At 69.5% G+C, this 56,486-nt stretch carries 52 protein-coding genes and 3 pseudogenes (1 of these 55 running past the window's edge); 35 read left to right on the forward strand and 20 right to left on the reverse strand.

The window, feature by feature from the left end:
• Window positions 1-393: 393 nt before the first annotated feature.
• Both ACH34R_RS22210 and ACH34R_RS22215 read right to left on the reverse strand, forming a co-directional pair.
• Window positions 394-1,242 carry a hypothetical protein gene (locus tag ACH34R_RS22210; protein WP_397563757.1) on the reverse strand — a complete coding sequence of 283 codons (849 nt, stop codon included), beginning with the start codon at window positions 1,240-1,242 and terminating at the stop codon, window positions 394-396.
• A gap of 33 nt (window positions 1,243-1,275) precedes the next feature.
• Window positions 1,276-1,575: pseudogene (locus ACH34R_RS22215) on the reverse strand (DUF4062 domain-containing protein); the annotation flags it as partial.
• Window positions 1,576-1,604: 29 nt separating this feature from the next.
• On the opposite strand from ACH34R_RS22215, the gene ACH34R_RS22220 reads away from it, so the two are divergent.
• Window positions 1,605-2,057 (forward strand): hypothetical protein, encoded by a 453-nt coding sequence (locus tag ACH34R_RS22220; RefSeq protein ID WP_397563394.1) that lies wholly within the window; start codon window positions 1,605-1,607, stop codon window positions 2,055-2,057.
• Window positions 2,058-4,106: 2,049 nt separating this feature from the next.
• Here the strand turns inward: ACH34R_RS22220 and ACH34R_RS22225 are convergent.
• Window positions 4,107-4,517 carry a hypothetical protein gene (locus tag ACH34R_RS22225; RefSeq protein WP_397563395.1) on the reverse strand — a complete coding sequence of 137 codons (411 nt, stop codon included), beginning with the start codon at window positions 4,515-4,517 and terminating at the stop codon, window positions 4,107-4,109.
• A gap of 1,145 nt (window positions 4,518-5,662) precedes the next feature.
• Window positions 5,663-5,968, reverse strand: coding sequence for a hypothetical protein (locus tag ACH34R_RS22230; protein ID WP_397563396.1), 306 nt, complete (start codon window positions 5,966-5,968; stop codon window positions 5,663-5,665).
• 200 nt (window positions 5,969-6,168) lie between these two features.
• Between ACH34R_RS22230 and ACH34R_RS22235 the strand changes: the two are divergent.
• Both ACH34R_RS22235 and ACH34R_RS22240 read left to right on the forward strand, forming a co-directional pair.
• A pseudogene (locus ACH34R_RS22235) lies at window positions 6,169-6,414 on the forward strand (helix-turn-helix domain-containing protein); the annotation flags it as partial.
• Window positions 6,415-6,573: 159 nt separating this feature from the next.
• Complete coding sequence (locus tag ACH34R_RS22240; protein ID WP_397563758.1) at window positions 6,574-6,726, forward strand: hypothetical protein; 153 nt, start codon at window positions 6,574-6,576, stop codon at window positions 6,724-6,726.
• 256 nt (window positions 6,727-6,982) lie between these two features.
• Here the strand turns inward: ACH34R_RS22240 and ACH34R_RS22245 are convergent, their stop codons facing one another.
• The gene (locus ACH34R_RS22245; RefSeq protein ID WP_397563759.1) at window positions 6,983-7,285 is read right to left on the reverse strand and encodes a hypothetical protein; all 303 of its coding nucleotides are present in this window, start codon (window positions 7,283-7,285) and stop codon (window positions 6,983-6,985) included.
• On the opposite strand from ACH34R_RS22245, the gene ACH34R_RS22250 reads away from it, so the two are divergent.
• Window positions 7,220-7,735: a GNAT family N-acetyltransferase gene (locus tag ACH34R_RS22250; protein ID WP_397563397.1), complete on the forward strand. Its 516-nt coding sequence runs from the start codon at window positions 7,220-7,222 to the stop codon at window positions 7,733-7,735. The genes ACH34R_RS22245 and ACH34R_RS22250 overlap by 66 nt on opposite strands.
• 66 nt (window positions 7,736-7,801) lie before the next feature.
• On the opposite strand, the gene ACH34R_RS22255 is transcribed toward ACH34R_RS22250, so the two are convergent.
• A complete protein-coding gene (locus ACH34R_RS22255; RefSeq protein ID WP_397563398.1) occupies window positions 7,802-8,113 on the reverse strand; it encodes a hypothetical protein in 312 nt (103 codons plus the stop codon).
• Window positions 8,114-8,254: 141 nt separating this feature from the next.
• Between ACH34R_RS22255 and ACH34R_RS22260 the strand changes: the two genes are divergently transcribed.
• Window positions 8,255-8,776 (forward strand): hypothetical protein, encoded by a 522-nt coding sequence (locus ACH34R_RS22260; protein ID WP_397563399.1) that lies wholly within the window; start codon window positions 8,255-8,257, stop codon window positions 8,774-8,776.
• Here ACH34R_RS22260 and ACH34R_RS22265 read toward each other — a convergent pair.
• Window positions 8,751-9,014, reverse strand: coding sequence for a hypothetical protein (locus ACH34R_RS22265; RefSeq protein ID WP_397563400.1), 264 nt, complete (start codon window positions 9,012-9,014; stop codon window positions 8,751-8,753). The genes ACH34R_RS22260 and ACH34R_RS22265 overlap by 26 nt on opposite strands.
• Before the next feature lie 306 nt (window positions 9,015-9,320).
• Between ACH34R_RS22265 and ACH34R_RS22270 the strand changes: the two genes are divergently transcribed.
• The 3 genes from ACH34R_RS22270 to ACH34R_RS22280 all read left to right on the forward strand — a co-directional run bounded on the left by ACH34R_RS22270 (window position 9,321) and on the right by ACH34R_RS22280 (window position 12,108).
• Window positions 9,321-10,166, forward strand: coding sequence for a peptidoglycan-binding protein (locus ACH34R_RS22270; RefSeq protein WP_397563401.1), 846 nt, complete (start codon window positions 9,321-9,323; stop codon window positions 10,164-10,166).
• Between the two features lie 66 nt (window positions 10,167-10,232).
• A complete protein-coding gene (locus ACH34R_RS22275; RefSeq protein ID WP_397563402.1) occupies window positions 10,233-11,117 on the forward strand; it encodes a peptidase inhibitor family I36 protein in 885 nt (294 codons plus the stop codon).
• A gap of 46 nt (window positions 11,118-11,163) precedes the next feature.
• The gene (locus ACH34R_RS22280; RefSeq protein ID WP_397563403.1) at window positions 11,164-12,108 is read left to right on the forward strand and encodes a SpoIID/LytB domain-containing protein; all 945 of its coding nucleotides are present in this window, start codon (window positions 11,164-11,166) and stop codon (window positions 12,106-12,108) included.
• A 56-nt stretch (window positions 12,109-12,164) separates the two neighbouring features.
• On the opposite strand, the gene ACH34R_RS22285 is transcribed toward ACH34R_RS22280, so the two are convergent.
• Together ACH34R_RS22285 and ACH34R_RS22290 are read right to left on the reverse strand one after the other, a co-directional pair.
• The gene (locus ACH34R_RS22285) at window positions 12,165-13,112 is read right to left on the reverse strand and encodes an NBR1-Ig-like domain-containing protein (protein ID WP_397563404.1); all 948 of its coding nucleotides are present in this window, start codon (window positions 13,110-13,112) and stop codon (window positions 12,165-12,167) included.
• Between the two features lie 823 nt (window positions 13,113-13,935).
• Window positions 13,936-15,462, reverse strand: coding sequence for a ricin-type beta-trefoil lectin domain protein (locus tag ACH34R_RS22290; RefSeq protein ID WP_397563405.1), 1,527 nt, complete (start codon window positions 15,460-15,462; stop codon window positions 13,936-13,938).
• A gap of 363 nt (window positions 15,463-15,825) precedes the next feature.
• Here ACH34R_RS22290 and ACH34R_RS22295 point away from each other — a divergent pair, with 363 nt between their 5' ends.
• The 3 genes from ACH34R_RS22295 (at window position 15,826) to ACH34R_RS22305 (ending at window position 18,971) form a co-directional block, all read left to right on the forward strand.
• Entirely contained in the window at window positions 15,826-17,115 is a 1,290-nt protein-coding gene (locus ACH34R_RS22295; protein WP_397563406.1) for an erythromycin esterase family protein, read from the forward strand.
• A 742-nt stretch (window positions 17,116-17,857) separates the two neighbouring features.
• Window positions 17,858-18,124: a hypothetical protein gene (locus ACH34R_RS22300; protein ID WP_397563407.1), complete on the forward strand. Its 267-nt coding sequence runs from the start codon at window positions 17,858-17,860 to the stop codon at window positions 18,122-18,124.
• A 214-nt stretch (window positions 18,125-18,338) separates the two neighbouring features.
• Window positions 18,339-18,971, forward strand: coding sequence for an HNH endonuclease family protein (locus ACH34R_RS22305; protein ID WP_397563408.1), 633 nt, complete (start codon window positions 18,339-18,341; stop codon window positions 18,969-18,971).
• Between the two features lie 107 nt (window positions 18,972-19,078).
• Here ACH34R_RS22305 and fmdA read toward each other — a convergent pair whose 3' ends face one another.
• Window positions 19,079-20,338, reverse strand: a complete 1,260-nt coding sequence (fmdA, locus tag ACH34R_RS22310; RefSeq protein ID WP_397563409.1) for a formamidase — start codon at window positions 20,336-20,338, stop codon at window positions 19,079-19,081.
• A 1,395-nt stretch (window positions 20,339-21,733) separates the two neighbouring features.
• Here fmdA and ACH34R_RS22315 point away from each other — a divergent pair.
• Complete coding sequence (locus ACH34R_RS22315) at window positions 21,734-21,880, forward strand: hypothetical protein (RefSeq protein ID WP_397563410.1); 147 nt, start codon at window positions 21,734-21,736, stop codon at window positions 21,878-21,880.
• A 151-nt stretch (window positions 21,881-22,031) separates the two neighbouring features.
• Window positions 22,032-22,412, forward strand: a pseudogene (locus ACH34R_RS22320) (HAD family hydrolase); the annotation flags it as partial.
• 1,227 nt (window positions 22,413-23,639) lie between these two features.
• On the opposite strand, the gene ACH34R_RS22325 reads toward ACH34R_RS22320, so the two are convergent.
• A complete protein-coding gene (locus ACH34R_RS22325) occupies window positions 23,640-24,551 on the reverse strand; it encodes an NAD(P)-dependent oxidoreductase (RefSeq protein ID WP_397563411.1) in 912 nt (303 codons plus the stop codon).
• 60 nt (window positions 24,552-24,611) lie between these two features.
• On the opposite strand from ACH34R_RS22325, the gene ACH34R_RS22330 reads away from it, so the two are divergent.
• From ACH34R_RS22330 to ACH34R_RS22340, 3 genes are all read left to right on the forward strand, one after another.
• Window positions 24,612-25,004: a MerR family transcriptional regulator gene (locus tag ACH34R_RS22330; RefSeq protein ID WP_397563412.1), complete on the forward strand. Its 393-nt coding sequence runs from the start codon at window positions 24,612-24,614 to the stop codon at window positions 25,002-25,004.
• A gap of 265 nt (window positions 25,005-25,269) precedes the next feature.
• Window positions 25,270-25,923, forward strand: a complete 654-nt coding sequence (locus ACH34R_RS22335) for an HNH endonuclease family protein (protein WP_397563413.1) — start codon at window positions 25,270-25,272, stop codon at window positions 25,921-25,923.
• Between the two features lie 146 nt (window positions 25,924-26,069).
• Window positions 26,070-26,996 (forward strand): pyridoxamine 5'-phosphate oxidase family protein, encoded by a 927-nt coding sequence (locus ACH34R_RS22340; RefSeq protein WP_397563414.1) that lies wholly within the window; start codon window positions 26,070-26,072, stop codon window positions 26,994-26,996.
• Between the two features lie 18 nt (window positions 26,997-27,014).
• On the opposite strand, the gene ACH34R_RS22345 is transcribed toward ACH34R_RS22340, so the two are convergent.
• From ACH34R_RS22345 to ACH34R_RS22375, 7 genes are all read right to left on the reverse strand, one after another.
• Window positions 27,015-27,383 carry a hypothetical protein gene (locus ACH34R_RS22345; protein ID WP_397563415.1) on the reverse strand — a complete coding sequence of 123 codons (369 nt, stop codon included), beginning with the start codon at window positions 27,381-27,383 and terminating at the stop codon, window positions 27,015-27,017.
• Window positions 27,384-27,526: 143 nt separating this feature from the next.
• Window positions 27,527-28,609 carry a phosphotriesterase gene (locus tag ACH34R_RS22350; RefSeq protein WP_397563416.1) on the reverse strand — a complete coding sequence of 361 codons (1,083 nt, stop codon included), beginning with the start codon at window positions 28,607-28,609 and terminating at the stop codon, window positions 27,527-27,529.
• Window positions 28,606-29,730, reverse strand: coding sequence for a phosphotriesterase (locus ACH34R_RS22355; protein WP_397563417.1), 1,125 nt, complete (start codon window positions 29,728-29,730; stop codon window positions 28,606-28,608). Before ACH34R_RS22355 ends, ACH34R_RS22350 begins: the two co-directional genes overlap by 4 nt.
• 194 nt (window positions 29,731-29,924) lie before the next feature.
• Window positions 29,925-31,412 (reverse strand): MFS transporter, encoded by a 1,488-nt coding sequence (locus ACH34R_RS22360; protein WP_397563418.1) that lies wholly within the window; start codon window positions 31,410-31,412, stop codon window positions 29,925-29,927.
• Window positions 31,409-31,960, reverse strand: coding sequence for a TetR/AcrR family transcriptional regulator (locus ACH34R_RS22365; RefSeq protein WP_397563419.1), 552 nt, complete (start codon window positions 31,958-31,960; stop codon window positions 31,409-31,411). The genes ACH34R_RS22360 and ACH34R_RS22365 overlap by 4 nt, the downstream gene beginning before the upstream one ends.
• Before the next feature lie 90 nt (window positions 31,961-32,050).
• Complete coding sequence (locus ACH34R_RS22370; RefSeq protein ID WP_397563420.1) at window positions 32,051-33,274, reverse strand: pyridoxal phosphate-dependent aminotransferase; 1,224 nt, start codon at window positions 33,272-33,274, stop codon at window positions 32,051-32,053.
• Window positions 33,275-33,283: 9 nt separating this feature from the next.
• Window positions 33,284-33,910, reverse strand: coding sequence for a GntR family transcriptional regulator (locus ACH34R_RS22375; protein WP_397563421.1), 627 nt, complete (start codon window positions 33,908-33,910; stop codon window positions 33,284-33,286).
• A 158-nt stretch (window positions 33,911-34,068) separates the two neighbouring features.
• Here ACH34R_RS22375 and ACH34R_RS22380 point away from each other — a divergent pair, with 158 nt between their 5' ends.
• The 12 genes from ACH34R_RS22380 (at window position 34,069) to ACH34R_RS22435 (ending at window position 45,862) form a co-directional block, all read left to right on the forward strand.
• Entirely contained in the window at window positions 34,069-35,229 is a 1,161-nt protein-coding gene (locus ACH34R_RS22380) for a diaminopropionate ammonia-lyase (protein WP_397563422.1), read from the forward strand.
• A gap of 270 nt (window positions 35,230-35,499) precedes the next feature.
• On the forward strand, window positions 35,500-36,945 hold the full coding sequence (locus ACH34R_RS22385; protein ID WP_397563423.1) for an ABC transporter substrate-binding protein: 1,446 nt from the start codon (window positions 35,500-35,502) through the stop codon (window positions 36,943-36,945).
• A 20-nt stretch (window positions 36,946-36,965) separates the two neighbouring features.
• On the forward strand, window positions 36,966-37,889 hold the full coding sequence (locus ACH34R_RS22390; protein WP_397563424.1) for an ABC transporter permease: 924 nt from the start codon (window positions 36,966-36,968) through the stop codon (window positions 37,887-37,889).
• Window positions 37,882-38,793 carry an ABC transporter permease gene (locus ACH34R_RS22395; RefSeq protein ID WP_397563425.1) on the forward strand — a complete coding sequence of 304 codons (912 nt, stop codon included), beginning with the start codon at window positions 37,882-37,884 and terminating at the stop codon, window positions 38,791-38,793. Before ACH34R_RS22390 ends, ACH34R_RS22395 begins: the two co-directional genes overlap by 8 nt.
• Before the next feature lie 14 nt (window positions 38,794-38,807).
• On the forward strand, window positions 38,808-39,812 hold the full coding sequence (locus tag ACH34R_RS22400; RefSeq protein ID WP_397563426.1) for an ABC transporter ATP-binding protein: 1,005 nt from the start codon (window positions 38,808-38,810) through the stop codon (window positions 39,810-39,812).
• On the forward strand, window positions 39,790-40,791 hold the full coding sequence (locus ACH34R_RS22405) for an ABC transporter ATP-binding protein (RefSeq protein ID WP_397563427.1): 1,002 nt from the start codon (window positions 39,790-39,792) through the stop codon (window positions 40,789-40,791). The genes ACH34R_RS22400 and ACH34R_RS22405 overlap by 23 nt, the downstream gene beginning before the upstream one ends.
• Window positions 40,792-40,830: 39 nt before the next feature.
• Window positions 40,831-42,090 (forward strand): amidohydrolase family protein, encoded by a 1,260-nt coding sequence (locus ACH34R_RS22410; RefSeq protein ID WP_397563428.1) that lies wholly within the window; start codon window positions 40,831-40,833, stop codon window positions 42,088-42,090.
• On the forward strand, window positions 42,072-43,286 hold the full coding sequence (locus tag ACH34R_RS22415; RefSeq protein WP_397563429.1) for an amidohydrolase family protein: 1,215 nt from the start codon (window positions 42,072-42,074) through the stop codon (window positions 43,284-43,286). The genes ACH34R_RS22410 and ACH34R_RS22415 overlap by 19 nt, the downstream gene beginning before the upstream one ends.
• A complete protein-coding gene (locus tag ACH34R_RS22420) occupies window positions 43,283-43,498 on the forward strand; it encodes a hypothetical protein (protein WP_397563430.1) in 216 nt (71 codons plus the stop codon). The genes ACH34R_RS22415 and ACH34R_RS22420 overlap by 4 nt, the downstream gene beginning before the upstream one ends.
• Entirely contained in the window at window positions 43,495-44,100 is a 606-nt protein-coding gene (locus ACH34R_RS22425) for a pyridoxal 5'-phosphate synthase (RefSeq protein ID WP_397563431.1), read from the forward strand. Before ACH34R_RS22420 ends, ACH34R_RS22425 begins: the two co-directional genes overlap by 4 nt.
• Window positions 44,101-44,124: 24 nt before the next feature.
• Entirely contained in the window at window positions 44,125-45,171 is a 1,047-nt protein-coding gene (locus ACH34R_RS22430; protein WP_397563432.1) for a hypothetical protein, read from the forward strand.
• 97 nt (window positions 45,172-45,268) lie between these two features.
• A complete protein-coding gene (locus tag ACH34R_RS22435) occupies window positions 45,269-45,862 on the forward strand; it encodes an FMN-binding negative transcriptional regulator (RefSeq protein ID WP_397563433.1) in 594 nt (197 codons plus the stop codon).
• A gap of 1 nt (window position 45,863) precedes the next feature.
• Here the strand turns inward: ACH34R_RS22435 and ACH34R_RS22440 are convergent, their stop codons facing one another.
• A complete protein-coding gene (locus tag ACH34R_RS22440) occupies window positions 45,864-47,195 on the reverse strand; it encodes a M14 family zinc carboxypeptidase (RefSeq protein WP_397563434.1) in 1,332 nt (443 codons plus the stop codon).
• A gap of 121 nt (window positions 47,196-47,316) precedes the next feature.
• Here ACH34R_RS22440 and ACH34R_RS22445 point away from each other — a divergent pair, with 121 nt between their 5' ends.
• The 7 genes from ACH34R_RS22445 (at window position 47,317) to ACH34R_RS22475 (ending at window position 55,906) form a co-directional block, all read left to right on the forward strand.
• Window positions 47,317-48,906: a PucR family transcriptional regulator gene (locus ACH34R_RS22445; RefSeq protein ID WP_397563435.1), complete on the forward strand. Its 1,590-nt coding sequence runs from the start codon at window positions 47,317-47,319 to the stop codon at window positions 48,904-48,906.
• A 94-nt stretch (window positions 48,907-49,000) separates the two neighbouring features.
• Complete coding sequence (locus ACH34R_RS22450; RefSeq protein ID WP_397563436.1) at window positions 49,001-50,449, forward strand: amidohydrolase; 1,449 nt, start codon at window positions 49,001-49,003, stop codon at window positions 50,447-50,449.
• Between the two features lie 123 nt (window positions 50,450-50,572).
• The gene (locus tag ACH34R_RS22455; protein ID WP_397563437.1) at window positions 50,573-52,162 is read left to right on the forward strand and encodes an ABC transporter substrate-binding protein; all 1,590 of its coding nucleotides are present in this window, start codon (window positions 50,573-50,575) and stop codon (window positions 52,160-52,162) included.
• 1 nt (window position 52,163) lies between these two features.
• Complete coding sequence (locus ACH34R_RS22460) at window positions 52,164-53,090, forward strand: ABC transporter permease (protein WP_397563438.1); 927 nt, start codon at window positions 52,164-52,166, stop codon at window positions 53,088-53,090.
• Window positions 53,056-53,955 carry an ABC transporter permease gene (locus ACH34R_RS22465; protein WP_397563439.1) on the forward strand — a complete coding sequence of 300 codons (900 nt, stop codon included), beginning with the start codon at window positions 53,056-53,058 and terminating at the stop codon, window positions 53,953-53,955. The genes ACH34R_RS22460 and ACH34R_RS22465 overlap by 35 nt, the downstream gene beginning before the upstream one ends.
• An 8-nt stretch (window positions 53,956-53,963) precedes the next feature.
• Window positions 53,964-54,935, forward strand: coding sequence for an ABC transporter ATP-binding protein (locus ACH34R_RS22470; RefSeq protein WP_397563440.1), 972 nt, complete (start codon window positions 53,964-53,966; stop codon window positions 54,933-54,935).
• Window positions 54,932-55,906, forward strand: coding sequence for an ABC transporter ATP-binding protein (locus tag ACH34R_RS22475; RefSeq protein ID WP_397563441.1), 975 nt, complete (start codon window positions 54,932-54,934; stop codon window positions 55,904-55,906). Before ACH34R_RS22470 ends, ACH34R_RS22475 begins: the two co-directional genes overlap by 4 nt.
• Here ACH34R_RS22475 and ACH34R_RS22480 read toward each other — a convergent pair.
• Window positions 55,879-56,486, reverse strand: the 3' portion of a protein-coding gene (locus ACH34R_RS22480) for a helix-turn-helix transcriptional regulator (protein ID WP_397563442.1). It continues 241 nt past the right edge of the window; only the last 608 of its 849 coding nucleotides appear in the window; the start codon falls outside the window, past its right edge; its stop codon occupies window positions 55,879-55,881. The genes ACH34R_RS22475 and ACH34R_RS22480 overlap by 28 nt on opposite strands.

Below are 56,486 nucleotides of genomic sequence, written 5' to 3' on the forward strand. Positions count from 1 at the left end.
GTCTGGTACGCGGGGGCCGCCGCCTGCACCTGCGCATCCCCGCGCAATGGCCCTGGGCCCGCCCGATCATCACCGCCCTGGCACGCCTGCACGCCCTGCCGACGCCGATCTGACCACCACCCAACCGCCCCCGCGACGAGGAAAGGAAACCGCGGGCCTGTGGAACCCCGCCCACCCGGCGCGACAGCCGGGCATCCACGCTGACCGCAGCGGGGCAATCGACCTCCAGCCGAATCCCTCAGCCGGCCAGCTCAAGATCGAGAAAGATCGAGGCTAGCCCAGCGCCACGATTGGGAATGGCACGCCAGCCGTGAGAGGTCCGGTACTTTAGGAGGCAGGAGAAAGAGGTTCACCAGGCGGAGCGGCCGACTAGATGAGGGAACTATCAAATGATTACGTTCGTAGTCGACCGAACAGTGCTCGGGAGAGGTCGCTGCCGACTTCGTGAGCTCCATCCCCCAAAGCTGCCAGGCTGACGGACTCGTCCGGTTCCGTGCGGTACATGCCAACCGAACGGCCAAAGTTCAACGGTTGGGCACGGGAACGCGAGCGGTGCGGGTCAAAGGTATCGACGCTTATGAGTCCGTCCGAAGGCACCCCGGCTGCCACGAGGATATGCCCTTGTTCGATAATGCCCAACGCTCCTGCGAATCGCAGCATCTCAGCGAGCTGCTTCGGTAGCGCTTCGGGATCCAGAATTGAGCCCATCTGGTCTCTGGGGAGGGTCGATCGAACGGAGATCTGCCCCGTTTTATACAGCCGAACTTCCCTGATCCTTCCGGTCTGGGGTTTGTCCCACACGCGATGCTGGCCGTTCTCGATACTGACAGTCGCGTGATCCTGGGATCTGAGAAGGTTGAGCGCCTGGCCACTCTCAATGTATTCGGTGCCGCGGACCCGGCTCACCAGCGATTCGATGAATTGGTCCATCTCGCGAGCCGAGTATCCAGGGTGATCCATTGGTAGCACGTGTAGTTCGAGTAGAGAGTCTTGGCTGCTACCAAATGATTGTGCTCTGTCGTCATCTGCGATCCAGATGAGGGGAGGCTTTTGGGTCAATCTTCTGAATTCTAGGGGAGATGGTTTTGAATCCAGCTCGCGCAAGCCTTTGACAACCTTGGTCTGAAGCTCCGCGCTGGTGGAGAAGGAGTCCCGAAATACGCCCGTCGCATACGCCTCTACGATGCGCGTGAATTCGTGCTGATCGGGCTCGAATCTCACCCCGCTCTTGCGGTAGACCAACCGTGGCTTCCCCAGACGTTGCGCGTGCACCCATTCGTCATGTGTGGCCGACTGCCCAGTTTCCGGGAACCTATGACCATAGTTAGGACCCAGAAGGAATAGACAGACGTCTGCGGATTCCAGAGCGGCCAGGCATGCCTCTCTGCTGGGAGTGGTCTGGGCTGAGAAGTCTTCGAAGCGCACTGGCGTATGGCCCAGCGCTGTGATCAAGCCGGGGAGGAGATCGCGCTCTTCCTCCAAGCCCTTCCGTACGCTGCTGATAAAGACTCTCACGATAGGATGTTCTCCACTGGTCGAGGTTCGCTGTGAGCCAGGGCGGCCCGTACAGCACATGGTATCCGGATGCAGGTAGGGCGGAGTCAATGGCAGAGATCTCGGATGAAGCGATACGCGCCTACTGGAAGGAACATCGGGAGCAGTTACGCCAGTGTGAGACTCAGCGCTCGACGCTTAGCAATCTTCTGATTATCATCACGGCTGCCTTGAGCGCTCTGATCGTTCAGCAGCGCTTCTCGCTGTATGTTCTGCCCTTGTGTGTCTTTATCTCGATGGCTGGCCTGTATGGCGCTGTCGCTGTCTCGAAGTACTACGAGAGGGCTTCCTACCACCTGTCTCAGGCGCGTGCTTTAACCAAAGACCTCGTGGAGCGTGGGGTATTGGGCACTGATGAGAGGTTGGTAGAAGCACGTACTGATCACTACCGTGCCTTCCCCCGGATGCATCGCATCCGCCTTCATCGGCTGTGGGTGGTCCTGCACTGTGCTATCGGGCTCTACGGGGTGTCATTGTTGTTGATATGTGCCGTCATGGCGTGATCGGGGCGATCTTGTCACGCAGCCTCCAGTGCTCGAGTGGGCTGGAGGAGGATGAAGAGGTAGCTTGCTGTACAGCAGAGAAGTACAGCAACGGGGCCGCACAGCGCCTCACTTTGACGCCCGACAGCGCACGCCTGAGCATGGGGGATGCCTCAACAATTCGTGACGGGCTCCCGTTTGCAAGCAGGAAGTCAGGAGTTCGAATCTCCTAGGCTCCACTCCCACCTCCCCATTCAAGGCGCACCCCGCACCCCGCGCCCCAATCGACCTCACCGACGCCCGGCCAACCTCCCAGGCCAGACCGCACCCAATGGCCCTCGCTGGACGCTCGGCCTGTTCTCCCAGGGTCGGGCTTCGCCCGGTGTACGGCATGCGTCCTTCTCGCCGTCCGCCGTTGCCAGTCCGGGCCTGATGCGCGGGTTCTGCAGGCCGTCGTGGCGACTCGCCGTTCCCGCACCGGCTGAACCGGCTCATCCGGCCCACCCCACTGTTGGCCAGTAGGCCGCCGCTACGCCCCCACCGCCTGCGGCGCGCGGTGCGCTCCGCACCCAATCGTCCTTGCTGGCGTTCGGCCTGTTTTTCCAGGGTCGGGCTTCGCCCGGTGTACGGCATGCGTCCTTCTCGCCGTCCGCCGTCGCCAGTCAGGGCCTGGTGCCCGGGTTCCGCAGGCCGTCGTGGCCGCTCGCCGTTCCAGCACCGGCTGAACCGGCCCCTTCGTCATCCAGGTCTTGGCAGGCCGCCACAGACACCCGCGTGCAGCCGGAGGACCAGACGAAAGGACATTTTGTGGGGCGATCATGGTGGTGTCGGGTCACCGGGCAAGTACAGCTATCTGAAGATGCCTCGGCAGACCTGATTGCGAAGGCGGGTCTCAGGCGCGGTCGGCGGGAACAGCTCATCGCATCTTGCTCTGATCAGAGAAGACAGCCCATCCTTCTGCCTTTCGCGACCGGACCTCCGTGGAGGCTTGTCCCGGGTTGGCGTTGTACTCGGCATGGGTGAGTCCGCCTCCAGAGGCTGACGGGGCCACCGTGGCGCAACGCGAACTACCAAGCGGCGGCCATGCGTCCGTGACTTCGCCCTATGCCTCTTCTCCCGTGTCGAGGCCGGCGACGCCTCTTGGCTGGGACGTGGCGACGGGGGCACGGGCTGCTCCGGAGAGCGTGTGGACGACGATGCAAGATCGCGGCCAGACTGCACGCTATCGCCGCGTGAGGCGTTCAACCAGAGCGTCACAGCCGCAGCGATAGCAACGGCAGCGAACGCCGCCGACCAGGCCCGGCGTCGGACACGCCTTGGGGCCGGTTCTTCCGGTGCTACCGGAGTCGAATACGCGCGGGTCTCGAAGGACCATGGCAGCAGATCATCCGGCGGGTGCCGATGCTGCTGAGGCTCACTGGACGGGGCGTCATCGTGTTCACCGGGCACGCCATGAGCATGGGCACATGAAGACGGCCCCGGCGAAAGCCAGGGCCGAGGACGCACAAAGCCGGGTCAATGTTTGGCGCGTCGCTGATCTCGCTTTGATGTCGCCCTGCTGAGCGCCTACGCACTTGGGGTAGACGGGAGGCAGTACGTTGACGCTGAGGTCAGCCGGCGCCGGAGCGCCCGAGTTCGGCCAGAGCGGCACCACCGCATGGCGCAGATCGTAGGGGGGGACATCGACGACGCACCTTGGTGGCTCCCCGTCAGGCGTAGGAGAGGGAGGGGCATGCCGCCGCGCCGCTTCCGGTGCTCGGGCCTGGTGGCCCTGCGCTCCGGGTCGGCTTGCCATCAGGTGACTCAGCGGGGAGCCGACCAAGGTGCTGTGTACTGCAGTGGACTCCAGCGACATCGGCTTACGCGATCACACGTCACTGGACCTCATCTGCTGTATGAGGCAGGGCGAGGTGCGGTGCCTCCGAGGTCGTGACTGCCTCCCGTTGGCAAGCAGGACGTCAGGAGTTCGAATCTCCTAGACTCCACCAGCCTGAACACCCCCGCCGGTGATCGTTGGCGGGGGTGTTGTGACTAACGGCGTGACTAAGGGCACACCGCCCCGTCCGGTCGTCAGCCCCTGTTGAGGAGCACTGCGGCGACCGCAGCGAAGCCCGAGAGGGTCGAGCCGATGCATGCCATGGTGGCTACCCGCTCCTTGGGTGAGATCCACAGCCCTCGGTTCAGCTCTCGCCACCGCTCGCGGCCCAGCTTGCGAGTCAGGTTCTGTCGTTTATGTTCTCTGACCTGATTGCAGCCGAACAGGAGCCCGCGTGCGTTGTTCCGGCATGCTCCTTGGCGTCCCTGCGCTCCACACGTGCGTGGAACTCGGAACAGGAAGTAGATGATCGCCAGAAGAGAACCTGCGATCAAGAGAGGAGCCACTTCGCCCTTGTCGTCGGCCACCCACCAGCCCCATGCCACGGCTGCGAGCACGGCGTAGCCCCAGTATTTCTCAATGAGATTTTGCTTCCTTCGCGCCATGGCCTGCAAGGTACAAAGGAGTGTACGCCCGCCAACAGTCAGAGATCCGTGGCTCATGGTGACGATGATCTATATTGACATGTCTCTGGCTGGCTCGGTATATGCGCTGCTCAGAAAGCATCGCCGTTGGCAGGCGAAGATTTGCGGCTTTTGTGTGGTTATGGAGCCTCTTTCGCGCGAATATATTGTCCATCGCTTCGGCACCTGCCAGCAGCACCTGCCAGCAGCACCGGCCGTAACCGGTGCCGGTAGACCGTTTCCGTGATCACCGTGTTGGCATGGCCGACCAGGCGGGTTGGGGCAGTTCGCACGGTGTCCACTCATTGCCGACCAATCCGGCGTCGTCAAGAACCTTTCGGAAGTCGCGCCGTACGTTGGTCGCGGTCAACGGTGTGCCGGTCCATGTGTCTTCCGCCGCCGCTCGGACGGTCTCCTGAGTCTCGATGAGCCGCCGCATGGCCTTCGCACAGCGGGCGGGCACCTTAAAGGTGCGGCGCGACTTGGTCGTCTTAATGTCCCTCCTTTTGTGAACCGAGCGCCAGACGTACACGGCATACTCCTCGTGTTCCCATCCCCCTTCGGTGGCCGGAACCACACTTGCGCCGTGCATCGAACGCAACGACATGGGACCAGGTCAACGCACGTACTTCGCCAGTGCAGGCATGCTCTCCCAGCGTTGCCCACCCTTACCGTCTCCGGTGGTACGCCGCGCTCCGCGCGTAACGCCATCGTTCCGCTCGCCCAGGGGGCCGCCACGCGCGAACGTCGGCAGTAGATCCACGCCCTGCTCAACCAAGGTGTCGGGTTGCTGGAATGTGCCCGACGCCTGGGCCTGGCGCTCAACACCGTGGAACGTCATGTCCAGGTCAGCGAATCCGAACGGTTGGTGCGCGTGCCGAAGTACCGGACCCACGGGTCGGGCGGGACGGCCGCAGGCCCAGCCGCTCGGTGCAGACGGACGCGGTGGGAGCAGCACCGTCATCGTGCTGATGTCTGGAACAGGCACGTCATAGGGCGGGGCGGCAGGTTGAGGGGAGCGTCGGGCTCCTTCCAGGTGAGTATTGTCGCTCTGGATGTGGTGAAGCTCTTGGTAGATGAGGCGATCGAGATCACTCATCTACCAAGCGCTTCGAGGTTGTGCCGAATCACTGGTAGTAGCAGCTCGCCTGAATGATCTTGCTGCGCTCGAGTTGGCCCACGGTCCCGTCGTAGCGAGCGAGGTAGTGCAGCGGCCCGCGGTAGTCAAGGATGCGGACCAGTGAGCCCTGAGGGACCCAGATTCCCGAAGTCGGGCTGGTGTAGAGGATCGCGGAGCTGTTGGTGCGGCACAGTTGGTTCGGCTCGGCCGCGTCGGCGGCGGCTGGCACCGACATGACGATGGCTGCTGCTAGGACCGCACACGCCGCGCCGCGCCGGCCAATCCTCGTAGCCAACGTCTTTACTTTCTCCATGCTGCCTCCGTTTCTCGTTTGCAGACCCTTGCTGAGGCGCTTGAATTACCTGTTGTGGCGTATATCGCCACTTCTGCGACATATTTGCGTCGCGCGTCCACACCAGGAGATCAGAAGCCCTGCAAGAAGGCGGGCTCATCTGGAATGCTCTGGACGAACCTGGACGCCGTACAACAGTCGGACTCTCGGCAAGGACCGCCGTGGATGATGCGCGATACTTTCCGTACCAGCAGCCGATCACTTCCAGGGAGGACTTGGGAGCAGTCCTTCGACACCACAAAACACAATTCGAACGCAAAATCGGAAAGGGCTGTGCGGTGGCTGCCCTGGCAAGAAGGGTGGCCGTCTCCCGCAGCAGCGTGTATGCGTACCTCAAGGGTGTCACGCTTCCGGACGCAGTGATATTGGACCGACTCTTAGCCACGTTGGAGGTGTCCGCTGAAGAAAGGCGCCGGCTGGGAACCGCCCGGGACTGTCTTGCCGAGGCCGGCACGAAGCGCGCGCCTGAAGGCCAGAGTTCAGGCGACCGTACGGCCGTTCCCCTTCGGCCTTTGCAGCTCCCCGGAGTCAGCACTCACTTCATCAGGCCAGACCAGGAGTTGGCGATGCTGGCCAAGATGGTGGGAGGCAAGAACCCAGGAGGCGCGACCATCATCGTGGTCGTTAGCGGCATGCCGGGCATCGGTAAGGCCTCCCTGGCCCTCTCGTTCTCGTACCAGGCCGCCGACCGCTTCCCGGATGGGCTGCTTCAAGGCTGACGGGATCAAGGTGACCGAGTCACAGGTAAGAGTTCGCCGGATGTTGGTGCACGGTGTGCCGGGAGATGCCCAGCCACCGACGGCAGGGTCTGCAGAGACGCGAACTCTCGGGTTCCGCCTGAACCGGCGTCTTCCCGTCCCCCACGCCGTTGGCCAGCGGGCAGCCGTGGTGGCCCCTCGGGTGCTGCCCCCGCCTCCTGCGGGATGCTGCGCTCCGCGCGTGCCCATTGGACCCTGCTGGCGCTCGGCCTGCTTTTCAGGGCCGGGTTTTGCCCTGTGTACGGCATGCGTCCCTCTCGCCGTCCGTTGTTGTGTCGGCCGGGGTCTGGTGGCCAGGCGAAGCTTTGATCGTCGATCTCTGGGCAGGCAATATGCGAGCGCAGCCGAGATCGGCAGAAATCGCGCCGTCTTGCGGTGAAGGGCATTCCGCCTGTGGCGCGGTCAACGCCGCCTCGGGTGCTGAGATGAGCAGCGGTTGATTAGGGTCTGCTACATGTCCGATGTGATAACGGTCCATCCCGCGGAACCAGGTGATGGGGATGTCCTCGGCGAGATCCATGCTCTGTCTTGGGGGGTGTCGCATGGGCCGTTTTGTGCGCCGGAGGTGGCTGCGGCTGGGGTTGAGGAGCGGCGGGGGAAGTGGCATGGAGTGCTGGCCGAGGGTGGGGGCACGATTCTGGTGGCGCGCTTGAATGAGCGGGCGGGGGCGTTTGCTCGGTTTGGGGCCTCTACTTCTCGGCCCGGCGTGGCGGAGATCCAGACGTTCTTTGCGCACCCGGATGTCTGGGGTAGTGGGGTTGCGATGGTTCTGTTGACGGCTGTCTTGGAGCGGGTGCGAGATGCCGGGTACGACGAGGTGCATTTGTGGACGCTGCGGGACTCCGCTCAAGCGCGCCGGTTCTACGCGAAGAACGGCTTTGTCGAGACCGGCAGGACTCACGATCACGACTTTGGTGAGGGGCCGCCGCTGGCCTTGGTGGAGTTGGAGCGGGCTGTGCCTGGGCGTTGAAGGAGTGCGGAAGGAGTGCGGAAGGCGTCCAGGGGCTGGGGCCGTGGACGCCACGCTCGCCGGGGATCAGGGGATGTACATCAGGAAGTACCAGCCTGCCTGGCGGTGCTGGTCGCCTGGGTAGTAGCGGCAGGGGGCGAGTCCGGTGAACTCGCCGTTCTGGGCAGCGTCCTGGAGACCTGCGTAGCAGGCGGCCAGGGTTTCGTAGCGACTGGAGTAGTACCAGTCCGGCGGCAGCGGGGCGAGGGCGGATGTGGTGCTGGGCTGGTGGGTGATAGAGGCGGGTGCGGAGGCGGAGGCGGAGGCGGGTGCGGCCAGGGCGGGGGCGCCCAAGGCTGTCGCGAGCAGGGCCGCGGCGGATAAGTTTCGGATCTTCACGGGGGCTCCTCACGGTAGGGTGGGAGAACACCTTCAGGTCAGCACTGATCGTTGGGGGTGTGGACCTCTCGGCTTTCCATATTTCGGACGCATGGTCCACCGATTGAGGCGGTTTTGTGCGCGTCCATGGGAGGCACTGCGATGACCATGCTGGTGCACGTCACCGCGGCCAAGAACGTTCGCTCGATACGGCGCAGTGGCATTCGGGCGGTGAGCGGTGGGTGGGATGGAACGGGTGTCTATTGCCTGCCGGTGCTGCCGTCCTACCAGATCACCCATCAGTGGGTACGCGAGCTGCGGCGAGGTGGTCAGCGGGCGCACATCGCCGTGTACTTCAGGGTTCCCGACGATGAGCCGGTGCAGGTCGGACACTACAACAGCCTCCCCGCCCACATGGGCAGTGCGGAAGCCGCTGCGCTGATAGCGGCCCAGCCGGACCCGCGCGGGTACGAAGTTTTCATTCCGCGTTCTGTCAGGGCGGGTGAGATTCATCGAATCCGTCGAGTGAACCGGTTGACCGGCTGGCGCTACATGCCTGACGCTCACGGAAGGCCGCCATGCGCGTGCCCGATCTGCAACCCGAAGGGGCAGTACGGCGCCGCCGAGATCCGGGCGAAATTCGGCGACCCGGATGACATCAATAGTCGTCGTCGAGGGCTTTGATCAGGGGTCGGAGTTCGCGGGCGTGGCGGCGGGACATTGAGAGCATGGCCGCTTCGAGGAAGTCGCGGGCCTCTGTCGGGTCGCCGCAGCAGGCCCATTCTGTGCAGCCGGCCTGAGTGTGGTCCCACAGGCGGCGGTTCGGTTGGTGGACGAAGCTGCGCCAGCGGATGAAGGCCGCCTCGATCGAGCCCGGCCACAGGTAGTTCTTGCGGCGTTCGATCCGTCTGAGTTCGGCCAAGGCTGCCGGGGACAGGCCGGGGATGGTCGTTTGGGAGTGTCGCGTCTGGCGGCGGAGGGGGAGCTCGGCGCGGACGCGGCCGGGCCGGTTACGCGGCATCGGCCTTTCTGTTGATCGGCATGCCGCTCATCTTCTCATCGGTGTGGGGTGCTCGCCGTCAGGTGGCCTGTAAGACGGCCTGTCCGCCTGTAAGAAGAGCCCGCCGAACAGGCTGACAACAACATCTTGTTGCGGACGCCTGAGGAGACCCAGAAGTGTGGGCCGCGTCACAGGAATTCCCGCATCTCCCAAGAACCAGGAGAAACGATGAAGCCGACCTTGCGCGCCACGGGACTCTTGGCGGCTGCTCTGGTCGCCGGTCTCACCGGAGCGTCTGGGATGTCGGTGGCGCAGGCGGCCGAGGTCAAGGTCCTTCCGAGCGTGAACATGGAAGCCACGGTCAAGGCGGCCCAGATCGACCCGCGGCGGGCGGACGAGACGACGACCCCGGGGGCCAAGCCCAGTGTACTGCTCGTCGAGAAGGCGCTGCGCGACCGGCGTCTGCTCGACGGGCAGTGGGTCGACGGGTACTTCGGCACCACGACCATCACCGCCTACGCGAAGTACCAGAAGTCGCTCGGCTACAAGGGGCTCGCCGCCAGCGGGCTGCCCGGCAAGGCGACGCTCGTCAAGCTCGGAGCCGGCCGTTTCAAGGTCACCCACACCATCGTTCCAGGCGGCCGGGTGTCCATGGGCGATGTCGTCGTCAACACCCGTACGCGGAGCATGCTGGCCGAGGCCAAGCGGCTGTTCGGCCGCGGTCTGGGGCTGATGCAGGGCTCGTACAACCCCGGGGGCGACCCCACGTCCGCAGGTACCCACGACGGCGGGGGCGTCGTCGACATCTCGGTCAAGGGGATGAACCGGACGACCCGCACCGCGGCCGTCCGCGCGTTGCGGCGGGTCGGCTTCGCGGCCTGGGTACGCGACCCGAGCCAGGATGACTGGCCGTGGCACATTCACGCCGTCGCGATCAGCGACACCGACCTTTCCCGGCAGGCTCAGCGCCAGGTCGGTGACTACTACCTGGGGTTCAACGGGCTTTCCGGGCATGGGCCGGACGACGGCCCGAAGGTGACCATCCGCACCTGGGAGGAATACCGGCGCCGCTGACCACCCGTAGTCCCGCTTCTACGAAATCCACCTCATACGAATCCAAGGGGAAACAGCATGGGCACGATGAACAAGGTTCTCGCCGCGGCGGTCACCACGATGGCGCTCGGGGTGCCGATGGCCATCACCGCCGCACCCGCATCGGCGGCCGGCCGGGACGGCGTATGCCAGAGCGGTGAGTTCTGCTACTACTTCAACAGCAACAACAAGGGGTCGGTCTCCGACTTCACCGGTTCGGTCGGCGATTACGCGACCAAACAGCCCTCCTGTTACGACTTCAAGGGCCCGGGCAACGGCAAGGGCAAGTGCATCAAGAACTCCGCCGCCTCCGCCTGGAACCGTAGCAACAAGACGGTCCGCGTCTACTTCAACAGTAACTACGGCGGCACCTACCAGGATTTCAAACCCGGCGCCAAGGCCAACCTCATCCCCGCCCTGAAGAACCAGAACGCCTCGCATGAGTTCGGTCCGTCGTCCTCGTCGCGCGTCAACATGTCGTACGCGCTCTACAGGCCGAGCAGCGGCCGGTTGACCTGCCCCTTCGACGGCTACGACAGCACACCCGGCCGGCACGAGGGCATCGACTTCGCCCGTGGCGTGGGTGCCACCGTGCGAAACCTGATGCAGGGTACGGTCATCAACGTCGCGCGTGGGGCCAACGGCGGTTCGGGGCTCTCCACGATCGCCATCTACAACTCGTCGCTGAACAAGACGGTGATCTATCTGCACACCGCTCCGGTGTCCTCGCTGCGCGTGGGCCAGGTGGTCCGGCCCGGTCAGGTCATCGCCACCGAGGCGTGGCGCGGGATCTCGTCCAAGTCGGCCGCGCACACCCACGTCGAGATGCGCCCGGGACGGCAGACGCGCGCCGCCAAGAGCGTCGGCGACTCGCACCTGCAGAACCCGAACCCGAACGCGTTCTGGCGCGCCCGTGGCTACAACGTCCGATAGCGCACCGCGGCCTGCGAAGAACAAGAAGACGAAGAGGAAATCGACCGTGTATTCACGAACCGCGCGACTGATCTCGCGGCTCACCACGGCGGTCGCCGCGGTGGCGCTCGGCGGATCGGTGCTCGCCATCGCTCCACCCGCGTCGGCCGCAGGTCGCGACGGGGTGTGCCAGAGCGGTGAGTTCTGCTACTACTTCAACAGCAACAACAAGGGGTCGGTCTCCGACTTCACCGGCTCGCTCGGGGATTATGCGACCAAGCAGCCCTCCTGTTACGACTTCAAGGGCCCGGGCAACGGCAAGGGCAAGTGCATCAAGAACTCCGCCGCGTCCGTCTGGAACCGCAGCGGTAAGACCGTGCGAGTGTACTTCAACAGCAACTTCTCCGGCACCTACCAGGATTTCAAGCCCGGTGCCAAGGGCAATCTCATCCCCGCCCTGAAGAACCAGAACGCCTCGCACCGGTTCATGGGCTCCACGTCGCCGACCCAGTGCAAGACGGACGGCACGCACAGCAGGCTGCCCACGTCGATCCTCGTTTACCGGAAGTCCCTCGGTCACGTGGAGAGGGTGTCCTTCAAGGACTACGTCAAGAACGTCCTGCCGAACGAGTGGCGGTCGCATTGGCCGCAGGAGTCGCTGCGGGCCGGGGCGATCGCCGTCAAGAACTACGGCTGGTACTGGGCGCTGCACTCGACGCGTAAAACGCCGGACGGTAAGTGCTTCGACGTCTACGACCACACATCGAGCCAGGTCTACAAGCCGGGCTCGGCGACGGCGGCGACGAGCGCCGCGGTGAACGCGACGTGGGGCACCCGGCTGACGCGCAATGGGAAGATCTTCCAGAGCCAGTACTGCCAGTCGTCGAAGGCGTGCGGCATGTGGGTCGATGGCGACTGGATGTCGCAGAACGGCTCTCGTGACCTGGCCAAGAAGGGCTGGGGTTACAGCAGGATCCTCAGGTCCTACTACAAGAGGATCGCGATCGGCTAGTGAGATCGGCTAGTGAGAACGCCTGGCTACTCCGAGGGCTCCGGTTTCCTGTCGCGTCATTGTGGCGGGGAACCGGAGTTCTCGTCGATGATGAGCTGGAAGTTGATCGGCCGGCTTCCGGGGAACACGAGCTCTTTGGAAGCGTTCATCATCTTGAACCGCACGAAGCAGAAACCCGGCTTTGTCGGCGTGGTGATATCGACCCGGATGTCGACCAGCTTGCCGGGCGCGGTCTCTTTGATCGGCACCTCAGCGGGGGTCTGGCATTGATCGGGCTGCTGTGGTTCGAGGCGGAGTAGCGAATATCCCTTCCAGTGCACGGTCCCGGCGTTCTTGAGCCGCCATACCTTGCGCACGGTCTTGCCGGGGCCGACATGCGTGCAGTCGGGGAGTGTCAGGTCATCGATGAAAACGGAGGCGTCGCCGTTGCGGGCGGGCGGGGCGGGAGCGGGGTTGGCCTGGCGTACCGGGCAGTGGATCGCGGCCACCGACGGGCTTTCGGAGCCGCTCGGGGCGGGACCGGCCGGTCCGGACCAGGGATCGACGATGATCATGATGAGGACCGCCGCCCCCACACCGACCGTGGCCACGGCGAGCGCCGCCCTGCCGGTCAGCCGGAATCGCCTGGGGCGCTCCGGAGTGGGGAGGGCCGGCCGGACATCGTCCACGCTCTCGCCGGGGCGCACGGGCAGGGGGACCGGGGCGTCGTCGGGCGAGCGGGACACTTGCGGAGGTACGACGAGGTGCGCGGTAGGAAGAAGCTCCGCGGTGGCCCCGGCGCCGTCGGGAGGGCGATCCACCAGGGCGTCCGCGCCGGTTGGAGCGTCCTCGAAGCCCGCACCCCGGACCGTCTGGTTGGCCCGCTCCCAGCGCTCGCGATACGCGGCCGGGTCGGCTCCGCACGCCCGAACGAATTCGGTGGTGGTCTCCCAGCTCGGGAGCCGGTTGCCTTTGGTGGCTTCGTGCAAGGTCGTGTGGGAGATCGCTCCCGAGCGGCCGGACATCTCCCGAAAAGGGGGATTTCCGACAGATTGGCGTAGTTTTCGGAGGACTCCCGCGAAGTCCTCGATCGCCTCCGCCCGTGCACGCCTATCGTCCACCGGACGAAGTTAACAGCACCCGCGCTCTTCACTCAACCGGCGGCTCAACCGGCGGCAATACCGCATACGAAGCCGAACGGCCCAGCGCACGGACGTGGAGAGGGCCGGACGCCGGGATTTCCAGGCGGGGCCCGCATGCCGACATCGCCCGTTCACATTGGGCGGGAAAACGGCTTGGCTTTCCTGAACCATCCCGGATTTGATCAAGACCTTAATTGCTGAACCTAATGTGATGTTCCGGGAGTTGTGGTAATGCGCCGACCTGCGGGCCTGGCGCAGATGGCCGGCCCAGCGCGCGGGAAGACGATCCACGCCGTGCTCTCTGCCGACCGGCGAGGCGAGCTCGTCTCCCCGCTGATCGCCCTGATCACGGAGCTGCCGACGCCCGCGGAGGTCCGTTCGGCGGCATTCGAGGCCCTCGCCGCGACGCCGGGGTCAAGAACGCGGGGCCGGCCGAGGGCGGGCAGGAACTGGTGATCCCGCTCTCCGAGGGCCTGGAGATCAAGATGGTCGTCGATCCCGAGACCGCCCGGGCGGCGCGCGCCACCGTCTTGCTGACCACCGACTGGACGGACGAGCTGCCGCAGTGAGAACCCGTCCTAGTCGATGTGCGGGCTGACGTACGACCGAACGATGCATGCCGCAGGTCACCGGCCGGGGCTTTTGGTCATATTGCGGCTTTCCACCACGTTGAGGCTGTGATGCCCCGGCCGGCGTTCACCAGGCATCAGCCTCGGTGCCACTCCTGGCGGCGACCGCCGTCGCACGTCGCCAACCGGAGCCGGTACCCATGGTGGCCCGCGCCCGCGCCCGCGACCTCCACGCACTTGTCGGTGCCCGCGTTGACCAGGTCGCCCGCGGTGGTCAGGGAGAACCGCTGGGAGAGGGCGTCGCCGCAACGGGCCAGTCGCACCGCCGTGCCGGCGACGTCGAGGCACAGGTTGAAGTTGCGGACGGTGCCGTCCCGATGGAACGTCCAGAGCTGGGAGCCGGTCGCGTCGCACGTCCACAGCCGCGGACGCTCCCCTTCGACGCGCCGGTCGGACGGTACGTCGATGCACTGATTCTTCCAGCCGACGATCCGCCCGGTCCGCTTCGTGGTGGTCAGGGTGAGGTTGTACTCGTGCAGAACCGGATTGATCGGCTGGAAGAGGGTGAACGCGGTCGCTCCACCGCAGTCCCCGCCACCACCGGAGAGTACGCCCTGGGCCTCGCCGTCGGAGACGAACGGGCCGCCCGAGTCGCCGCCCCCGGCGCAGGCCGTGGTCCTGGTGAGCCCTTGGACGAACCCTTCGACGAACCTGACGGTGACGTCCTTGGCCGTGATCTCGCCGCAGCGCCACTGCGTCGTACGGCCGGAACGGCAGACGGACGCTCCGATCGGGGCTTCCTGGGTGCCGGTCACCACGGCGTTGCCGCCGCTGTAGTCGTTGATCCACGGGCGGGGCGTCCAGTCGTCGTTCACGCGTACCCAGGCCTGGTCGGCACCCGGGAACGTCGAGCTGACGAACGTACCCTGGTCGGACCCGTCCCAGCCCTGGGTGCGCGTCCCCGGCTTGCCGCAGTGGCCGGCGGTGACGAAACCGCCGTCGTCCACGGAGAAGCCCACGGAGCACACGCCGACCCTGCCCTGGCCTTCGAGGACGATGCCGATCTCGTCGCCCCCGCGGACATCACCGAGCGGCCTTGCCGCGTGGTCGACGGTGACGCGTACGTCGTCACCGGCGGAAGGAGCGGCGGAAGGAGCGGCGGAAAGGCCGGCGGCCTGGACGAACCGTTCGCCGGCCGTCCGGTCGGCCGCGGTCACGACCACGGTGTTGGCCCGCACGTCCGCGTACCAGCCATAGACCTCGGTCCCGGCGGCGTGCGCGGCCCGGTCCAGTGCGGCCTTGGTGGCGGCGAGCCGCTGTTCGCTGCGCCTGACGGGCACCGGGGTGGCGCCCGCGTCGCGGACCGCCGTCGCGTCCGCGGTGTTCAGTACGCCGACGCTGAGGCGCTCGCGCGCGGGGTCGTACCAGGCGCCCCCGATGCGGTCGCCGAGGGTCGCGCGTATCCGCCGTTCCACGGTGATCGCGGCGGCTTCGTGGGCCTGGCGGACCCGGGCCTGCTCCGCGGTGAGGCGCAGGTCGCGTTGCAGGGCCTGCTGCCTGCTGACGCCGTCGGGGGAAGGGGTCGCGGCTTGGACGGGCGAGGGCGGGACGGCCAGTACGGCGGCCAGGGCCGCCGCAGCGCCGGTCAGTACGGTTAATCGCACAGTCGGTCCTTCAGGGGGGGTGGGAAGGGAGAGATTCGCCTACGGCAGGCGCGCGGCGCGTGGTTTTCTCTTTTCGCGGCCACGGCCACGGCCACTGCGGGGGCGCCCGTGCGGAGTACCGGTTACCGTCGATGCGACGGTGAATGCGGGCAAAGCCGCGTGGGAAGCCTTCATGGCGCTTCTCCCGTCGGTCGCGCACACCTTCCGTCATGCGGGTGACCAAACGCCAGTCCATTTACTGACCATTTCCGGCTGATCTTCGGCCTCCTGTCGTACTTCACGACAGGACTACTCCGCCCGCCGTACCTCGAAATCCCTACCGGGCAGGACGCCTCACGCGGGTCGCCGCGCGAGGCTGTCGGTATGAACGTGGAGACGAGCCGTCAGACCGGATTCGCCGAGTGGGTCGATGATCATGCCTTGACCGTCGAGACCCTGGACTTCCAGGCACCCTTGGACGATCTTGAACCACTGCGCGACACCATCGGTGATGCGCGGGTCGTGGCGCTGGGGGAGAGCACCCACCACATCCGGGAGTTCTACCAGGTGCGTCACCGTATCTTGCGGTTCCTGGTGGAACGTTGTGGATTCACGGTCTACGCGCTGGAAGCCCCGTTCACCCAGGGACAGGCGCTGGACGCGTGGGTCCGGGGCGGCCCCGGTACGGTCGAGCAGGTCGCGGCGGAGGGCATCGCCCTGTCGCTGGGGCAGTGCCGGGAGATGTACGAGGCGCTGACCTGGATGCGAGAGCGCAACGCGGCGGCCACGTCGCCGCCGTTGCGCTGCGTGGGCACCGACCTGCCCGGTGCCGCCGCGTCGCCGCTGCCCGCGCTGGAAGAACTGGCCGGCTACCTGCGCTGGGCCGCGCCCGAGGTGCTTCCGGTGCTGGAGCAGGCGGTCGGCGTCGCCCGCGAGTTCGACGAGCCGATCATTTTCGGGGCCCTTGGTCGCTATGAGGGGCTTGATCCTGGTCAGCGCGATGTGCTCACCAGTGCGCTGAGCCGGCTCATGGCCCACATGGATCGGCTGGCGCTCGTCCAGCGCGCCAAGGGGCACGGGGCCGAGCATGACACGGCGATGTGGCACCTGCGCGGGGCCTGGTACCTCGATCACCTTCATCGCGCGAACGCCGCCGAGGGGTTCGAGTCCGCCTCGACGTTCCGCGACGTTTATATGGCGGAGTCCGTGTTGCGTCTTGTCGAAGGCGGCGCGCGGGTGGTGCTGGCCGCGCACAACTGGCACATCCAGCGCGCGCCCGCGCTGGACGGGGAGGAGCGCCTGCTCCAGCCGACCGGCGCCCACCTCGCCGCCGCCCTGGGCGACGACTACCGGGCGATCGGAGTGACATCGAGCCTGGGCCGGACCACCACGCTTGGCGTACCGACCCCGGAACGGCCGGTGGGCGCGTGGTATGACGCGCCGCTCCCGCCGCCGGTCGAGGGCAGCATCGAGGCGGCGTTCCGCACCGACCGGCTCTGGACGCTGGCCGATCTGCGCGCCGCCCGGCCGCACGTCCACGACGCGGCGTCCTTCCAGCATTCGCGCATGGCCGACTATTTCCTGGACCTGCCGGTTTTCGAAGCATTCGACGCCATCGCGCACGTGTCGCGGACGACCGGCACCGATCACGTGCTGGAACGCGCCGCCGACTGAGCTCGTGCGCGGCTTCTGAGGGCCGGCGACGGCTCGCTGGCCGGGTTTTCGGTACGGCGGAGCCCGGCTAACGCCGCCCGCCATCGCCGGTGCCGCACCGGTCCCGGCATTTCCCGAGCGAACATGGCCGCTCGCCGTTCCAGCACCGGCGATGGAGCGTGAACAGGATGTAGGCGGCGAGGGCGTAGGGAGGAGCATAAAGAAAGGACGGAAGGCCGCCTGAGTCGCTCCGGTAGCAGGAATATGTATCGGGCAGTGAGGCGTAATCGGGCGGTGGGCACTGAACCAGGTCCGAGAACAGGCCGACGGGGACGACGGCGAGGTTGATCACCGCGAGAACCCCCAGAAGGGCGGCGACGGCCACGGTGGCCCGATTCCGCCATCGGTGCCGGAGCAAGGCGGCGGCGACCATACCCGTGGAGCCCAGATAACCGATGCCGAGGCCCTGGGCCACGGGCTGGAAACCGATCCCGGCCAGGGGGTGGAAGTCGAGGTAGAAAGGGCCGTTGCCGCCGAAGAGGAGGCCGCCGGCGAGGGCCAGGACGGTGGGGACGGCCGAGAGCAGCGCGGCCGTCGACCACTAAGGCCATACTCGCATCTGACTGTTACTTACCGACGGTGCCGTGTGAGGTGGGAATCCCGGTCACGAGATCATTCCGTGGATTGTCCCGTATCGGGGAGACACGTGTGTTCGGAGCGGTCGGGAGGATTCGGGAATCGGCGGTGGCCCTAGGATCAGGTCATGCGGGCCGGGCACAGCGAGACGCTGACGATGTTCGGTCATGTGCTGGGCATGATCGTCACGTCCGTGCTCATTGAATGGGCACGGGAGAATGACCGGGAATCGCTCGGCGATGTGATGGTCGTATGTTCCGTGCTGTTCCAGGTCGCATTCTTCTTCGGACTGGTCCGGCTTGCGCTGCGTGCGATGCGGTGGAGTGGCGGTCTGCTCGTACGCCGACGGCAGCATACGGCGCCGCGACGTTCTTCCGAGCCGTCCGGCCGTTAGCGGGCCCTCTGCGGCCGTCGTGAGGGGCAACAGGTCCCCGCCGACCAGGTGAAACCCGCTGGGCACACTCGGCATCACCATGACTACCGCCCGTATTAACCATCGATTTAAGTAAATGCCGGACTAGAGTGCGACTGTCCCTTATGACCGCTCACCTCGCCCCCCGATCAGAACTCCCTGGTTCTGGCCGAGGACGCGGTCAGAAGGGCCTGTCGTGCACCGACCCCTCTCTGCCGTCACCGCCGCCATGGCGCTGGCCATCGCGACCGTCATGCTGGCCGCCACACCCGCCGCCGCGATTCCCCCGAACATCCCGTCCGCTTCCACCGCCGCCAGTCGGCTGGCGGCCCTGACTGTGACCGCCGAATCCCATCACAGCTCCTACAATCGCGACCTTTTCCCCCACTGGATCACCGTCTCCGGGGCCTGCAACACCAGGGAGGAGGTGCTGAAGCGGGATGGTTCCGGCGTCGTGGTCAACTCGTCGTGCGCCGCGGTCTCCGGCAGTTGGTACTCCCCCTACGACGGAGCCACCTGGTACGCCGCGAGCGATGTCGACATCGACCACATGGTGCCCCTGGCCGAGGCGTGGTCGTCCGGCGCCTGGTCCTGGACGACCTCCCGGCGGCAGTCCTTCGCCAACGACCTGGGCGGGCCGCAGCTCTGGGCGGTGACCGACAACGTCAACCAGGCCAAGTCCGACCAGGACCCGGCCACGTGGCAGCCGCCGCTGGCGGGCGAGCGCTGCCGGTACGCGCGCGCGTGGATCCAGGTCAAGTGGTACTGGGGGCTGAGCACCGACAGCGCTGAGAAGTCCGCGCTCAACGGCATGCTCGCCACCTGCTGATTCTCGGTCCTCCTCGCCGCTCGACGCATGCAGGCTCGGGCGGAGGGCGGCGAGGAGGACATCAGCCGCCGGTCGATGGCCGGTCGATGGCCGGCGGTTCGACGGGTTCAGTCGAAGGCGGCGTGCGGCGTGGCGGCGGTCTGCTGCCGTATGCGGGCCGGGCCGGACGCGCTCGGACGGACGTCGAAGTCGAAGATCGCCGTCGGCAGGTAGACGGTGGCGCAGGAGTTGGGAATGTCCACCACTCCGGACAGCCGGCCCTCGATCGGCGCGGCGCCGAGCAGCAGGTACGCCTGCTCGGGGCGGTAGCCGAACGTCGTCAGATAGTCGATCGCGTGCAGGCAGGCCCGCTGGTAGGCGAGGTGTGAGTCGAGATAGCGCTGCTCGCCGTCCAGGGTGACCGACACTCCGGAGAACGCGAGCCAGTCGCTGTATTGAGGCGCGGTACGGCCCGGGATGAAAATGGCGTTCTCCTGCACGCCGTACGTTCGCATGCCGTCCTTGATGACCTCGACCCGCAGGTCGATGAAGCCGCCCATCTCGATGGCGCCACAGAAAGTGATCTCGCCGTCTCCTTGGGAGAAATGCAGGTCGCCGACGGACAGGTTCGCCCCGGGGACGAAAACCGGGTAGAAGATGCGGGAGCCCTGGGTGAGGTTTTTGATGTCCTGGTTCCCGCCGTTCTCGCGTGGTGGTGCGGTACGGGCCGCTTCGCCGGCGATCCGGTCGAAGTCGGACGCCGGTACCGAGCCGAGAATGGCGTCCTGGGGCTCGGGAGGAAGGGAAAGGGGCGGCACGCGGTTCGGGTCGGTGGCGCGCAGCGCGCTTTCCCGCGCGTTCCATTTCGCCAGGAGTTCGGCCGACGGCGCGGTGCCCATGAGCCCAGGGTGGACGATGCCGGTGAACGACACGTCAGGGACGTGGCGGGACGTGGCGATCTGGCCGGAGAAGTCCCAGATGGCCTTGTAGGCGTCCGGGAACTGCTCAGTGAGGAACCCGCCGCCGTTCTTGGTGGGGAAGATCCCGGTATAGCCCCAGCCCTGACCGGCCAGCGGGCCGCTGTCCTCCTGCGGGATGGGCCCCAGGTCGAGGATGTCCACGACCAGCAGGTCGCCCGGCTCGGCCCCCTCGACCGCGAACGGGCCGCTGAGCGCGTGCACCGTGGTCAGCGGGGCGTCGCGGACGTCCTCGGCGGAGTCGTCGTTGTGGATCGCCCCATCGAACCACTCCCGGCAATGCACCCGGAAACTGTCGCCGGGCCGTACCGATGCGACCGGCGGGATCTCCGGGTGCCAGCGGTTGTGGCCGATCTTGGCCTGGTCGGTGAACTTCTTGGTCGAGTCGAGCGGGAAAATCAACTCCGGCACGGCTGGCTTCCTTTCGGTGCTGCGATCGGTCAGGGCCGTGGCAGGCGAGAAAAGGGGTGCCGACCGGACGGCCATCGCGGCGCGAACGTGACGGCTCCGCGCGCACGGGCGTCACGTTCCGCGCTCCGCGCGCCGCGCTACGCACTCCGCACTCCGCACGTCGCACCGGGATCGGGCCGCGCGGGCCGCGCGGGCCGGAGTACGCGCCGGTGGCGCCGCTGTGGAAATCCCTACCGCCGCCGCGCCACAGCCCATTCGCTCGACCATCTGATCAACGCTACCCAGGCCCGCCGCCACCTCTGACGCCGCAACCTCGAAAACGCCTACCGAAGCAGATATATCCGCGACTCGGTGGGTTAATGGAAAGCATCTATCCCGCTTTTCCCAACTTGCGCGTGCACCACGGTAGATCGCGCGGGGCCGTGGGTGAAATGCCGCTTTTGCGGCCAAGCCTTGATCTCGTGCGCGCCTCCGCAGGCCGGGACATCCGGCCCGGCTGTACGTTACTGTGGGGCTCTCATGGTTTCCGCGTGATGTGGCGTGACGCGGGTGCTGATGTGGCGTGTTCGGGCCGGACCCCCGTGGCGGTGGGTCCGGCCTTCGCCATGTTATCCGGGCAGGGCTCGCACGCAGTAGTGGCTGATTCGGGAGATCCACGCTCTTTCGGGCAGTCAGCCCCTGTCCAGGCCGCCCAGGTAGCCGCCGGAGGCGAACGCTCCCCCCGGCCACGCCCGCCGTTGGGGGTTCATGTTCGGACGCTCACACTCCGGCCGCACCCGCTGTGCCCGCTTGTGCTCGCCGGGCCCGTCCCGACCCCGCACGGCCGGGGCGACGGCTGCCGGGCCCGGCCCCGGGAACCGCGCAGGGTCCAGTGGCCAGCCCGGCTCCAGCCGCCCACTGCCGTCGGCTGCGCCCCGTGCCTGCCAGGGTGGTGCTCGCCATTCCAGCACCAACCACCCCGCCCCCCTCCTGCCCGCTCCGCGCGAAACGGTCCTCGCCCCCCTCCTGCCCGCGCTCCGCGCGAAACGGTCCTCGCCCCCCTCCTGCCCGCGCTCCGCGCGAAACGGTCCTCGCCCCCCTCCTGCCCGCGCTCCGCGCGAAACGGTCCTCGCTCCGCTCGGCCTGTTCTTTTCCAAGCCGGGCTTCGCCCGGCGCGCGCGCCCCGCCCTAGAGTCGTAGACAGGAACAGAACTTCACCCGCCAAATGGAGCTTTTCCAGCCTCAAATTCCCCGACCATGGGTGGTGTGCGAGCCGCCCAACATGATTGACCAGGCACCTTGCCCTGGCGTGGGCGGGCTCCGGCCCAAGGTCGGCGGAGCGACAACGATCCGGGCGTAGATATAACGTCTCTGGTTCGACTCGATATGGAACACGATCAGCCGGGAGTACGACGGGTGACCGACCCATACGCAGACGTGAAACGCCTGCTCGCCGACGCCACACACGTGCTATTCGACTTCGACGGCCCTATTTGCAGCATCTTTTCCGGTCTGCCCGCGTCCACCGTGGCCGCCGCCCTACGCAGCTATATCGCCCTCTGAACCTGGACCTGCCCGAGACGATCGCCAGCGCGAATGATCCGCTGGAGATCCTCCGCTACGCCGCAGGCGCCGGCCCGCTCATCGCCGACACCGTCGAGGCCGGTCTACACGGTCTTGAAATCCAAGCCGCTGCGTCGCCACTCCCACGCCCTATGCCGCAGAGGCCGTCCGGCATCTTCACGACTCGGGGTGGCGTCTCGCGGTCGTCAGCAACAACTCCGATGTCGCCGTTCAGGTCTATTCCGGCATCCACGATCTGTCGAGGTACTTTGGTGTCATCTCGGCTCGCACGCTGTTTCAAGACCCCATGCTGTTGAAGCCGCACCCTTACTTGATCGCACAGGCCGTAGGAGGACTGGGCGCAGCGCCGGAACAGTGCGTCCTCGTCGGAGGCTCGGTCACTGATATCGAAGGCGCGCGAAAGGCAGGCGTCCGGAGCATCGGTTACGCCAATCGCCCGGACAAGGAGGATGCCCTGGCCTTCGCTGGAGCCGACGCCGTCATCACCACGATGGCTGAACTCGGCCGATAGAGGTATCACCAGGCGGAATTAGTGACATCCGTCGCTCACGCGATGGCACTGTGCTCGCGGGCGGGGACTCTGGGCAACAAGGGGCCTTGCGGAGTGGAACTGGAGATGGGGGCCGCGACCTGCGGCGATGATGGTATCTCCCACCGCCGTTTCCGGGAAGGGTGGACAGGACATGCCTGTGGGCGGCGGCCCGAGAGGTGACCGGTTGCGTGGCTCCGGTGGGGATGGGCACTCGGCTCGCGTGGTCGGGTGTGGCGTTCGTGCTGCTCTGGGGCGCACGGAGTTTGGTATGGCGGGGGCTTCGGATTCGGGGTGCCCAGGTTCGGTGTGGGATGGGCTTGGGCTTCCGGGTTGTGCGGTCGGGTATTACGCGTGCCTCCTTTTGGGGTACACGGGTCTGGTGCGGAATGTGCTGTGGTTTTGGCGCGGAGGTTCGGTACGGCATGGGCTCCGGTTTTAGGGGTGAAGGTTGGACGCCACGTGTGCTTCTGTTTTGGGGTATGTGGGTTTGGTGCAGGGTGTGCAGGGGTTTGGGGTTGTGTGGGTTTGGTGTGGCGTGGGTTTCGGTTTTTGGGGCGGGGGCTGGGTGCGGTGTGTGTTTTGGATTTTGGGTGTGTGGGTTTGGTGCTGGGACGGGGTTGGATTTTGGGGGTACGCAGGTTTATTGCGGCGTGTGCTTCTGTTTTGGGGTATGTGGGTTTGGTGCAGGGGTGTAGAGGTTTGGGGTTGTGTGGGTTTGGTGTGGCGTGGGTTTCGGTTTTTGGGGTGGAGGTTGGGTGCGGTGTGTGTTTCGGATTTTGGGTGTTGGGGGTATGCGGGTTTATTGCGGCGTGTGCTTCTGTTTTGGGGTACGTGGGTTTGGTGCAGGGTGTGTAGAGGATTGGGGTTGCGCGGGTTTGATATCGCGCGGGCTTCGGTTTTTGGGGCGGGGGTTGGGGTGCGGTGTGTGTTTCGGATTTTGGGAGCGTGCGGGTTTAGGGCGGCGTGTGCTTCTGTTTTGAGGTACGCGGGCCTGGTACGGGATGTGCTCTGATTACCGGTTCCCGGGGGCGGGCGGAGGGCTGGTATGGGGTGGGTTCTGGTTTGGCTCAAGGGGGTGGGTTTGGTACGACAAGCCACCCACCAGCCGCAACCCGTCGTCAGTAGTGCCCCGGTTCCCGGGGTTTCGCGGGTGGGAATGGTGGCTCGCCGTTCCAGCACTGGTACCGGTGGGCCTGGGGCGGCGGGTCATGATGGGTGGGCGGGCTTTTTGAGGATCTCGAAGATGGCGAGGTAGCTTTTGGCGCCGTGGCCTTCGGCGATGGCGTGTTCGGCTAGTTCCTTCATCAGGCGGGGCTGGGCGGAGTGGACGCCCTGTTCGATGCTGGTGGTGGTGATGTGTTCGAGGGCGTTCAGGTTCATCTCCATGGTGCCGAAGTCGCCGGGGTAGTGGCGGTTGTCCAGGTCGGCGGCCTGGGCGGTGAGGCCGGCGGTCACCACTGTGGGCATGAACCAGTCGATGGCGAGGTCGGCGAACTTGACCGCTGAGACGCCCGCCGAGCCGACCAGGGCGGTGGCGTGCAGGAATCCGTTCAGGGTGGCGTACATCAGGTCCAGCAGGGCGGTGTTGTAGAGGACCGCCAGGCTGGGGTCCGGGCCGAGGTGGCGGGGGTCGCCGAGGGTGGTGAGGGTGGGGTGGTGGCGGTCGAAGACGTCCTGCGGGCCGCTGTAGAGGAAGACGGCGTCGGGGCGTCCGACGAGTTGCGGTTGCACCATGATGGCGCCGTCGAGGTAGTCGATGCCGTGGCCGGCCGCCCAGCGGGCCGCGGCGTGGGCCTCCGCCGGGGTGCCGGAGTTGAGGTTCACCAGGGTGCGGCCGTGCAGGGGGGCGATGGCGGGGTCCAGGATCGCGTACATGGTGTCGTAGTCCTTGGTGCACACGATCGTGACGGGGCTCGCGGACACCGCCTCGGTGACGGTCGCCGCGCGGTGGGCGCCCTTGGTGACGAGGGCGTCGCCTTTGTGGGGAGTGCGGTTCCAGATTGTCACGGAATGGCCGTTGTCCAGGAGCGATGCGGCCAGGGCCGCGCCCATGGGGCCCAGGCCGAGGACGGTGACCGCGGTGGGGCGGTCCTGACCGGATGAGTGCTGCGGTGTCATGAAGGATAGGTTGGACCCTCACACTGATGTGAGAGTCAAACCCGACCGGACGGTGATTCCATGCGAATTGGTGAACTTTCCCGGCGAACCGGCGTCAGCGTGCGCTCGTTGCGGTACTACGAAGAGCAAGGGTTGCTCACCCCACTGCGCCTGCCCAGCGGTTACCGGGAGTACGACGAACAGGCCGCCGACACCGTACGCGGCATCCGGCTCATGCTGGCCGCCGGGCTGAACACCACCACGATCGCCGAGCTGCTGCCGTGCATGATCGATGATGGCGAGGGGCTGCGGCCGGGGTGCACCGGGCTGCTTCCCGACCTGCAACGGGAACGCGAGCGGCTGACCGGCGCGGTCGCCGAGCTGCTGGCGGCCCGCGACGCGCTGGACACGATCATCAACGCCACGGGGCCGCTCGAACCGGCGGGGGCCTGTGCCGTCCCGGCGGGCGCCTGAGCGGCCAGGCCGCGCGGTTCCGGTACGGCAGAGCCCCGTTCCCGCCGCCCGCCGTCGCCGGTAACGCCCCGGTGCCCGGCGTTTCGCGGGCGGCCACGGCCGCCCGCCGTTTCAGTGTTGGCTAGCCGGCCGCCGTAAGACGCCGATGCCCGTTCGGCCCCCCTTGGCGGAGCCTGGGACAGCGTGAACGCCCTCCCATGAGCGCGAGGATGCGCGGCCCCCGGTATAGACCCATGGGAGGGGAGTGGTTGGGTATGAGCAAAACATGATCTTCCTGAGCAGGGCGGCCCGCGTCGCCGTACTCGTCCTCCTGGTCATCCCGATCAGCGTCGTTCTCGCCGCGTCGCCCGCGGCGGCCGAACCCCGGAAGGGGACGCAGGCGAAGGCCGCGGCTCAGGCGCGGCGGATGCTGGCGCGGCTCAAGGTCGCCAGGCCGTTATCCATCAGCGGTTACCGCCGCAAACGGTTCCAGCCCAGGTGGGCGCATCACAAGGGGGCCTGCGACACCCGGGAGACGGTGCTGGCCCGCGACGGGCGGCGGGTGCGCAGGAACGCGGCCTGCCATCCGGTCAAGGGGGTCTGGTACAGCCCGTACGACGGCAGGCGGCTGAAGAGCGAGAAACAGGTGGACGTCGACCATGTGGTGCCGCTCGCCTATGCGTGGCGGTCGGGCGCCAAGCGGTGGAGCCAGGCCAAGCGGCGCGCGTTCGCCAACGACCTCCGCCGCCCCGAACTGCTCACCGTCAGCCATTCCGCCAATATCGCCAAGGGCGGTCAGGGCCCGCAGAGCTGGCGTCCGCAGCGCCGGGCCTACTGGTGCAGGTACGCGTCCTCGTGGATCACCGTCAAGCACCACTACCGGCTCTTCGTGACCCGCAGGGAGAAGGCGGCGCTGAACAACATGCTCCGCACCTGCTGAAGAACCTACCGAAGCACCTACCGAAGCACCTACCGAAGCACCTGCTGAAGAACCTGCCGAAGCACCTGTCGAAGAAGGCTCCTGAAGGGCCGGTTGAGACCGCCGAGGTTGCCCTCAAGTTGGGTTGAGGTTATAGCGTCCCCTTCATGCACATTGACACGGATCTGTCGGAGGTCCTGGCCGGTGTCAGGGTCCTGGAACTCACCACGGTCACCGCAAAAGGCGGGGTGAACACCCGGCCGATGTCGTCGGTATGGCTGCCGGAACGTCGGCAGATCATGTTGACCACCCCTACGGCGTATTCGCAGAAGGTGCTCAACATTCGCCGGGACGGGCGCGTGGCGCTGCTGTATTCCGACTTCACCGGCAGCGGCCTGGAACAGCGGCGAACGGTCCTGGTAAGAGGCATCGCCACCGCGCCCGATGTGGTGGCGGCACCGCAGGACATCGCCGAATACTGGCACGGGCTGATGCGCCGGAATCCGGGGCTGGCCGAAGAGGCCGCCGATCCCGCCCGGCAGGCCGCGATGGACTGGTACTACTGGCGGCTGCCCATCATCGTCGAACCGCAGCGAATAGACGTGTTGCGGGCCACCCCCGCCGGAGGAAAGTGGGACGCGGCGGCGATACCCGACGGCGCGCCGCTGAACGTGCAGATCGACGACGCGCTGACCCGATATCCCAGCGCGGTTTTCGCGGCCAGGGACGACAAGGGGCACCCGTATTCGGTACGGGCGTACGTGAGCCGGTCGGAAACGGGATCATCATTGCGCCTGCGCACCGAGGAGCCTTTCCCCGGCGTCCCGGGACCGGCCAATCTGCTGTGGCACCAGCACAACGGCCGTTCCGGTGACATGGCGGTGCTGCTGGTGGCGGGGGTCGCGGACGGGGCGGGCCGGGAATGGACGTTCAGCGCCGAACGCATTCCGGGCACGCGCCCGTCCGGACGCCATGAACCGGCCTCATTCGAGGAGTGGATCGAGGACGGCAGGGCGCGTTCGCTGGCGTATGCGGAAAGGGCGGGGATCGCGGTGCCCGAGATCGACTGGTCGGTGTTCACCGGCGGTCGGTGATCAACCCGCTTCGGATCGTCAGGGGTTGCCGGATCGGCAGGTCTGCGACGTGTTGTACTCGACGGACGCGCCGGTGGCGTCGGATATCACCGCTCGGATGGTGTACCCGAAAGTGGGCTGGCAGCCGATCCCGACGAAACTCCGGTTGTCGTAGGCCGCGATGTGGTTGCCGTTCACGAACCAGCGGGTGGCGATCGGCGCGACCCCGCCGCTGCTTGCGACCGAGCAGAGGAACCGGCGGGCGAAGGGTTCGCAGGAGCCGCCGGTCAGGGTCAGGGCGAAGGCGGAAGTGGTCGTCGTCGCGGCCGAGGCGGCGAGTGGGGCCTGGAACAGCGAAAGCCCGGCCGCCAGGGCGGCGGGTAATGCGAGGGTGCGTAACATGCGCATTGCTGTCTCCTTCTACGGCGGAGGCCACGGTGCTGAGAAGACGAGTGCCGCGCCGCATCGCAGGCGCGCGGCACCCCTTGTCCTTCCCATGCTTCGTCGCTCCAGCCGCCGTGGATGATTCAATGCCACATCAGGCTGTAGCACTACAGACCGTCGGTACACGGCGAGGCGAAGGCCAGAGCGCGCGCCGGGTTGCCGACCATGATGGCGTGGACGGCGTCCTCGCCGACGCCGAGGCGGCGCAGTGCGGGCAGGAAGTGGCGCGGGATGTAGTCGTACCCCTGGCCCCCGTACTTCCGGAGCTGGATCTTCTGGCACACGTCGTGCCCCAGCACGATCTGCCCGCCGTACCCGCGCTCGATCAGGTCCGCGATGCCGCGGATGACCTTGTGGTCGCTGGTCAGCACCAGATGGCCCCACGGGCTGCCCGGCGAGGCCAGGAAGTCGAACTCCACGAAGACGCCGCGCCCGAGCAGGCGGTCGGCGAAGGCGGGGTCGGCGAGGACGTCCATGCCGTGGCCGAAGACGACGTTCGACGGGGCGACGCCCTCCTCCTCCAGGATGTCCAGCACCCGGAACTTCTCCTCGCCGACGCCGCCCAAGTGGAAGGTGACGGGCGCGCCGGTGATCCGGCCGGCCCGCCCGGCGGCGCGGACGCTCTTCAGCTCGCCGTCGGTCAGCGGCACGGACTCCGCGCCGACCTCGCCGATCACGCCGGAGCGTACGCCGGTGCCGTCGGCCCCGACGACGATGTCGCGCACGATGACGTCGGTGAGCTGGTCCACGTCACGTTCGGACATGTCGGCGGGGTGGAAGGCGGGGGTGTACCAGCCGCCGCCCATCACGATGTTGAGGCCGCTCGCGCGGGAGAGCCGCAGCAGGGACTCGGGGTCGCGGCCCACGCCGATGGGGGTGACCTCGACCAGCGTGCCGCCGCCGTGGTGCGCGAAGGCGAGTACTTCGGGGAGCAGTTCGTCGAAGTCGCCCATCAGGTCGTTGTCGGCGTTGGGGCGGCCGTGCCGGGTGCGGGCGAGGTTGGCGAGCGTGAGCGGTTCGGCGGTCTCGGGGGCGTCCTCGCCGGGACGGCGGAAGCGCGGCGCGCGGCGCAGGTCCACGAAGACGTGCTCGTGCATGAGCGTCTGGCCGAGGGCGGCCGGGTCGACGGGGCCGGTGACGGTGAGCACCCGGCCGGTGAGGTCGGGGATCGCGAAGGGGAACCGGCTCATCGCCCGGCCCCCTCGGAAACGACAGGGACGGCGAGGAGCCGGGCCGGGTTGGCCACGGTGACCGTTTCGATGAGGGCGTCGTCCGCGCCGAGCATGCGCAGGTAGGGAACGAACTGCTGGAGGACGAAGCCGTAACCGCCGCCCCCGTACGCGAGCAGGTGCGACTTGGCGGCGACGCCCTGGGACAGCAGGACGCGCCCGGCGTGCCCGCGCCGGGCGAGTTCCAGCACGGCGGTGGCGACGTCTTGATCGTCGGACACGCTCAGCACGGAGGGCAGCCGGCCGAGCCCGTCGAAGCGGACGAACACCCCGCGTTCGAGGAGCGGTTCGAGGTCGTCGGGGCGGGGGGCCAGCGTGTCGCAGCCGCCCACCGCGACGCGCGTGAGGTCCGCGCCCTGCTCGGCGAGCAGGTCGAGCACCCGCCGCTGGGCCGCCGCGTCCTCGGTACGGCGGAGCGAGATCGCCGCCCCGGTGGCCGCCGACGCCCGCGCCGCCGCGGCCAGGACCACGCGTGCCACCGGATCGTCCGGATCGAGGGCGCCGATCTCGCCGATGATCCCGGCCCGGACGCCGTGCACGCCCTCGGTGAGGTCGCGGACGATCTCGTCGGTCAGGCTCGCCACGTCACGCCCGGCGAGCCCGTCCGCCCACCCAGGGTGGTACCACCCGCAGCCCATCACGATGGCCACCCCGGTGGCCGCCGAGATGCGGCGCAGCGCGGCCGGATCGCGGCCGAGGCCGATGGCCGTGCCGTCCACCAGCGTGCCGCCACCGGCCCGGCGGAACGCGGCCAGCTCGTCCGCCGCCAGGTGCTCGTCGCCCAGCAGCCAGTCGTCCCGGTTGGGCGCGCCCATGGCGATCTCGCCGAGGATCTCCATGGTGAGCGGGGCCCGGTAGAGGCGGAGCAGGCCGGCGGCGGTGGGCCGGGTGCGGCCGGTGGCCGCCCAGGACTCCGGGGTGTCGGCGGGCGGGGCGAAGTCGCTCAGCAGGTGCTCGTGGGTGAGCGCGACGCCGAGCGCGCCGGCCGGCACCTCACCGGTGACGGTGACGGCCGTCCCCAGGGGGACGGGGGCGAGGCCCACGGCGGCCTCAGGGGAGTCGATCGAGTCGCTGGAGGGCACGCGATCAACGATATCATATACGATCTGCGCCGCCCCGGGAGATGGTCGCAACCTGCGCAGAAACTCCGCAAGGATCTCGTCGCAGACCTCCGGCCGTTCCATGTTGGGACAGTGCGCGGCGCCGTCGATCGTGACCGCGCGCCCGACCGGGACGCTCCAGGCGCCCCGGTCGGCCATGTCGATGGCGGCGGGGGTCAGTGCTGGGCCGCGCCGAGGTCGAGCCGGGCGGGGGTGAGGTACCAGACGATGGCGGCGGCGACCAGCATGAGCGCGCCGCCGTACAGGCCGGTCATCGCCAGCGAGTCGGTGAAGGCGGCCTTGGCCTGGGCGGCGAGGGCGGCGGCTCCGGTCTCGCGGGCGACCGCGAGCGCGCCGCCCAGGGATTCGCGGACGGCGTGGACGGCGTCCGCGGGGAGTTCGGCCCGGTAGAGGGCGGCGGCGACGCTACCCAGCACGGCGACGCCGAGCGCGCCGCCGACCTCGTAGGAGGTCTCCTCGATGGCCGCCGCGCTGCCCGCCTTGGCCGCGGGCGCGCCCGCCATGATCACCGCCGAGGCGATGGCCAGCGAGCCCATGCCCGCGCCGATCAGTACGGTGCCGGCGGCCACCGACGGAAGGCTCAGCGGCATGATCCAGAGCAGCAGGAAGCCGAGCGCGGACACCGCCAGCCCGCCCGCCAGGACCGTGCGCGCGCCGATCCGGGCGCCGAGGGCCGCGGCCAGCGGGGAGACCACCGCCGCGCCCACCGCCATGGGCAGCATGGCGAGGCCGGTCTGAACCGGCGAGTAGCCCTCGATGAGCTGCATCCACTGGACCATGAGCAGCAGCACGCCGCCCATCGCGATCGAGGTGGAGAGCGCGGCGATGGTGCCCGCGCTGAACGACCCGCTGCGGAACAGCCTGACCTCAAGGATGGGGTCGGGGCGGCGCAGGCACCGCCGTACGAACCAGGTGAGCGCGATCGCGGCGATCAGCGTCGCGGTGACGGACTGGGCGTCGAGCCCTTCGGTGGCGAGGTGCTTGATGGCGTAGACCAGGGCGACCATGCCGCCCATGGACAGTACCGTGCCGAGGGCGTCCCAGCGGCCGGGGTTCGGGTCGCGCGACTCGGGCAGCAAGAGCAGCCCGGCCACGATCGCCACGACCATCACCGGCACGTTGACCAGGAACGCCGCCCGCCAGTTGAACGCCTCCAGCAGCAGGCCGCCGATGATCGGGCCGAGCGCGCCGCCGACCGCGGCCATGGCCGCCCAGATCCCGAGCGCGGTGGCGCGTTCCCGCGGATCGGTGAACAGGTTGCGGATCATCGACAGGGTGGACGGCATGATCATCGCCCCGCCGATGCCGAGCAGCGCCCGCACCGCGATGACCATGGCCGGGGAGTCGGCCCACAGCACGGCGACTGAGGCCACGCCGAAGACGGTGAAACCGGTGATGAGCATGCGCTTGCGGCCCCAGCGGTCGCCCAGTGAGCTGACCGTGACCAGCAGCCCGGCCACGACCAGGGAGTAGGCGTCGACCATCCACAGCAGTTGCACGGCGCTCGGTTGCAGGTCGGAGGAGATCTCCGGCAGTGCGACGTTCAGGATGGTCATGTCCATCACGACCATCAGCAGGCTGGCCGAGAGCACGGCCAGGGCCGCCCAGCGGCCGGTGGCCGGGGCGGCAGAGGAACGCGTCATGAAGTGGTCCCCCGGAGGAATGTTTCGAGTACGAGGCGGGGGATGTCCCGCCGGGCGACGTCGCCTTGCCGCAGGCTCTCTCGTACGGCGAGCAGCAGGCCGTACAGGGTGTTGCTCACCCAGATGGGGGGGAAATCGGCGCGCAGGATGCCCGCTCGCTGGCAGGCGGAGATCAGCTCGATCTCCTTGGCCTCCAGCTCCTCCGCCCGCGTGACCAGGGCCCGATCGGTTTCCATGGCCTGCTCGGTGACCGCGAAACCATAGTTCTCCGCGGCCTCGATCTGGGCGAGGACCAGGGCGTGCAGGGTCTCCCCCAGGCGCTCACCGGCCGGCGGTTCGCCCAGGCCGATGCGCTCGTGGATGCCCTGCCAGGCGTCCAGCGCCCGCCAGCCCAGCGCGACCATCAGCGCCTCGCGGGTTGCGAAGTGCCGATGGAGGGTCGCCCGGCTGATCCCCACGCTCTGCGCGATCTCCGCCATGGAGGCGGCCGGGGAGTGGTTGAGGTGCTCGGTGGCCTTGGTGAGGATCTGGTCCCTGCTCACTGCCATATGCGACACATCCGTCTAATTTGCGACATCGATGTCTCAGTATACACATATGCAGTTATGCGGTTATGCCACGGGGGCGGTGACCAGGGGTCAGTGGACGTGGGCCCGGGGGATGTCCTGGGAGCTGAGCAGGCGCTGGAGGTGTTCCAGGCCGGTTTGCAGGCTCTGGTCATCCAGGGCATAGGACAGCCGCAGGCAGCCGGGCGCCCCGAACGCCTCGCCCGGCAGAAGCGCCACCCCCGCCTCGTCCAGGATGAACGTGGCCAGCTCGGCGGTGGAGGCGAAGCCGCGGCCGGTGATCGTACGGCTGAGCAGCCGGCGCACCGAGGGGAAGCAGTAGAACGCGCCGCCCGGCGTGGGGCAGTCCACCCCGCGGATGCCCTGGAGCACGTGCAGCATGAGCCGGCGGCGGCGGTCGTAGGCGGCCAGCACGTCGTCGAAGCCGGGGCGGCCCGCGCGCAGCGCGGCCACGGCGGCGGCCTGGGCGACGTTGGAGACGTTGGACGACATGTGCGACTGGAGGTTGACGGCCGCCCGGACGGCCTCGGCCGGGCCGTACAGCCAGCCGACCCGCCAGCCGGTCATCGCGTACGTCTTGGAGACCCCGCCGATGACCAGGCAGCGGTCCTGGACGGCGGGGGCGGCCACCGGCATGGACACGGCGACCGCGCCGTCGTAGACGAGGTGCTGGTAGATCTCGTCGCTGATCACCCAGATGCCGCGCCGGGCCGCCCACTCGCCGATGGCCCGGGTCTCCTCGGGCGTGTAGACGGTCCCCGTCGGGTTGGCGGGAGAGCCGAAGAACAGCACCTTGGTGCGCGGAGTGGCGTGCGCGTCGAGGAGGTCGGGGGTGACCTTGTAGTCCTGCCCGGGGTCGGTGTCCACGGCGACCGGGGTGGCCCCGGCCAGTCGTACGGCCTCCGGATAGGTGGTCCAGTAGGGAGCGGGGACGAGCGCTTCGTCGCCGGGGTTCAGCAGGACCATGCAGGCGAGGTAGACGGCCTGCTTGGCGCCGTTGGTGACCAGCACGTCGGAGGCGGCGACGGTGAGGCCGGTGTCGGTGAGCACGGTCTGAGCGATCAGGTGGCGCAGCTCGGGCAGCCCCGCCGCCGAGGTGTACCGGTGGTTGGCCGGGTCGGCGCACGCCTGCCGGGCGGCCGTGACGATGTGGTCAGGGGTCGGGAAGTCCGGTTCGCCCGCCCCGAAGCTCACCACGCGGTAGCCGGCCGCGCGCAGCTCGCGGGCGCGCGCCGAGACGGCCATGGTCGCGGACCCGGTGACCGCGCCCGCGCGATCGCTCAAACCGATGGACATGATGCTCCTTTACGTGGGTGGCCCGTCCGGTGACCCGGTGATGCGCGCGATGAGGCTGTGCATGGAGGTCTTCCAGTTGCTCTCCAGCTCGACGGTGGCCGTCGCGAGGTCCTTCTCGCCCAGGGCCGTCGCGATCCGCTTGTGCTGCTCGACCGACTCGCGGACGGTGTCCGGGTCGCCCAGGTAGGCGTGCTCATAGCGGTGCACGATGCGCTTGGTGTCGGAGATCATCTCGCGGAGCCGGCCGTTGGGGCAGGAGGCCAGCAGGTTCGCGTGCCACGCGTCGTCCGCGCGCTGTACGTCGCGGACGTCCTCGCTCGCCGCCATGTCGTCGGCCAGCGCGACCAGCCCGGGCGCGGCCAGGGCCAGCTCGTCGAGGTCGGACAGGCGCAGCGCGAGCACCTCCAACTGGGCGATGATCGGGTAGGTCTCGCGGACCTCCTGCTCGCTCAGCGCGGACACCCAGTAGCCCCGGTTGGGGCGGGCGTCCAGGATGCCCTCCTGCGCCAGGCTGGCCAGCGCCTCGCGGAGCGGGGTACGGCTGACGCCTATCTCCTCGGCGAGATGCACCTCGTTGATGCGGCTGCCGACCGGATAGACGCCTTTGAGGAGACGATCGAGGATCTCGTCCCTCATCTGCTCACGCAGAAGTCTGCGGGAGACCGCCATTTTGCCTCCAACGCACGCTCTTGATTTTGTCAGCCCAGAGCATACTACATACTGAACTCAGAGTTCACTTATTTCGCCGTGCCGTCCGGCGCGGCCCCACCCCTGACCCTCCTGGAGGCGGCACCGTGCCGAACTACGCCCTCGTCGGATCATCGCCGGGAACCACACCGTTGTCCGCCCGCCGTGACGATCCGCGTGACGAATCTCGTGACGCCCCCTGGCGGTTTCACCGTTCGATGCCGGGTTACGCCTACAGCCCGCTGGTCGAGTCGCCTGAACTGGCGCGCGATCTGGGGGTCGGGCGCGTCTTCGTCAAGAACGAGCAGTCCCGCCTCGGGCTGCCGTCGTTCAAGATACTCGGCTCCTCCTGGGGCATCCACCGGACGCTGTGCGAGCGGCTGGGACTCGACCCGGCGGTCTCTTTCGCGGAGTTGCGCCGGGCCGCGGCGGGGCTGAGTGATCATGTGCTGACCTGCGCCACGGACGGGAACCACGGCAGGGCCGTGGCGCACATGGCCCGCCTGCTCGGCCTGCGGTCGCGCATCTACGTGCCGCTGGACGTGTCGGCGACGCGGGCGGCGGCGATCGAGGGCGAGGGGGCCGAGGTCGTCCGGGTGTTCGCCGGCTATGACGACACGGTCCGGTACGCCGCCGTCCAGGCCGCCCGCGACCCGCTGGACATCCTGGTGTCCGACACCGCCTGGCCGGGGTACGAGACGGTGCCGCGGTACGTGATCGACGGCTACTCGACGATCTTCAACGAGCTGGACGAACAGCTCGCCGAGCTGGGCCTCGACCCGCTGGACGCCATCGACCTGGTGGTGGTCCCGGCCGGCGTGGGCGCGTTCGCCGCCGCGGTCGGCCTGCACTACGGCCCGCGTGCGGCCACGCGCATCGCGACCGTGGAGCCGGACACGGCCGACTGCGTCCACCGGTCGCTGGCCGCGGGCGCCCGGGTCACGGTGGACGGCCCGCACGGCTCGATCATGGCGGGGCTGAACTGCGGCGAGACCAGCCTGGTGGCCTGGCCGATCCTGCGCGCCACGGTCACCGCGACCATCACGGTGGACGACGACGCGGCCCGCGACGCCATGCGCGCGTTCGCCGCGGGCGGGATCGAGTCGGGCGAGAGCGGGGCCGCCACGCTGGCCGGCGCCAGGCTGGCCTGCGCGGATGCGGGGTTCCGCGCGGACCTCGCGATCGGCCCCGCGAGCACCGTGCTGCTGCTCAACACCGAGGGCGCGAGCGACCCCGCGAGCTACCGAAGCATCGTGGGGAAGCCTTGACACTCATCGGGGCACTTCTGCATTCTGTGTTCAGCACGCACTTGGAAGCGGTTGGGGGAGCCGCCTCGTGCCTGCGTCACGCGATCGCCGGCCTCCGGCGGCATTGACGAATCCCTTAAAGGTGGTAAGACCGTGTTCCTGCACTTCAGAGGCATGGTGGCCGTCGGTGTAACGGCCGTCCTTCTATCGTCAGTGGCTGCCTGTGGCGGTTCTCAGACCGGAAAGAAGACGGACTCCTTCTCCGTCGCGATCCTCGAACCGTCGTCCCTCATGCCGGCCAATTACTCCGAGGTCTACGGCTCCCAGGTGGTGTCGGCGATCTTCACGCCACTGGTGACCTTCGACATCAAGACCAACCAGACCCGCCTTGAGGTGGCCGAGAGCATCGAGAGCGACGACAACACGGTGTGGAAGGTGAAGCTCAAGCCGGGCTGGACCTTCCACAACGGCGAGAAGGTGACCGCCAAGTCGTTCACCGACGCCTGGAACTTCGCGGTGACCAAGAAGTCCGCCCAGCTCAACGCCTACGTGTTCGGCGAGATCAAGGGTTACGGCGAGGTCAAGTCGGGAGCGGCCAAGACGATGTCGGGGCTGAAGGTCATCGACGACACCTCGTTCGAGATCCACCTCGTCCGGCCGTGGTCGCAGTTCCGGCAACTGCTGGGATATCCGGCCTTCTCGCCGTTGCCGTCCGTGGCGTACAAGGACCCACGGGCCTTTGAACAGCGGCCGATCGGCAACGGGCCCTTCCGCGTCGAGGGCTCCTGGCAGCACGACCAGCAGATCACGCTGCGCCGCAACGACTCCTACGCGGGCACCAAGGCCAAGTCGGCCGAGGTGCGGTTCAAGATCTACCAGAGCTTCGACACCGCCTACAACGACCTGCTCGCCGGCAACCTCGACGTACTGCCCGCCGTGCCCACCGCGCGGATCACCGAGGCCAAGGGCCAGTTGGGCGACCGGTTCACCGAGTCGCCGAGCGGCCGGATGGAATACCTCGGGTTCCCGGTGCGGAGCGACACGTTCAAGTCGGCCGGCGTGCGTAAGGCCATCTCGATGGCCATCGACCGGCCCGCGATCAGTAAGGCGATCTTCCGGGAGACCCGCATCCCGGCCACCGGCTACGTGCCGCCGGTCGTACCCGGGGCCGCCCAGAACGCCTGCGGGACACTGTGCGCGCACGACGCCGCCGCGGCCAAGGCCGCCTACGACGCCGCGGGCGGCGTCCCCGGTGACACGTTCACGATCGGCTACAACAGCGACGCCCCGGAGAACAAGGAGTGGGTCGAGGCCGCCGCCCGGCAGATCTCCAAGGCGCTCGGCGTGGACGTGCGCACCCGGGCCTACCCCAAACTCGCGGTACTGCTCGGCGACCTGTCCAGCGGCAAGGTGGACACCGCCTTCCGCACCGCGTGGACCTTCTACTTCCCGAGCCCGGAGAACTACCTGAAGCCGCTGTTCACCGAGGGCGCGGGCGAGAACTTCTCCAGCTACAAGAACGAGAAGTTCGAGACGCTGCTCAAGGAGGGCGCGGCGGCCAAGGACGACACGGCGGCGGCGGCCAAGTACGCCGAGGCCGAGCGGGTGCTGCTGGGCGACATGCCGTACGTGCCGCTGTGGTACCAGGGCAGCATGGTCGGGCACTCCAAGCGGGTGAGCGACGTGGTCGTGGACTCCTTCCGCAGGACGCGGATCGAGTCCGTGGTCGTGAAGTGACCGGGCGGAGGTAGTTCACCGTGCCCCGCTACATCACGAGTCGCGTCCTCCAGGCGCTGTTGGTCCTGTTCGGCGCGACTCTCGTCATCTTCATCATCACCTTCGCGCTGCCCGGCGACCCCGTGCAGGCCCTGGCGGGCGAGCGCGCCGCCGACCCGGCGTTCGCCGAGGCCATCAGGGCCCGCTACCACCTGGACGAACCGCTGCTCCAGCAGTACGGCCGGTTCCTGCTCGGCGTGGTGCAGGGCGATCTCGGGCAGACCTACAGCGGTCAGGACGTGGCCGAGATGCTGCGCGAGCGGATCGGCGTCAGCGCCCAGCTCGCCGCGGTCGCCCTGGCGTTCCAGATCCTGATCGGCATCGGCGCGGGCACCCTGTCGGCGCTGCGCCGCAACGGGCTCGCCGACACCGGCGTGCGGGTGTTCACCCTCGCCGGGCTGTCGATCCCGTTCTTCGTGACCGCGTTCGTGCTCCAGTTGCTGCTCGGCGTGCAACTGGGCTGGCTCCCGGTGGCCGGGACCGAGGACGGGCTGCTCAGCTACCTCATGCCGGGGTTCGTGCTCGGGTCGCTGTCCACCGCGTACGTGGCCAGGCTGACCAGGGGCCAGCTCACCGAGGCGCTGGGCGAGGACTACGTCCGGATGGCCACCGCCAAGGGCCTGACCCGGGTCAGGGTCGTCGCCCACCACGCGCTGCGCAACAGCCTGATCCCCGTCGTCACGTTCCTCGGCCTGGAGGTGGGCGCGCTGCTCAGCGGCGCGGTCATCACCGAGAGCATCTTCAACCTGCCGGGCATGGGCCAGGCCATGGCCCGCGCCGTCTACCTGGGTGAACGCACCACCGTGGTGGGCGTGGTCACCGTGTTCGTCCTGGTCTACGTCGTGGTCAACCTGATCGTGGACCTGCTGTACGCCGTACTCGATCCGAGGATCCGCTATGCCTGAACCAGCGACGGCCACCGCTGTCATCGACCCCCCGGTGATCGCGCCGGGGAAGCGGCGCGGCCACTGGGCCGCGGTCTGGCGCAGGCTCTCCCGCAGTCCGCTCTTCTACGTGTCCGCGGCCTTGCTGGTGGTGATGCTGGGCATGGCCGCGCTGCCCGGCCTGTTCGCCACCAGCGACCCGTACGACTGCGACCTTTCCGGCACGCTCGCCGACGCCGGGGCCGGGCAGTGGCTGGGCCGCGACCTTCAGGGCTGCGACGTCTACTCCCGCAGCGTGTACGGCGCGCGCGCCAGCCTGGGCATCGGCATCGCGGTCTCGGTGGTGACCGGGCTGATCGGCGGGATCATCGGCGCGGCGGCCGGCTACTTCGGCGGGCTGGTGGACGCGGCCCTGTCCAGGGTCACCGAGATCTTCCTGGCGATTCCGCTGCTGCTCGGCGCGAGTGTGCTGCTCACGCTGTTCGGCGCCGGGGGCAGCGGCACCTGGACGGTGATCGTCGCGCTGTCGGTGCACGGCTGGCCGCAGGTGGCCAGGATCACCCGGGGGTCGGTCATCGAGGCCAAACAGCAGGACTACATGCTGGCCGCCGCCGCCATCGGCTGCTCGCGGCTACGCGCGCTGGCCCGGCACGTGGTGCCGAACAGCCTGGGCCCCTGGCTGGTGGTCGTCACGACCAACCTGGGCGTGTTCATCACCTACGAATCGATCATCTCGATGCTCGGCATCGGGCTGCGCCCGCCGACGATCTCGTGGGGTCAGATGATCCACGACGCGCAGGCGCGGTTCCTGGAGGCCCCGCTGCCGCTGCTCGGCCCGGCCCTTTTCCTCAGCGTCGCCGTACTGGCCTTCATCCTGCTCGGGGACGTGGTCAGGGACGCGATCGACCCGAAGATCCACTCGTGAGGGGGGAGCACGAAGTGCCCACGGATCATCTCTTGCAGGTGGACGACCTGCGGGTGGACTTCGACGGCGAGGGCGGGCCCGCGCGGGTGCTGCGCGGGGTGAGCTGGCACGTGGACCGCGGGGAGACCCTGGCGATCCTCGGGGAGTCCGGCTCGGGCAAGAGCGTGACCGCCCAGGTGATCATGGGCATTCTCGCCTCTCCCCCGGCCAGGGTCGCCGGCGGCGCCGTCCGCTGGGAGGGCCGTGACCTGCTCACCCTGCCCGAGGCCGAGCGCCGCGAGGTGCGCGGCGAGGGCATCGGCATGGTCTTCCAGGACTCGCTGTCCGCGCTCAACCCGGTGCTGAAGGTCGGCCCGCAGGTCGGCGAGACCCTGCGGACCCGGCTCGGGCTCTCCCGCCGCGAGGCCCGTACCCGGGCGATCGAGCTGATGCGCCAGGCGCGCATCCCCGATCCCGAACGCCGCTTCGGCCAGTACCCGCACCAGTTCTCCGGCGGCATGCGGCAGCGGGTGGTGATCGCGATGGCGCTGGCGCTGTCGCCGCAGGTGCTGATCGCCGACGAGCCGACCACCGCCCTGGACGCCACGGTCCAGGTCCAGATCCTGCGGCTGCTCCAGGCACTCCAGCAGGAGTCCGGCATGGGCCTGGTACTGATCACCCACGACTTCGGCGCGGTCGCGTCGATCGCGGATCGGGTGGCGGTGATGTACGCGGGCCGCGTGGTCGAGACGGGCGCGGTCCGCGACGTCTTCCGCCGGCCGGCCCACCCGTACACCAAGGCGCTGCTGGACGCCGTCCCCCGGGCCGACCGCCGCGCCGGGCGGCTCGCCGCCCTGCCCGGCCAGCCCCCCGTGCTGCGCGGGGAGTCGGCCGGCTGCCCCTTCCGGTCCCGCTGCTCGCTCGCCCACGCCGCCTGCGACGAGCGCGAGCCCGTGCTGAGCGAGCACGAGCGGGACCACTGGAGCGCCTGTCATCTGGGAAAGGATGTGATCAGCGGTGCGCTCCCAGCCCGTTCTTGAGGTCACGGACGTCACCCGCCACTACGCGTCCGGCGGCAGGTGGCCGTTCGGCCCGGCGAGCCGGGTGCACGCGGTGGACGGGGTCTCCTTCACCGTGGGCGAGCGGGAAACGCTGGGCCTGGTCGGCGAGTCCGGCTGCGGCAAGTCCACGCTCGGCCGGATGCTGGTCGCCCTGGACCGGCCCACCTCCGGGACGATCAAGTACCGCGGCGAGGACATCCACCGGCTCAGCCGGGCGGGGTTGAAGGAGCTGCGGCGCAAGGTCCAGATCGTCCTCCAGGACCCCTACACCAGCCTCGATCCCCGGATGACGGTCGGGGACATCGTGGCCGAGCCGCTGGTCGTACACGGCCAGGGCACCCCCGCGGAACGGCGGCGCCGCACGCAGGAGCTGTTCGAGCTGATCGGCCTGAACCCCGCCCACGTCAACCGCTACCCGCACGAGTTCTCCGGCGGCCAGCGGCAGCGGGTCGGCATCGCCAGGGCGCTCGCCCTGGGGCCCGAGGTGATCATCTGCGACGAACCGGTGTCCGCGCTGGACGTCTCCATCCAGGCCCAGGTGCTCAACCTGCTGGCCGACCTCCAGGAACGGCTGGACCTGTCGTACGTGTTCATCGCGCACGACCTGACCGTGGTCCGGCAGATCAGTCACCGGGTCGCGGTGATGTACCTGGGGAAGATCATCGAGGTAGGCCTGGGGGAGGCGGTCTACGGGGAGCCCCGGCATCCGTACACCCAGGCGTTGCTGTCCGCCGCGCCGTCCACGGACCCCGACCAGGCGCGCCTGCAAGACGTGATCATGCTGGCCGGAGATCCGCCCAGCCCGTCCTCGCCGCCCAGCGGGTGCCGGTTCCGCACCCGCTGCTGGAAGGCCGAGCAGGTGTGCGAGCTGCACGAACCCGCGCTGGTGGAGACGGCGGGCGGGCACCGGACCGCCTGCCACTTCGCGTCCACCCCGCCCGTGACGGCCACGAAGTAAATCTGTATTCTGAACACAGAATTCTATTGGAGGGGCACAATGACCCAGATTCCCAGTGACCGGCAGTTCGCCGTACGGGCCGCCCGGGTGCTCGATCCCGCGAGCGGTGAGTACTACGAGAACGCCGCCGTCGTCGTGGCCGACGGCCGGATCGTGTCGGTCGTGGACAACCCGCCGGCCGACGCCGACATCGTCGATGTGGGCGACCTGACCCTGCTGCCCGGCCTCATCGACTGTCACACGCACATGCTGCTGCGCCCCGAGGACCAGGTGTGGCCGCCCGCGATCCTGTTCAAGACGCAGGTCTACCGGGTGATCGAGGGCGTTTCGGCCTGCGAGCGGGCCCTGAGCATCGGTTTCACCAGCGCCAGGGACACCGACAACGAGCAGGTCTGGCACGGTGACACCGCGCTGCGGGACGCGATCAACGCGGGGATCATCCCCGGCCCGCGCATGGAGGTGGCCTCCGACGGCATCTCCATCACCGGCGGGGACATGCGCATCGACGACAAGGTCAACCCCGAGCTGAACCTGCCCGACGTGGCGGGCATGGTGGACAGCAGGGAAGAGCTGATCAAGGAGGTACGCCGGCAGATCAAGATCGGCGCGGACTGGGTCAAGATCTACGCGACCAGCACCCGCAAGGACGTCGAGCCGGAGGAGCTGGAGCCGCTGCACCAGTTCACCGTGGAGGACATCGCGGCCGTCGTCGCCGAGGCCAAGCGGTACCGCCGCGACGTGGCGGCGCACGCGTACGGCAAGGACGGCGCGCAGGCCGCGATCCGCGGCGGCGTCCGCACGCTGGAGCACGGCCCGCTGCTCACCGAGGACGACCTTCAGGCCATGCTGGAGTTCGGCACGTTCTGGGTGCCGACCATGCAGACGTACTACAAGCGCCAGTTCACCGAGTTCGACCGGCGCTTCGTCAAGCGGCACGAGGGCGCCTTCAAGCGCGGCCTGGAACTCGGCGTCAAGATCGCCTTCGGCACCGACGTCGGCTCGTTCCCGCACGGTGAGCAGATCGACGAGTTCAGCCTGATGGTCCAGTACGGCATGTCCCCGCTGGACGCCATCAGGTCGGCCACCGTGGTCGCGGCCGAGGTGCTGCGCAAGGAGGGCCAGATCGGCACGCTGGCCGCGGGCGGCCACGCCGACCTCATCGCCGTGGAGGGCGACCCGGGCAAGGACATCGAGGCCCTCAAGCGGGTCCGCTTCGTGATGAAGGGCGGCCTGGTCCACCGGGACGACGTCGCCGCGGCCGAGAAGACGCCCGAGATCCGGTGGCAGCCGTCGCGCTGAGCGGCCTCGCGGTGTTCGTGGGACGGCTCCGCGCCGACGCGTGGAGCCCTGCCCCCGGACCCGCGTGGCTGCTGGTCGAGGACGGCCGGTTCGCCGAGATCGTCCCCGGACGGACCCGCCCGCCGCACTGGCCGGACGGGCTGCCTGTCCTGGACCTGGGGCGGTCGGTCGTGCTCCCCGGCCTGGTGGACTCCCACGTTCACCTGACCGAGCGGGGTGACGGGACCAGTACGGCGGAGTACGGCATGGCCGAGCTGGTGGACCTGGGCCTCCGCAACGCGGCGACCGCGCTGCGCGCCGGCGTCACCACCGTGGCCGACTGCGGCGGGCCGCCGGAGGCCGTGTTCGCGATCAAAGAGGCCACGGCCGGTCGGCCCGGCTGCGCCAGGACCCTGGTGGCGGGCGCGCCGATCACGGTCGTGCGCGGGCACTGCTGGCGGTTCGGCGGCGAGGCGGCGGACGCGTCCGCGGTACGCGAGCTGGCTGCCCGGTTCGCCGCCGCGGGGGCCGACTTCATCAAGGTCATGGCCTCGGGCGGCGGCACCGCGGGGGCGCCCCCGTGGGAGCCGGGGTTCTCCGAGGAGGAGCTGCGCGCCGCCGTCGAGACGGCGGGCTCGCTCGGCCGTCCCGCCAAGGTGCACTGCCTGTCGGCCGAGTCGATGCGCGCCGCCGTGGCGGCGGGCGTCCGGGTGATCGAGCACGGGAAGTTCCGCAACGCGGTGGAGGACGGCACCGGCTTCGACGCGGACGTCGCGGCGCTGCTGGCGGAGCGGGGGGTCGTGGTCTGCCCGACGCTGTCGGTGGGGCACCACGTGCTCGCCGCCCCGCCGGAGGTCGCGGGGGAGGCGCGCGAGCTGTGGCTGCGCCGCCACCCGCACGACCTGGGCGACTTCGCCAAGCTGGTCGGGGCGGGGGTTCGGATGGTGAGCGGCACGGACGCGGGCTGGCGGCACACGCCGTTCGACGCGCTGCCGGTGGAACTGGGCCTGATGGCCGCGTCCGGGATGACGAACGCGGCCGTCCTGGCGGCGGCCACCAGCGACGCGGCGGACGCGCTCGGCCTCGCGGGCCGGGTCGGCCGGATCGCGCCGGGCCACCAGGCGGACTTCATCGCCACCGACACCGACCCGGTGGACGACATCACCGCCCTCGGCCGCCTCCAAGCGGTAGCCCGCGACGGCGTCCTCCTGCCGTGAACGGCAACGGCCCGGCGGTGCGCGACGCGGCGCTCCTGCGGAACGGCAATGGCCCGGCGGTGTGTGACGCGGCGCTCCTGCGGAACGGCAATGGCCTGGCGGTGTGTGACGCGGCGCTCCTGCGGAGCGGCAATGGCCTGGCGGTGTGTGACGCGGCGCTCCTGCGGAGCGGCAACGGCTCGGCGGTGTGTGACGCGACGGTCCGGTGGTGAGCGGTGGTTCGGTGGTGAGCGGTGATGGGCCGGTGGGCAGGTTGCTGGCGTGGCGGGCGGAGGCCGAGCGGGCCGGGGATCCGCAGGCCGGGCTGATGGCGCTGTGCACCACCGGGCCCGCCGGGGACCCCGACGCGCGTACCGTCTCGGTGAAGCTCCTCCCCGGCGGCCGGATCGGCTTCGTCACCGACCGCCGCTCCCGCAAGGCCCGCGACATCGCCGCCCGCCCCCGGGTCGCCGCGCTGTTCACCTGGATGTCGCTGCGCCGCCAGGTCACCGTGCGAGGCGAGGCCGCGCCGATCGACGCGGCCCTGGCCGAGTCGATCTTCCTGGCCCGCCCCCGCCCGGCCCGGCTCGGGGCGTGGGCGAGCCACCAGTCCGCGCCGATCGGCGGCCGGGAGGTCCTGGACGCCGCCCTGGCCGAGGCCGCCCGCCGCTGGCCGGACGGTACGGCGGTGCCGGTCCCGCCGCACTGGGCGGGCTACGTCATCGTGCCCATGGAGATCGAGTTCGTGCGGGCGGGCCGCCCCGACCGCTTGCACGACCGCCATGTGGACCGGCTCACCGGGGACGTGTGGACACGGCAGGCGCTCAGCCCCTGAGCCCGCCGGATTGGGAAGGTGTCTATGAAACGTCGCAGCCTGCTGGCCGGCGCGGTCCCCGGCGCGCTCGCGGTCTCCGCGCCGGGCACGGCCCTGGCGGACGACGACGGCGGGTTCCGGGTGCGCGAGGTCGGCGGATTCCACGTCGGCGGCGAGGCGGTCACGCTGTCCGGCCTGCCCGCCAGGGACGCCTACGTGGCCGAAGGGCAGACCCCCTTCCGCGTCGATCCCAACGGCGACTTCCAGAGCGGCCAGATCTACGTCAACTATGTCCGTCTCGCCCGGCCGCGCAGCCCGCTGCCGGTGCTGATGTGGCACGGCGGCGGCCTGACCGGCGCCTGCTTCGAGACCACGCCGGACCGGCGGCAGGGCTGGCAGCAGCGGTTCCTTTCGGCCGGTCGCGACGTCTACCTGACCGACGGGCTCGGGGCCGGGCGCGCCTCGTGGGGGCGTTACCCGGAGGTCTCCAAGGCCGAGCCGCTGTTCCGCACCAAGAAGGAACTGTGGGAGTTGTTCCGGATCGGGCCCGCCGGGTCGTACGCCACCGATCCGCGCAACCGCCGGCCGTACCCCGACACGCTGTTCCCCGTCGCCGCGTTCGACGAGTTCGTCAAGCAGGTGGTCCCGCGTTTCCGCACCTACGACCGGGCCACGCAGGCGGGGTACGACGCGCTGGTGGCGCGGGTGGGGCCGAGCACGGTACTCACCCACAGCGCGGGCGGGCCGTTCGGCTTCGCGGCCACGATCGCCGCGCCCGGCAGGGTACGCGCGCACGTCGCGATCGAGCCCTCCGGCGCGCCCGACCCGGCCACCGTGGACTTCTCCCGGCTGCGCCGCGTCCCGCACCTGATCGTGTGGGGCGACCACCTGGACGCGGACGCGTCCTGGCAGGGCCTGTACGACTCGACCCGGCGGTTCCACGACGCGCTGCGCGCGGCGGGCGGGCACTCGACCTGGATCGACCTGCGCGACCACGGCCACCGCGGCAACTCACACATGATCATGATGGACCGCAACTCGCACCGGGTGGCCGGAATGATCAACTCCTGGCTGAACGAGCACGTCCGCTGAACAAGGACACCATTCGTCGTAAACCGCAAGGCAGGGCCCGCGCGCTTGTCCTTCCCAACGCTGACAGCGCGCCGGCCGCACCGGTTTGCTGTCTCCCATGCTGGAAGTACCGATCTTCGCCCTCGACGACCCCGCCGAGATCCGGGCGCTGATCGCCGATCAGGGGTGGGCCCTGCTGGTCAGTGACGGCGGGCCGGTGGTGTCGCACGCGCCGGTGATCCCCGACCCCGCGACGGCGGGGCCGGAGATCGTCGGCCATCTCGCCCGGACCGACGCCGAGCTGCACGAACTCGGTGAGCGCCGGATCGCCGTGGTCGTACAGGGACCGCACGGGTACATCTCCCCGACCCTGTACCAGGCCACGCCGTACGTGCCGACCTGGAACTACGTCACCGTCCACCTGTACGGGACGCCGGAGATCCTGGACCCCCGCGAGACCTACCAGGTGCTGTCCGACAGCGTGGACCACTACGAGCGCGACCGGGCCGAGCCCTTCCGGCTGGCGTCGGCCGAGGAGTACGCGCACAGGCTGCTGCCCGCGGTGACCGGGTTCCGGCTGGTGCCGGACCGGGTGGTCGGCAAGGCCAAGCTCAGCCAGGACAAGCCCGCCGAGATCGCCGAACGCGTGATCGCCGGCCTCACCGACCCGGTGCTGGCCACGGCCATGCGCCGCGCCCACCAGCGTCCATGAGTCAGGCGTGCGCGGCCCCGGCCAGGACGGCCCCGTACTGGATCGCCACCAGGTCGTGGATCGGGATCACCCGCGCCGGGACGCGGTCGCTCTCCGCGCACCACAGCGCGTGCAGTTCGGCCAGCCGCCCGTGCGCGGCGCGGATGGCCGGGGTGCCGTTGCCGATCGCCAGCTCCCCGGCCAGCGCCCGGAGCAGGATGCCGCCGAACCGCAGCCGCGCGCTGGACAGCCCGTCCCGGCAGGAGGACTCCTCGGCCACGGTCGCGGGCCGGTCGCTCGCCGGATCGCCGGCCCGCAGCGCGTCCGTCTCGGCCATCCCGGCCAGCATGGGGATGAACGCCCGGCCGGCCCGCAGGAACGGCGAGCGCGTCACCAGGTCGGACGCCACGGCGGCAAGTGTCGCCTCAAGCACGTCGTGGGTCTCGCGGACCCGCTCGGCGTGCTCCCCGATCAGCTCCCGGTACGAACGCCCGGCCGGGGAGGTGTCGCCCGCCGACGGGTCGGTCCAGTACGGGATCTCGGCGGTCAGCCCGAGCGCGCCGTACCTCTTGATGTAGGAGTCGCTGGCCGCCCCGCCGATGTGCGGCACCGGGTCCTGGCCGTTGGCCTCCATGTAGTCGTAGGCGTCCTCCATCGTGGGGGCCTGGTAGATGGCCTGCTCGAAGGACCTGACGGCGGGATGCTCGGGCTCCCCGGCGTGCAGCGGCACGCCGTACCGGCCGGGCAGGTCGGCAAGGACGGCGTGCAGCGCCGGGACCGGCCGGTTCAGGTAGTAGAAGACGCCGCCGGACTCCCCGTTGTGCAGGGTGCTGAAGAACGCCGGCCGCACGTCGTCGATCAGCCGCATCAGCGCCTGCGTCTCGGGGAGCACCCGGTCGAAGTAGCAGCGCTTGTAGGCGAACGGGAAGGTCCACTCGACCTGCTCGTCCGGCGCGGGCCGGTAGAAGTGCGCGGCGTAGTGGGACCTGGTGAACGGCCCGGCGAACCAGCCCTCGTTCAGGCGGGTGCCGTCGGGGTCCAGACAGCCCACCAGGTGCCAGGTGTAGCCGGTGGCGCGGCGCAGCCCGGCGTCGGCGCACAGCCGGGCGGCCAGGTGGGTGACGGTCAGGCCGCCGATCGGCTCGTTGGGGTGCGGGCCGGCCGCGACGATCGCGTGTCGCGGGGCGTCGCCGACCGTCAGGCACATCAGCGGGTCGCCGAGCCGGGAGGTGCCGATTCTGCGCAGGGTGGCGATGTCCGGATGGGCCTCGGCGAGGGCGGCCAGCCTGCCGTGGACCTCGTCCACGGTGGCGAATCGGTCGAAGGACGGGACGGAGTCGAGTTCGTCGAGCACGCCCCAGTGTGCGCGCAGACCGCCGCTCCCGGCATCGTCGCAGGTCCCAACGTGGGCGGTGGAGGCTTGTCGGAACCGTCAACCCGGTGAGAGCCTTACCTGCATGGTTGCAGACGGTTCTATGGCGAGACCGTACCAACCGCTGCTCGACCAAGTGCTCGAAACGCTCGGAAGCCATGTGCTGTCGCCCGCGTACGTGCCGGAGGGCGAGCCGGTCACGGTAGGCGAGCCGGTGGTCCACGATCCCGCCGACCACATCGAGCCCGGCTCCGGCCGGGTGCTGCTGGCGCTCGGCTCGGCCACGCCCGGCCTGGTACGGCAGGCCGCCCTGGAGGGCTACGGCGCGCTGGTGGTGAAGGATCGCGGCGGCGACCTCGTCCCGCTGGTCGCCGCCGCCAAGGAGGCGGAGATCGCGCTGCTGATCGCGCCCGAGCGGCTGCCCTGGCGGCAGCTCGACGCGCTGCTGACCGCCGCGATCTCCGGACCGGGCGCGGCCGGCACGACGTACTCCTCGGTCGGCATGGGCGACCTGTTCGCGCTGGCCAACGTGATCGCGGCGACCATCGGCGGGGCCACCTGCATCGAAGATCCGCAGGGCAACGTGCTCAGCTACTCCAACTTGCCCGGCCAGGAGATCGACGAGATCCGCAAGCTGGGCATCCTGGGCCGCCGGACGCCGACCCGGCCGACCAACCGCACCGAGTACGGCCGGGTGTTCAACGCGGACGGGCCGGTCCGGTTCGACAGCCTGTTCCCCGGCCACACGCCCCGGCTGGCCACGGCCGTGCGCGCGGGCGCGCAACTGCTCGGCTTCATCTGGGTGCTGGACGGCGTGCCCCGGGTGGCCCCGGACGCCATGCGCCTGCTGGAGGACGCCACCCCGATCGCCGCGCTGCACCTGCTGCGCGCCCGCACCCCCGCCGACCCGCGCCGCTGGCACCGCGCCGAGACGCTGCGCGCGCTGCTGGAGGGCTACGCCTCCGAGACGGCCGCCGCCGCCCGGCTGGGCCTGCCGGCCGGCACCCCGGTCGCGGTGGTGGTGTTCGCGCCGGTCGCCCCGGCCGCCGAGCCGGGAGCCCAGATGGAGAGCGTCCTTGAGCTGGTGAGCCTGGCCTGCGAGGCGCAGCACCCCGAGTCGGCCTGTACGGCGGGCGGCGGGCGCATCCACGCCCTGCTCCCGGTGGCCCCGGGCACCACCGGCGGGCAGCTCGCCAAGACCGTCGCCGAGGTGACCTCGACCGTGCGGCGGTCGGCCAGGGTCGGCCTGCACGCCGGTGTCGGGCCGGTCGTACCGGGCCTCGGCCGGGCCAGGGCGTCGGCCAGGCTCGCCGAACGCGTGGTCCAGGTGCTCGCCGAGACCGGCGGCCCGCACCCGGCGGTGGCCACCGACGAGCAGGTGCGCAGCCGGATCGCGCTGCTGGACCTGGTGGAGCGCGGCGGGGCCGAGCACGACCGGCTGCTGGAACCGGTACGCAGGATGCTGGAACACGACGCGCTGCACTCCACCACGCACGCCGCCAGCCTGCTCGCCTACCTGGACGCCTTCGGCGAGGCCGCCAAGGCCGCCGCCGAGCTGTCGGTCCACGAGAACACGTTGCGCTACCGGGTGCGCCGGTTGCAGGAGCTGTTCGACCTGGACCTCGCCGACCCCACCGACCGGCTGGTGGCCTGGCTCCAGCTCCGGCTGCTGCGCGTGGCCGGCCTGCTCTAGCGCGCCCGAGCTGTGCCGGGGGACAATCGAGAGGGCGGCGGACGTCCGCTTTCAACGATGAGCGCGCGGCGGCCTCGCTCCTAGCGTCATGTCCATGTCTCTTCTGCTGCGCAACGCGCGGATCGGCCTGCGCGGGCCCATCCGCCATGTACTGATCGCCGATGGCGTGGTCACCGCGGTGAGCGCCGAGCCGCCGCCCGCCGACGAGTCGGTGGACGTCCAGGGCGCCACGTTACTGCCGGGACTGTGGGACGCGCACGTACACGCCGTCCAGTGGGCGCAGGCCCGCAGGCGGGTGGACCTCACCGGCGCGCGTTCCGCCCGTGAGGCCGTGGAACTGATGGCGGCCGGTCCGGGCCACGGCGTCGTCGGCGTCGGGTACGGCTTCCGCGACGGCCTGTGGCCGGACCGGCCCGGCAAGGCGATGCTGGAGGCCGCCGCGCCCGGCAGGCCGATCGTGATGATCAGCAAGGACCTGCACACCGCCTGGCTCAGCCCGGCCGCGCTCGCCCTGATCGGCCGGGGCGACCACCCGACCGGGGTGCTGCGCGAGCACGAGTGCTACACGGCGGTGGCCGAACTCCCCCCGCCGCCGGAGGACGTGCTGGACCGCTGGGTCACCGAGGCGGCCACCGCCGCCGCGGCCAGGGGCGTGGTCGGGTTCCAGGACTTCGAGCTGGCCGACAACGTCACCGACTGGACCAGGCGGGCCCGCCTGCACCGGCTCGACGCACGCGTGACCTGCACGATCCCCAAGGCCCGGCTGGAGCAGGCGATCGGCGCGGGGCTGCGCACCGGCGACCTGGTGCCCGGCGCCGATGGCCTGCTGGAGGTCGGCCCGCTGAAGATCTTCGTGGACGGCTCGCTGAACACCCGGACCGCCTACTGCGAGACCCCCTACCCCGGCACCGACTCCCACGGCCTGCTGGAGACCGGCCCGGAAGAGCTGCGCGCGACCATGGCCAGGGCCGCCGCGCACGGCCTGCACCCCGCCGTCCACGCGATCGGCGACCTGGCGGCGGGCATCGCGCTGGACGCCTTCGAGAGCGTCGGCTGCCCCGGCCGGATCGAGCACGCCCAGTTGCTGCGCCAGGAGGACTTCGCCAGGTTCGCCAAGCCGGGCCTGGTCGCCGGGGTGCAACCGGCGCACGCCCCCGACGACCGGGACATCGCCGACGTCCACTGGCACGGCCGTACCGGACGGGCGTTCGCCTACGCCGGCCTGCTGGCCGCCGGGGCCCGGCTGGAACTCGGCTCCGACGCCCCGGTCGCGCCGCTGGACCCCTGGGACGGCATCGCCTCCGCGGTGGCCAGGACCGACGACGAGCGCGCCGCCTGGCACCCCGAGCAGGCGATCCCGCTGACCGCCGCGCTGCCCGCCGCCAGCAGGGGCCGCGCCGGAGTACGGCCGGGCGACCCCGCCGACCTGATGCTCACCGCCGCCGACCCCGCCGCGCTCGACCCGGCCGCGCTGCGCGGCATCGAGGTGGTGGGCACCCTGCTCGGCGGCCGGTGGACCCACCGGTCCGCGGCGGTCGGCTGAGCCGGGTGACGCTGTGCTGGGTGACAAAGGCACCCGCCGGGGTTGAATCTTCTCGACAATGTCACGTCTAGTTGCGCTGTGGGACTCTCGTGCCCTCCCCACAGCGCCTCCAGGAGGTCACATATGACACCTCGAACACGCCGCGGATGGGCTGGAGCACTGACCGCAGTCACGCTCACCCTCACGGCCTGCTCGCCCGCGCAGGGCGGGGGCGCAGCTCGCGGAATCTCGTCCTACTCGGTGGGGGTGACCACGTACTTCCTGTCCCACCTGCTGCCCGGCAAGGCCATCGGCAGCAACGTGGACACGGCCCTGTTCACCCCGCTGACCAGGGTCGACCCGGTCAGTGGGGAGGCGGTGAACGCCGTGGCCGCCGCCATCGACACCACCGACAACATCACCTGGACGATCGGCATCCGGCCCGGCTGGACCTTCCACAACGGCGAGCCGGTGACCGCGCAGTCCTTCGCCGACTCCTGGAACGCGACCGCCTACGGCCCCAACGCCTACACCAACAACTTCATGTTCGCCCCGTTCAAGGGATACGAGGAGCTGAACCCGGCCAAGGGGAAGCCCACCGGCAAGACGCTGTCCGGCGTCGAGGTGGTGGACGCGAAGACCCTGCGGGTCACGCTGACCAGGCCGCTGGCGCTGCTGCCGTACATGCTGGCCCAGTCGGCGTTCGCGCCGGTGCCCAAGGCGGCCCTCACCGACGCCGGCGCCTTCGACCGCAGGCCGATCGGCAACGGGCCCTACCAGGTGGACGGCCCGGGGATGGTCACCGGCGCGACCAAGCTCACCCTCAAGCGCTATGAGAACTACCCGGAGGAGAAGGGGCAGGCCGAGCGGATCGAGCTGAAGTCCTACCAGGACGAGGGAGCCGCCTACCGCGACCTTTCCGCGGGCGCGATCGACGTCACGCTCATCACCGGCAACAACCTGCCCACCGCGGCCACGCAGTTCAAGGGCCGGCTGGTGGAGGTGCCCTTCCCGGCGCTGCTCTACCTCGGGTTCCCGACGTGGGACAAGCGCTTTTCCGACGTGCGCGTACGGCAGGCGTTCTCGCACGCCATCGACCGCGAGACCATCGTCAAGACCCTGCTGCGCGGCTTCGGCTCCCCGGCCAAGGGCCTGGCGGGGGTCGCCGTGCCGGGCGGCGGCGAGCCCGACTGCGCGGCCTGCTCCTACGACCCGGCCAAGGCCCGCGCGCTGCTGGCCGAGGCGGGCGGCTGGTCCGGCCCGCTGAAGCTGTGGACCTTCCAGGACGGGCTGAACAACGTACTCCTGGAGGCGGTGGGCAACCAGTTGCGCACCAACCTCGGCGTCCAGGGCATCAGCATCCAGACCCAGCCCGTGGACCAGCTCTACCCCAACCTCAAGGCCAGGAAGATCGACGGCCCGGTGCTGCTCTACATGGGCGCGCTCTACCCGCACCTGTACGCGCTGGCCGACCAGCTCTTCACCAAGACCTCCGCGGCCAACGTCACCGGCTACGACAGCAAGGACTTCGCCGCCCTGCTCGGCAAGGCGGCCAAGGCCCCCGAAGAGGAGGTCTTGGCCCGCACCCGCGAGGCCACCGGCCAGGCGCTCGCGGACCTGCCGCTGACGCCGCTGTTCCAGCCGACCGGCGCGCTCGCACACTCGGAGCGGGTCAGCGGGGTGAGACCGGAGTTCCTTGGTGGAGTCCGGCTGGCGGCGGTCAAGGTGCTCTGACGTGGGACCGTACGTCCTGCGCAGGGTGCTCATGGCGATCCCCGTCCTGCTCGGCACCACGTTCGTGATCTACCTCGCGGTGTACGCCCTGCCCGGCGACCCCATCCAGGCCCTCGCCGGGCCCAACCAGGTGATCTCCCCCTCGGTGGCCCAGGCGCTGCGCGAGCGGTTCCACCTCGACCAGCCGCTGGTCGTACAGTACGGGCTCTACCTGCGCGGACTGCTCGGCGGCGACCTCGGGACGAGCTTCACCGGCCGGCCGGTGACCGAGATCATCGCGGCGAGCTGGCCGGTCACCGCGCAGCTCGGCGGCACCGCGTGGATCATGATGGCGGTCGCCGGGGTGGCGCTGGGCGTGGTCGCCGCGGTACGGCGGGGCGCGGCCGACGCCGCCGTGCTGTTCGGCACCACGCTCGCGCTGGGCGTGCCGTTCTTCGTGGTCGCCTACGTGACCCAGATCGTCTTCGGCGTGCAGCTCGGCTGGCTGCCGGTCTCCGGGATCGAGGCGGGCTGGCCGCTGGCGTACATCCTGCCGGGGCTGGTCCTGGCCCTGTCCGGGCTGCCGCAGGTGGCCCGGCTGACCCGCACCAGCGTGCTGGACGGCCTGGCCGCCGACCACGTCGAGACCGCCGTGGCCAAGGGGCTCACCGGCACGGCGGTGCTGTTCCGGCACGTGGTGCGCAACTCGCTGATCCCGGTGGTCTCGCTGCTCGGCGTCAGCCTCGGCTACCTGCTCGGCGGGACCGTGCTGGTGGAGGGCATCTTCAACCTGCCCGGACTGGGCTACCAGATCTACACCGCGATCCCGCAGCACGACGGCCCGGTGGTCGTCGGCATCGGGACGATGCTCGTTCTCGTGTTCCTGTCGGTCAACCTCCTGGTGGATCTGCTCTATGGCGTCCTCGACCCTCGTATCCGCCTCGGCTGAGATCCCGCCCACCCCCCTTCCCGGGGGTGGGGCGTGGTCCCGGTTGCGCCGCAGGCCCGGTTTCCTGATCGCCGCCTTCGTGGCCGCGCTGATGAGCGCGATGGCGGCCGTCCCGCAGGCGTTCGCGGGCTGGTTCGGGGCGGGCGACCCCCGCGCCTGCGACCTGGTCCGCAGCGCGCAGCCGCCCACCGCCGGACATCCGTTCGGCTTCGACATCCAGGGCTGTGACCTCTACAGCACCGTGGTGTACGGCACGCGTTCGTCGGTCGTGGTCGCCGTGCTGGCCACCGCCGGGATGCTGGTCATCGCCGTCGTGCTGGGCAGCCTGGCCGGCTACTACCGGGGCTGGGCCGACGCGGTGATCGGGCGGGTCATGGACGTGTTCTTCGGCTTCCCCGCGCTGGTCGGCATGATCGTGATCCTCCAGACGCTCAGCGTCCGCAACGAGGTCACCGTGGCGGCCGTGCTCGTGCTGTTCGGCTGGCCGCCGCTGGCCAGGGTGATGCGCGGCTCGGTACTGGCCGTGGCGGGCAGCGAGTACGTCGCCGCGGCCCGCGGCGTCGGCGCACGGACCGGGCGGGTGCTGCTGCGGCACGTACTGCCGAACTCCTTCGGCCCGGTCGCGGTGCTCACCGGGCTGAACATCGGCCTGGTGATCTCCTCGGAGTCGGCGCTGACCTTCCTCGGCGTCGGGCTGCGCACCCCGGCGATCTCCTGGGGCGTGCAGCTCAACACCGCCCAGCAGTACTTCACCACCGCGCCGCACCTGCTGATCTTCCCGTCGCTGTTCCTGAGCGTCACGGTGCTCGGCTTCGTCCTGCTGGGCGACGCGCTGCGGGACGCCTTCGACCCCCGGACGCGCTAGGAGCACCTGTGCCAGAGTCCCCCGTACTTACCGTCTCCGACCTGCACGTGCGTCTCGGGAGCACGCACGTGGTCAACGGAGCCGGCTTCTCGCTCGCCGCCGGGCAGACGCTCGCGCTGCTCGGCGAGTCGGGCAGCGGCAAGAGCGTCACCGCCCGCACGATCATGGGCCTGATCCGGCCGCCGCACGGCCGGGTCACCGCGGGAACGGTCCTGCTGCACGGGCAGGACCTGCTGGCCATGCCCGAGGAACGGCGGCGCGCGCTGCGCTCCACGACCATCTCCATGATCTTCCAGGACGCGCTGTCCGCGCTCAACCCGGTGCTCAGCGTCGGCTACCAGATCGCCGAACTGTTCCGCGCGCACCGCGGCATGTCCCGTACCGAGGCCCGCCGCGCCGCGGTGGACGTGCTCGGGCAGGTCCGCATCCCGGCGGCGGCCCGCCGCGCGGGCGACTACCCGCACCAGTTCTCCGGCGGGATGCGCCAGCGGGTCGGCATCGCGCTGGCCATCGCGCTGCGCCCGGACGTGATCATCGCCGACGAGCCGACCACCGCGCTCGACGTCACCGTGCAGGCCCAGATCCTGCGCCTGCTCGGCGACATCCAGCGCGAGCACGGCACCGCGCTGCTGCTCATCACGCACGACATGGGCGTGGTGGCCGACATGGCCGACCGCGTCGCCGTCATGTACGCCGGGCGGGTCGTCGAGCAGGCCACGGCCGCCGAGGTGTTCGCCCGGCCGCGCCACCCCTACAGCGAGGCCCTGCTCGGCGCGATCCCCCGCCCGCACCTGCGCGGCCGGGAACTGGCCGTCATCTCGGGCGCGCCGCCCGACCTGTCGGTCCCCGACGAGGGGTGCCGCTTCCGGACGCGGTGCCGCTACCGGATCGAGGACTGCGAACGCAATCCGCCGGAACACGACCTCGGCGGCGGCCGGAGCACCGCCTGCCACGAGTGGGAGAAGGTGGGCAGCGCGTGAGCCGTACCGTCCTTCGGGTGACCGACCTGGTCAAGCACTTCCCGGTGCGGAAGGGGCCGCTGCGCCGTACGGTGGGGGTGCTCAAGGCCGTGGACGGCGTCAGCCTGGAACTACGCGCCGGGGAGACGCTGGGCGTGGTGGGCGAGTCCGGGTGCGGCAAGTCCACGCTGGCCCGGATGCTCACCGCGCACGAACGCCCCACCTCCGGCGAGGTGGACCTGCTCGGCCGGCCGCTGCACAAGCTGCGCGGCGCGGAGCTGCGCCAGGCCAGGCGGCGGGTCCAGCTCATCTTCCAGGACCCTTCAGGCTCGCTGAACCCGCGGATGACCGTCGCGGCGAGCGTGCGCGAGCCGTTCGACGTCAATCCCGACCTCGCGCCGCGCGGCGAGCGCGACCGGCGGGTGCGCGAACTGCTGGAACTGGTCGGCCTCGGCCCCGGCCACGCCGGGCGCTATCCGCACCAGCTCTCCGGCGGGCAGCGCCAGCGGGTCGGCATCGCGCGGGCGCTGGCGCTGCGGCCGGAGGTGCTGGTGTGCGACGAGCCGGTGTCGGCGCTGGACGTCTCGGTACAGGCGCAGATCGTCAACCTGCTGGAACGGCTGCGCGCCGAACTGGGGCTGGCGTACGTGTTCATCGCGCACGACCTCGGCGTGGTGAGCCACCTGGCCGACCGGGTCGCGGTCATGTACCTCGGCCGGGTGGTCGAGACCGGCCCGCAGGAGCGGGTGTACGGCCACGCCGCCCACCCCTACACGCAGGCGCTGCACGCGGCGGCCCCGCTGCCCGACCCCGCGCTGCGCGGCGACCGGGAGGCGCCGCTGGAGGGCGAGCCGCCGAGCCCGCTCGACCCGCCGGGCGGCTGCTCCTTCCACCCGCGCTGCCCGCTCGCGCGGGACACCTGCGCGACCGTGCCGCCCCCTCAGATCGAGGTCGCCCCTGGCCATCAGGTGTCCTGCCACCTGGCGGGCTGATCTGGGGCGGGGACGGCGTAGCGGCCGGGCGTGCAGCCGTACTCCCTGCTGAACGCGGTGATGAAGGCCGAAGGGGTGGCGTAGCCGACCCGGCGGGCGACCTCGGCGACCTGGTGGTTCGCCAGCAGCACCCGTGAGGCACGCAGTCGTAGCCGGGCGCGCCAGCGGGAGTACGGCATGCCGAACTCGCGGACGAAGTCGCGTTGCAGGGTCTTGGCGCTGACGTGCAGGCGGCCGGCCCAGTCGGCCAGCGTGCGGGGGTCGGCGGGGTCGCGGCTGAGAGTGCGCGCGACGGTCACGGCATAGCCGGTGCTCTTCTTTTCGGGCCCGTGGCCTGGATCGGCCGGGGCCCCGTGGCCTGGATCGGCCAGGGGACCGAGGCCGGTCATGATCCGGGCGCGGGCGGCCACGGCCCGCGCCACCTCGACGCCGGGGGCGGCGATCTCGCGGATCAGCTCGCCCGCCGCGGCGTCGATCGGCACCGCCCCGGCCCGCAGCCCGGCCAGCGCCGGCGGCACCTCGCGCAGGCAGACCCGGTAGACCGTCTGCCGGTCGCCCGCGCGCACCTCGTGCCTGACCG

This window comes from Spongiactinospora sp. 9N601, from assembly GCF_044326295.1.
Taxonomy (GTDB): Bacteria; Actinomycetota; Actinomycetes; order Streptosporangiales; family Streptosporangiaceae; genus Spongiactinospora; species Spongiactinospora gelatinilytica.

Excerpts from the sequence above, each read along its gene's own strand:
- ACH34R_RS22300 (WP_397563407.1), top strand. The coding sequence starts at position 17,858 with ATGCGGGCCGGGCACAGCGAGACGCTGACGATGTTCGGTCATGTGCTG.
- ACH34R_RS22285 (WP_397563404.1), bottom strand. The coding sequence starts at position 13,112 with ATGTCCGGCCGCTCGGGAGCGATCTCCCACACGACCTTGCACGAAGCC.
- ACH34R_RS22340 (WP_397563414.1), top strand. The coding sequence starts at position 26,070 with ATGCACATTGACACGGATCTGTCGGAGGTCCTGGCCGGTGTCAGGGTC.
- ACH34R_RS22220 (WP_397563394.1), top strand. The coding sequence starts at position 1,605 with ATGGCAGAGATCTCGGATGAAGCGATACGCGCCTACTGGAAGGAACAT.
- ACH34R_RS22360 (WP_397563418.1), bottom strand. The coding sequence starts at position 31,412 with ATGACGCGTTCCTCTGCCGCCCCGGCCACCGGCCGCTGGGCGGCCCTG.
- ACH34R_RS22450 (WP_397563436.1), top strand. The coding sequence starts at position 49,001 with ATGTCTCTTCTGCTGCGCAACGCGCGGATCGGCCTGCGCGGGCCCATC.
- ACH34R_RS22345 (WP_397563415.1), bottom strand. The coding sequence starts at position 27,383 with ATGCGCATGTTACGCACCCTCGCATTACCCGCCGCCCTGGCGGCCGGG.
- ACH34R_RS22270 (WP_397563401.1), top strand. The coding sequence starts at position 9,321 with ATGAAGCCGACCTTGCGCGCCACGGGACTCTTGGCGGCTGCTCTGGTC.
- ACH34R_RS22385 (WP_397563423.1), top strand. The coding sequence starts at position 35,500 with ATGCCGGCCAATTACTCCGAGGTCTACGGCTCCCAGGTGGTGTCGGCG.
- ACH34R_RS22430 (WP_397563432.1), top strand. The coding sequence starts at position 44,125 with ATGAAACGTCGCAGCCTGCTGGCCGGCGCGGTCCCCGGCGCGCTCGCG.
- ACH34R_RS22275 (WP_397563402.1), top strand. The coding sequence starts at position 10,233 with ATGAACAAGGTTCTCGCCGCGGCGGTCACCACGATGGCGCTCGGGGTG.
- ACH34R_RS22350 (WP_397563416.1), bottom strand. The coding sequence starts at position 28,609 with ATGAGCCGGTTCCCCTTCGCGATCCCCGACCTCACCGGCCGGGTGCTC.
- ACH34R_RS22240 (WP_397563758.1), top strand. The coding sequence starts at position 6,574 with ATGCTGGCCAAGATGGTGGGAGGCAAGAACCCAGGAGGCGCGACCATC.
- ACH34R_RS22445 (WP_397563435.1), top strand. The coding sequence starts at position 47,317 with ATGGCGAGACCGTACCAACCGCTGCTCGACCAAGTGCTCGAAACGCTC.
- ACH34R_RS22375 (WP_397563421.1), bottom strand. The coding sequence starts at position 33,910 with ATGAGGGACGAGATCCTCGATCGTCTCCTCAAAGGCGTCTATCCGGTC.
- ACH34R_RS22370 (WP_397563420.1), bottom strand. The coding sequence starts at position 33,274 with ATGTCCATCGGTTTGAGCGATCGCGCGGGCGCGGTCACCGGGTCCGCG.
- ACH34R_RS22260 (WP_397563399.1), top strand. The coding sequence starts at position 8,255 with ATGACCATGCTGGTGCACGTCACCGCGGCCAAGAACGTTCGCTCGATA.
- ACH34R_RS22330 (WP_397563412.1), top strand. The coding sequence starts at position 24,612 with ATGCGAATTGGTGAACTTTCCCGGCGAACCGGCGTCAGCGTGCGCTCG.
- ACH34R_RS22435 (WP_397563433.1), top strand. The coding sequence starts at position 45,269 with ATGCTGGAAGTACCGATCTTCGCCCTCGACGACCCCGCCGAGATCCGG.
- ACH34R_RS22455 (WP_397563437.1), top strand. The coding sequence starts at position 50,573 with ATGACACCTCGAACACGCCGCGGATGGGCTGGAGCACTGACCGCAGTC.
- ACH34R_RS22230 (WP_397563396.1), bottom strand. The coding sequence starts at position 5,968 with ATGGAGAAAGTAAAGACGTTGGCTACGAGGATTGGCCGGCGCGGCGCG.
- ACH34R_RS22245 (WP_397563759.1), bottom strand. The coding sequence starts at position 7,285 with ATGGATCTCGCCGAGGACATCCCCATCACCTGGTTCCGCGGGATGGAC.
- ACH34R_RS22225 (WP_397563395.1), bottom strand. The coding sequence starts at position 4,517 with ATGGCGCGAAGGAAGCAAAATCTCATTGAGAAATACTGGGGCTACGCC.
- ACH34R_RS22365 (WP_397563419.1), bottom strand. The coding sequence starts at position 31,960 with ATGGCAGTGAGCAGGGACCAGATCCTCACCAAGGCCACCGAGCACCTC.
- ACH34R_RS22250 (WP_397563397.1), top strand. The coding sequence starts at position 7,220 with ATGTCCGATGTGATAACGGTCCATCCCGCGGAACCAGGTGATGGGGAT.
- ACH34R_RS22395 (WP_397563425.1), top strand. The coding sequence starts at position 37,882 with ATGCCTGAACCAGCGACGGCCACCGCTGTCATCGACCCCCCGGTGATC.
- ACH34R_RS22410 (WP_397563428.1), top strand. The coding sequence starts at position 40,831 with ATGACCCAGATTCCCAGTGACCGGCAGTTCGCCGTACGGGCCGCCCGG.
- ACH34R_RS22295 (WP_397563406.1), top strand. The coding sequence starts at position 15,826 with ATGAACGTGGAGACGAGCCGTCAGACCGGATTCGCCGAGTGGGTCGAT.
- ACH34R_RS22465 (WP_397563439.1), top strand. The coding sequence starts at position 53,056 with ATGGCGTCCTCGACCCTCGTATCCGCCTCGGCTGAGATCCCGCCCACC.
- ACH34R_RS22335 (WP_397563413.1), top strand. The coding sequence starts at position 25,270 with ATGATCTTCCTGAGCAGGGCGGCCCGCGTCGCCGTACTCGTCCTCCTG.
- ACH34R_RS22325 (WP_397563411.1), bottom strand. The coding sequence starts at position 24,551 with ATGACACCGCAGCACTCATCCGGTCAGGACCGCCCCACCGCGGTCACC.